The organism is Pseudomonas sp. TE3899, from assembly GCF_056279105.1.
This window is the reverse complement of sequence record NZ_JBWBQR010000001.1, coordinates 6531372-6589042: the sequence shown is the minus strand read 5'-3', so window position 1 is coordinate 6589042 and position 57671 is coordinate 6531372. Positions and strand designations below refer to the sequence as shown.

32 protein-coding genes and 3 pseudogenes (1 of these 35 only partly in view) are annotated in these 57671 nt (G+C 61.6%); 20 read left to right on the top strand and 15 right to left on the bottom strand.

Annotated features, from left to right (window positions below):
- Positions 1 to 142 precede the first annotated feature (142 nt).
- A complete protein-coding gene (gene argJ / locus ACZ89E_RS29870; protein WP_476256935.1) occupies positions 143 to 1360 on the bottom strand; it encodes a bifunctional glutamate N-acetyltransferase/amino-acid acetyltransferase ArgJ in 1218 nt (405 codons plus the stop codon).
- 121 nt (positions 1361 to 1481) lie between these two features.
- A pseudogene (gene secA, locus ACZ89E_RS29865) lies at positions 1482 to 4218 on the bottom strand (preprotein translocase subunit SecA).
- Between the two features lie 307 nt (positions 4219 to 4525).
- Between secA and ACZ89E_RS29860 the strand changes: the two are divergent.
- On the top strand, positions 4526 to 4981 hold the full coding sequence (locus tag ACZ89E_RS29860) for a DUF721 domain-containing protein (protein ID WP_054613720.1): 456 nt from the start codon (positions 4526 to 4528) through the stop codon (positions 4979 to 4981).
- 105 nt (positions 4982 to 5086) lie between these two features.
- Here ACZ89E_RS29860 and ACZ89E_RS29855 read toward each other — a convergent pair whose 3' ends face one another.
- Positions 5087 to 6568, bottom strand: a complete 1482-nt coding sequence (locus ACZ89E_RS29855) for a helicase HerA-like domain-containing protein (protein WP_149657904.1) — start codon at positions 6566 to 6568, stop codon at positions 5087 to 5089.
- Positions 6569 to 6755: 187 nt separating this feature from the next.
- Here ACZ89E_RS29855 and ACZ89E_RS29850 point away from each other — a divergent pair.
- The 5 genes and pseudogenes from ACZ89E_RS29850 to ACZ89E_RS29830 form a co-directional block, all read left to right on the top strand.
- Positions 6756 to 7787: pseudogene (locus ACZ89E_RS29850) on the top strand (HAMP domain-containing protein); the annotation flags it as partial.
- 93 nt (positions 7788 to 7880) lie between these two features.
- Entirely contained in the window at positions 7881 to 8645 is a 765-nt protein-coding gene (locus ACZ89E_RS29845) for a methyl-accepting chemotaxis protein (RefSeq protein ID WP_372242329.1), read from the top strand.
- Between the two features lie 192 nt (positions 8646 to 8837).
- Positions 8838 to 9959 (top strand): glycosyltransferase family 4 protein, encoded by a 1122-nt coding sequence (locus ACZ89E_RS29840; protein ID WP_476256934.1) that lies wholly within the window; start codon positions 8838 to 8840, stop codon positions 9957 to 9959.
- Complete coding sequence (locus tag ACZ89E_RS29835) at positions 9952 to 10725, top strand: DUF2334 domain-containing protein (protein WP_476256933.1); 774 nt, start codon at positions 9952 to 9954, stop codon at positions 10723 to 10725. The genes ACZ89E_RS29840 and ACZ89E_RS29835 overlap by 8 nt, the downstream gene beginning before the upstream one ends.
- Positions 10722 to 11717, top strand: coding sequence for a lysylphosphatidylglycerol synthase transmembrane domain-containing protein (locus ACZ89E_RS29830; protein WP_149657908.1), 996 nt, complete (start codon positions 10722 to 10724; stop codon positions 11715 to 11717). The genes ACZ89E_RS29835 and ACZ89E_RS29830 overlap by 4 nt, the downstream gene beginning before the upstream one ends.
- 101 nt (positions 11718 to 11818) lie before the next feature.
- Here ACZ89E_RS29830 and ACZ89E_RS29825 read toward each other — a convergent pair whose 3' ends face one another.
- Positions 11819 to 11995: a hypothetical protein gene (locus ACZ89E_RS29825; RefSeq protein WP_178129028.1), complete on the bottom strand. Its 177-nt coding sequence runs from the start codon at positions 11993 to 11995 to the stop codon at positions 11819 to 11821.
- A gap of 140 nt (positions 11996 to 12135) precedes the next feature.
- Positions 12136 to 12984, bottom strand: coding sequence for a formyltetrahydrofolate deformylase (purU, locus tag ACZ89E_RS29820; RefSeq protein WP_027922916.1), 849 nt, complete (start codon positions 12982 to 12984; stop codon positions 12136 to 12138).
- A gap of 339 nt (positions 12985 to 13323) precedes the next feature.
- Between purU and mvaT the strand changes: the two genes are divergently transcribed.
- Positions 13324 to 13701 carry a histone-like nucleoid-structuring protein MvaT gene (mvaT, locus tag ACZ89E_RS29815; protein WP_007933316.1) on the top strand — a complete coding sequence of 126 codons (378 nt, stop codon included), beginning with the start codon at positions 13324 to 13326 and terminating at the stop codon, positions 13699 to 13701.
- A 98-nt stretch (positions 13702 to 13799) separates the two neighbouring features.
- Here the strand turns inward: mvaT and sbcB are convergent, their stop codons facing one another.
- Complete coding sequence (sbcB, locus tag ACZ89E_RS29810; RefSeq protein ID WP_476256932.1) at positions 13800 to 15230, bottom strand: exodeoxyribonuclease I; 1431 nt, start codon at positions 15228 to 15230, stop codon at positions 13800 to 13802.
- 186 nt (positions 15231 to 15416) lie between these two features.
- Here sbcB and ACZ89E_RS29805 point away from each other — a divergent pair, with 186 nt between their 5' ends.
- The 6 genes from ACZ89E_RS29805 to ACZ89E_RS29780 are packed head-to-tail and all read left to right on the top strand — an operon-like array spanning position 15417 to position 22130.
- Positions 15417 to 16142, top strand: a complete 726-nt coding sequence (locus tag ACZ89E_RS29805; protein WP_476256931.1) for an RDD family protein — start codon at positions 15417 to 15419, stop codon at positions 16140 to 16142.
- Positions 16139 to 17116, top strand: coding sequence for a stage II sporulation protein M (locus ACZ89E_RS29800; protein WP_476256930.1), 978 nt, complete (start codon positions 16139 to 16141; stop codon positions 17114 to 17116). The genes ACZ89E_RS29805 and ACZ89E_RS29800 overlap by 4 nt, the downstream gene beginning before the upstream one ends.
- The gene (locus ACZ89E_RS29795) at positions 17103 to 18647 is read left to right on the top strand and encodes a DUF4129 domain-containing protein (protein ID WP_476256929.1); all 1545 of its coding nucleotides are present in this window, start codon (positions 17103 to 17105) and stop codon (positions 18645 to 18647) included. The genes ACZ89E_RS29800 and ACZ89E_RS29795 overlap by 14 nt, the downstream gene beginning before the upstream one ends.
- A complete protein-coding gene (locus tag ACZ89E_RS29790) occupies positions 18644 to 19807 on the top strand; it encodes a DUF4350 domain-containing protein (protein ID WP_476256928.1) in 1164 nt (387 codons plus the stop codon). Before ACZ89E_RS29795 ends, ACZ89E_RS29790 begins: the two co-directional genes overlap by 4 nt.
- Positions 19804 to 20802: an AAA family ATPase gene (locus tag ACZ89E_RS29785; protein ID WP_149657915.1), complete on the top strand. Its 999-nt coding sequence runs from the start codon at positions 19804 to 19806 to the stop codon at positions 20800 to 20802. The genes ACZ89E_RS29790 and ACZ89E_RS29785 overlap by 4 nt, the downstream gene beginning before the upstream one ends.
- The gene (locus ACZ89E_RS29780) at positions 20799 to 22130 is read left to right on the top strand and encodes a DUF58 domain-containing protein (protein WP_476256927.1); all 1332 of its coding nucleotides are present in this window, start codon (positions 20799 to 20801) and stop codon (positions 22128 to 22130) included. The genes ACZ89E_RS29785 and ACZ89E_RS29780 overlap by 4 nt, the downstream gene beginning before the upstream one ends.
- 32 nt (positions 22131 to 22162) lie before the next feature.
- Here ACZ89E_RS29780 and ACZ89E_RS29775 read toward each other — a convergent pair whose 3' ends face one another.
- The 6 genes from ACZ89E_RS29775 to ACZ89E_RS29750 form a co-directional block, all read right to left on the bottom strand.
- Positions 22163 to 26209 carry an Ig-like domain-containing protein gene (locus tag ACZ89E_RS29775; RefSeq protein ID WP_476256926.1) on the bottom strand — a complete coding sequence of 1349 codons (4047 nt, stop codon included), beginning with the start codon at positions 26207 to 26209 and terminating at the stop codon, positions 22163 to 22165.
- A complete protein-coding gene (locus ACZ89E_RS29770; RefSeq protein WP_476256925.1) occupies positions 26202 to 30281 on the bottom strand; it encodes a Tc toxin subunit A-related protein in 4080 nt (1359 codons plus the stop codon). The genes ACZ89E_RS29775 and ACZ89E_RS29770 overlap by 8 nt, the downstream gene beginning before the upstream one ends.
- 48 nt (positions 30282 to 30329) lie before the next feature.
- Complete coding sequence (locus ACZ89E_RS29765) at positions 30330 to 33932, bottom strand: Tc toxin subunit A (protein WP_476256924.1); 3603 nt, start codon at positions 33930 to 33932, stop codon at positions 30330 to 30332.
- Positions 33933 to 34081: 149 nt separating this feature from the next.
- Positions 34082 to 36280 carry an Ig-like domain-containing protein gene (locus ACZ89E_RS29760; protein WP_476256923.1) on the bottom strand — a complete coding sequence of 733 codons (2199 nt, stop codon included), beginning with the start codon at positions 36278 to 36280 and terminating at the stop codon, positions 34082 to 34084.
- A gap of 1450 nt (positions 36281 to 37730) precedes the next feature.
- Positions 37731 to 38090 (bottom strand): PilZ domain-containing protein, encoded by a 360-nt coding sequence (locus tag ACZ89E_RS29755; protein WP_149657920.1) that lies wholly within the window; start codon positions 38088 to 38090, stop codon positions 37731 to 37733.
- A 247-nt stretch (positions 38091 to 38337) separates the two neighbouring features.
- A complete protein-coding gene (locus ACZ89E_RS29750) occupies positions 38338 to 38712 on the bottom strand; it encodes a tetratricopeptide repeat protein (protein WP_149657921.1) in 375 nt (124 codons plus the stop codon).
- Positions 38713 to 38886: 174 nt separating this feature from the next.
- Here ACZ89E_RS29750 and pyk point away from each other — a divergent pair, with 174 nt between their 5' ends.
- Positions 38887 to 40338 (top strand): pyruvate kinase, encoded by a 1452-nt coding sequence (gene pyk, locus ACZ89E_RS29745; protein WP_123600008.1) that lies wholly within the window; start codon positions 38887 to 38889, stop codon positions 40336 to 40338.
- 162 nt (positions 40339 to 40500) lie between these two features.
- Entirely contained in the window at positions 40501 to 41769 is a 1269-nt protein-coding gene (locus ACZ89E_RS29740) for an NHL repeat-containing protein (protein WP_476256922.1), read from the top strand.
- A gap of 143 nt (positions 41770 to 41912) precedes the next feature.
- Here the strand turns inward: ACZ89E_RS29740 and ACZ89E_RS29735 are convergent, their stop codons facing one another.
- The 3 genes from ACZ89E_RS29735 to ACZ89E_RS29725 are packed head-to-tail and all read right to left on the bottom strand — an operon-like array spanning position 41913 to position 44728.
- Positions 41913 to 42662, bottom strand: a complete 750-nt coding sequence (locus tag ACZ89E_RS29735) for an enoyl-CoA hydratase-related protein (RefSeq protein ID WP_476256921.1) — start codon at positions 42660 to 42662, stop codon at positions 41913 to 41915.
- A 31-nt stretch (positions 42663 to 42693) separates the two neighbouring features.
- Positions 42694 to 43629 (bottom strand): iron-sulfur-binding ferredoxin reductase, encoded by a 936-nt coding sequence (locus tag ACZ89E_RS29730; protein WP_476256920.1) that lies wholly within the window; start codon positions 43627 to 43629, stop codon positions 42694 to 42696.
- Positions 43622 to 44728, bottom strand: coding sequence for a GGDEF domain-containing protein (locus tag ACZ89E_RS29725; RefSeq protein WP_149657924.1), 1107 nt, complete (start codon positions 44726 to 44728; stop codon positions 43622 to 43624). The genes ACZ89E_RS29730 and ACZ89E_RS29725 overlap by 8 nt, the downstream gene beginning before the upstream one ends.
- Before the next feature lie 498 nt (positions 44729 to 45226).
- Here ACZ89E_RS29725 and ACZ89E_RS29720 point away from each other — a divergent pair, with 498 nt between their 5' ends.
- The 5 genes and pseudogenes from ACZ89E_RS29720 to ACZ89E_RS29700 all read left to right on the top strand — a co-directional run.
- A complete protein-coding gene (locus ACZ89E_RS29720; RefSeq protein WP_463258310.1) occupies positions 45227 to 46750 on the top strand; it encodes a fumarate hydratase in 1524 nt (507 codons plus the stop codon).
- A 226-nt stretch (positions 46751 to 46976) separates the two neighbouring features.
- A pseudogene (locus ACZ89E_RS29715) lies at positions 46977 to 51420 on the top strand (SpvB/TcaC N-terminal domain-containing protein).
- Positions 51421 to 51423: 3 nt separating this feature from the next.
- Positions 51424 to 54216, top strand: coding sequence for an RHS repeat-associated core domain-containing protein (locus tag ACZ89E_RS29710; protein WP_476256919.1), 2793 nt, complete (start codon positions 51424 to 51426; stop codon positions 54214 to 54216).
- Positions 54217 to 54237: 21 nt separating this feature from the next.
- On the top strand, positions 54238 to 56970 hold the full coding sequence (locus tag ACZ89E_RS29705) for an RHS repeat-associated core domain-containing protein (protein WP_476256918.1): 2733 nt from the start codon (positions 54238 to 54240) through the stop codon (positions 56968 to 56970).
- An 81-nt stretch (positions 56971 to 57051) separates the two neighbouring features.
- Positions 57052 to 57671 carry the start of a sensor histidine kinase gene (locus ACZ89E_RS29700; protein ID WP_463258314.1) on the top strand. Its footprint extends 1147 nt past the window's final position, so the window shows 620 of its 1767 coding nt (coding positions 1–620); its start codon is at positions 57052 to 57054; its stop codon lies beyond the right edge, outside the window.

Sequence of the window (57671 nt, the reverse complement as noted above, 5' to 3'; positions counted from 1 at the left end):
GGGTACAGGCCAGAATCTCTAGCGTCTGGTCGGCCGTCTTCGCGGGCAAGCCTTGCTCCTACAGTGTTGTGGCGTTCACACATCCGTGAATAACATCAATCCTGTAGGAGCAAGGCTTGCCCGCGAAGGGGCCGACTCGGTCTTACGTACGATATTCGGCGTTGATCTTCACGTATTCGTGGGACAGGTCGGTGGTCCAGATGGTTTCGCTGCAATCGCCGCGACCCAGTTCGATACGGATGGTGATTTCTTCCTGCGCCATCACCGCCGAGCCTTGGGCTTCGGTGTAGGTCTCGGCGCGGGCGCCACGGCTGGCGATGCACACGTCACCGAGGAACACGTCGATCTTGCTCACGTCCAGGTTCGGCACGCCGGCACGGCCAACGGCGGCGAGGATGCGGCCCCAGTTCGGGTCCGAGGCGAACAGCGCGGTCTTGATCAGCGGCGAGTGGGCCACGGTGTAGCCGACGTCCAGGCATTCCTGATGATTGTCGCCGCCGTTGACTTCAACGGTGACGAACTTGGTCGCGCCTTCGCCGTCACGGACGATGGCCTGGGCCACGTCCATGCACACTTCGAACACAGCCTGTTTCAGCTTGGCGAACAATTCGCCACTGGCGGACGTGATTTCCGGCAGCGAAGCCTGACCGGTAGCAATCAGCATGCAGCAATCGTTGGTCGAGGTGTCGCCGTCAATGGTGATGCGGTTGAACGACTTGTTGGCGCCGTCCAGCAGCAGGTTTTGCAGCACGTCACGGGCAACTTTGGCGTCGGTGGCGATGTAGCCAAGCATGGTTGCCATGTTCGGGCGAATCATGCCCGCGCCTTTGCTGATGCCGGTGACGGTGATGGTCACGCCGTCATGCTGGAACTGGCGGCTCGCACCTTTGGGCAAGGTGTCGGTGGTCATGATGCCGGTGGCGGCGGCTTCCCAATTATTCACCGAGAGGTCGTCGAGGGCCGCTTGCAACGCGCCTTCGATTTTCTCGACCGGCAGGGGCTCGCCGATGACACCGGTGGAGTACGGCAGCACCAGGCTGGCATCGACACCGGTCAGTTCAGCCAGTTTCGCGCAGGTGCGCGCGGCGGCAGCCAGGCCTGGTTCGCCGGTGCCAGCATTGGCATTACCGGTGTTGGTCAGCAGGTAACGCACCGGGCCTTGCACGCGTTGCTTGGCCAGGATCACGGGAGCCGCGCAAAACGCGTTCAGGGTGAACACGCCCGCGACCGTGGAACCTTCGGCACAGCGCATGACCACGACATCCTTGCGCCCGGGGCGCTTGATGCCGGCCGAGGCGATACCGAGTTCAAAACCGGCAACCGGGTGCAACGTTGGCAAAGGACCAAGACCAACAGCCATGAATGCGCTCCTTAATAAATGATGTCAGCACCGGCGTCGCAGCATCGGTGGTTTAAATGGCAAAACGCCGCGACGGCTAATGCCGGTCGCGGCGCGGGTATTTCAGCGATTGAAACGGGTTTTACTGGATCTGCCCGTGGCAATGCTTGAATTTCTTGCCCGAACCGCAGTAGCACAGTTCGTTGCGGCCCAGCTTCTGATCGTTGCGTACCGGCGCGGCGGCAAGGGCCACATCGACCTCTTCACCGAGCAGTTCCGGTTGCTCAAGACCCGGTGCTTCGTCGTGCTGGAACTGCAGGCGCGCCGCCAGTGCCTCGGCTTCCTGACGCAGGCGTTGCTCTTCTACTTCCGGATCTTCGCGGCGCACCTGAACGTGGGACAGCACACGGATCGAGTCGCGCTTGATCGAATCCAGCAGCTCGGAGAACAGCGTGTACGACTCGCGCTTGTACTCTTGCTTCGGATTCTTCTGCGCATAACCACGCAAGTGGATGCCGTGACGCAAGTGATCCATGGTCGACAGGTGGTCTTTCCACAGGTCGTCGAGTACGCGCAGGACGATTTGTTTCTCGAAACTGCGCAGCGCTTCGGCGCTTGCCGCTTCTTCTTTCTCGTTGTACGCCGCCAGCAGCTCGGTCATGAGCTTCTCGCGCAGGGTTTCTTCGTACAGGTGATCGTCTTCGTCGAGCCATTGCTGGATCGGCAGCGCCACACCGAAGTCGCTCTGCAAGGCAGCTTCCAGACCGGCCACGTCCCACTGCTCAGGCAGCGATTGCGGTGGAATGTGCGCGCTGACAGTGGCGTTGAGCACGTCCTGACGGAAATCGGCGATGGTTTCGCCAATGTTGTCGGCGGCCAACAAACTGTTACGCATGTGATAGATCACTTTACGTTGTTCGTTGTTGACGTCATCGAACTCGAGCAGTTGCTTACGAATATCGAAGTTGCGGCCTTCAACCTTGCGCTGAGCCTTTTCGATGGCGTTGGTCACCATGCGGTGCTCGATCGCTTCGCCGGACTGCATGCCCAGGGCCTTCATGAAGTTCTTCACCCGGTCAGAGGCGAAGATGCGCATCAGGCTGTCTTCCAGCGACAGGTAGAAGCGGCTGGAACCGGCGTCACCCTGGCGACCGGCACGACCACGCAACTGGTTGTCGATACGGCGCGATTCGTGACGCTCGGAAGCGATCACTTGCAGGCCACCGGACTCCAGCACTTGCTGGTGACGCTTCTGCCAGTCGGCCTTGATCTGGGCGATCTGCTCGGGGCTCGGGTTTTCCAGCGCCGCGACTTCAACTTCCCAGTTACCGCCCAACAGGATGTCCGTACCACGACCAGCCATGTTGGTGGCGATGGTCAGTGCACCCGGACGACCGGCTTGCGCGATGATCTCGGCTTCTTTTTCGTGGAACTTGGCGTTCAGAACCTTGTGTTCGATGCCTTCCTTCTCCAGCAGGCTGGACATGTGCTCGGACGTTTCAATGGTCGCAGTACCCACCAGCACCGGACGGCCCTGGGTCATGCATTCCTTGATGTCGGCAACGATGGCCGCGTACTTCTCGTCCGCGGTGAGGAACACCAGGTCGTTGTAGTCTTTACGCGCCAGCGGTTTGTTCGGCGGGATAACCATCACCGACAGACCGTAGATCTGGTGGAATTCGAACGCTTCGGTGTCCGCGGTACCGGTCATGCCGGACAGCTTGTTGTACAGACGGAAGTAGTTCTGGAACGTGGTCGAGGCCAGGGTCTGGCTTTCGGCCTGGATGTTCAGGTTTTCCTTGGCTTCGATGGCCTGGTGCAGGCCTTCGGACAAACGACGACCCGGCATGGTACGACCGGTGTGTTCGTCGACCAGCACAACCTGACCGTCCTGCACGATGTATTCGATGTTGCGATGGAACAGCTTGTGCGCACGCAGGCCGGCATAAACGTGGGTCAGCAGGCCCAGGTTATGCGCGGAATACAGGCTCTCGCCTTCCGCCAGCAGACCGACGCGGGTCAGCATGTCTTCGATGAACTGGTGACCGGCTTCGTTGAGTTCGACCTGACGGGTCTTCTCGTCAACGGTGTAGTGGCCAGCCTTGGTGACTTCGCCTTCGACTTCTTCGACGTGCAGTTCCAGTTGCGGGATCAGTTTATTGATCTCGACATACATTTTGGAGCTGTCTTCGGCCTGACCGGAAATGATCAGCGGCGTACGGGCTTCGTCGATGAGGAATGGAGTCGACTTCGTCGATCACGGCAAAATTGAGTTCGCGCTGGAATTTTTCTTCCATGCTGAACGCCATGTTGTCGCGCAGGTAGTCGAAACCGAATTCGTTGTTGGTGCCGTAGGTAATGTCGGCAGCGTAAGCCTGGCGTTTCTCTTCCGGCGGCTGGAACGGCGTGACCACGCCGACCGTCAGGCCGAGGAATTCGTAGAGCGGACGCATCCAGTTGGCGTCGCGACGGGCCAGATAGTCGTTCACGGTGACAACGTGCACGCCTTTGCCGGACAGCGCGTTCAGGTAAACGCCCAGTGTGGCCACCAGGGTCTTGCCTTCACCGGTACGCATTTCCGCGATCTGGCCTTCATGCAAGGTCATGCCGCCGATCAACTGGACGTCGAAGTGACGCATGCCCATGACGCGCTTGCCGGCTTCGCGGGCGACCGCAAAGGCTTCTGGCAACAGCTTGTCGAGGGTTTCCCCTTTGGCGATGCGGGCCTTGAACTCGTCCGTCTTGGCACGCAACTGATCGTCCGAAAGGGCCACCATTTGCTCTTCGAAGGCATTGACGAATTGCACCGTCTTGAGCATGCGTTTGACTTCACGCTCGTTCTTGCTTCCAAAAAGTTTCTTTAACAAAGGCGCAAACATATCGGCAGGATCTTCCACACTAAAGGGATGGAGGGCGGCCCCGTGAGTCGCCCGAGCAGCCCTCATGGCCGCATGCGAACGAGCATTCTACCCGGAAACGATGGTGAGGAAAGTGGCGTTATTCCACGATGCATGCACTGCGCTGTTACGGGGCTCACTTAAAATAAGGGCTTTTTACTGAACTTCAAGCCATTCACGGCAGAAGTTACTTGTTGATTTAATGGGTAAAGCGCTCGCAAAGCAATGGGTCAGGCTCATCGAGTGCTTTCTGCTACCATGGCCGCTCTGTTACTTCAGGTGTCTGATCATGGCATTTCGCCCTCTCACGGCCAGAGCACCCGCCGTTCTGCTTCGCGAAGCCAAACCGCTGAAAGCCATCTTCGGCCAGGCTCAACGCCTGGGTCATCTGCAACGCCTGGTGGAAAGCCAGTTGCAACCCGCTGCGCGCGAGCACTGCCATGTGGCGTCGTGGCGCGAGGGCAGTTTGTTGCTGATTGTCACCGACGGTCATTGGGCCACCCGCCTGCGTTACCAGCAGAAGCGCTTGCAACGGCAGCTGCAGTTGTTTGATGAGTTCGCCAGCCTGACGCGGATTCTGTTCAAGGTTCAGCCGCCGACCGTCCAGCAGGGCGCGGCGGGGCATACCATCAGTTTGTCCAGCGATGCGGGTGCGACCATTCAGGCGACAGCCGACGGGATCAGCGATCCGAATTTGCGGGCGGCGCTGGAGCGCCTTGCGGCGCACGCCAAACCAAAAGACTGATGAAAATCCTGTAGGAGCGAGGCTTGCCCGCGAAGCTTTTGGCGCCCTCAAGGGCCTCTTCGCGGGCAAGCCTCGCTCCTACATTGATTGTGGCCAGCCAGGAATTCAGCGGCGTTTGCTGCCGCCCAATAGAGAGCCCATCAACCCACGCACCAACTGTCGGCCCAGCTGGTTCGCCGCCTGTCGCATCGCCGATTTCAGCGCCTGCCCCGCCGCCGTGCCAAGAAACTCCCCAGCCTTGTCGGTAAAACTCGGCTCCTCAGCAGCCGGCTTACCCGGTTCAGCCTCCGGCGCCAGGCCCTTGCGCCCCATCAACACTTCATACGCCGATTCGCGATCAACCGGCTTGTCGTAACGCCCCTTGAACGGCGACCCGGCGATCAGCATCGTGCGCTCGGTGTCGGTCAACGGCCCGATCCGCGACTGCGGCGGTGCGACCAACACCCGCTGGACCATCTCCGGCGTGCCCTTGTCCGCCAAGGTGCCAACCAGCGCCTCGCCGATCCCCAGTTCAGTCAAGACCGACAAGGCATCAAACGCCGGGTTCGGCCGGAAGCCATCCGCCACGGCGCGCAGGGACTTCTGTTCTTTGGCGGTGAACGCGCGCAAGCCGTGCTGCACCCTCAAACCGAGCTGGGCCAGCACGTCGTCCGGCAAGTCCCCCGGCGACTGGGTGACGAAATACACGCCCACGCCTTTGGAACGAATCAGGCGCACCACTTGCTCCAGACGCTCCTGCAACGCCTTCGGGGTGTCGGCGAACAACAAGTGCGCTTCGTCGAAAAACAGCGCCAGCAGCGGTTTGTCGGCATCGCCGCGCTCCGGCAGTTGTTCGAACAGCTCGGCCAGCAGCCACAGCAGGAAGGTCGCGTAGACCTTCGGCGCTTCATGCACCAGACGACTGGCATCGAGCAGATGAATGCGCCCACGACCATCGGCCGCCGGTTGCAGGATGTCTTCGAGTTGCAGCGCCGGCTCGCCGAACAAGGCTTCGGCGCCCTGTTGCTCCAGGGTCGCCAGCCGCCGCAATAGCGCCTGACTGGAACCGGTGGTCATCAATGCCGCGTCTTCGCCGAGCAATTGCGGGTTGTCCCGCAGGTGATTGAGCAGCGCTTTCAAATCCTTGAGGTCCAGCAGCAACAGGCCTTCGCGGTCCGCGACCTTGAACGCGGCGTACAGCGCCGACTGCTGACTGTCGGTCAGCTCCAGCAACGCGCCGATCAACAGCGGGCCCATTTCGCTCAGGGTGGTGCGCAAGGGATGACCGGACTCACCGTGAATGTCCCACAAGGTCACCGGATACGCCTGAGGCTTGTAGTTCAGCCACGGCATCCCGGCGATGCGCTCGGCGACCTTGCCTTGTGGGTTGCCGGCGGCGCCCAAGCCACACAGGTCGCCCTTGATGTCCGCGGCGAACACCGCCACACCGGCATCGCTGAAGGCTTCGGCCAGGCGTTGCAACGTGACGGTCTTGCCAGTCCCGGTCGCGCCCGCGACCAGACCGTGACGGTTCGCCAGGCGCATGGCCTGGGCGATCGGCTGCCCCGCGAGGTCGGCGCCGATAACGAGTTGCGATGAGTCAGGCATTTTGTCACCCATGGTTAATCTTTGATCCTGCACGGCCGATAAAAAGAGGCGAGAGACCAGACTGAAAAGAGCGTCGGTAATTCCCTAAGGAGAGACGGAATATCAGCTTACTTTCAACACCGCCCAATTTGCGTGCCTTTATAAAAGCACGCCCTGGACATTAAGACCTTAGCGGACACCCCAAGCCATGAACAAAAATCTGCGTTTCAGCCATAAGATACTGCTTGCCGCCGCCCTGATCGTTATTGCCGCCTTCGCCTCATTCACGCTGTACAACGACTATTTGCAACGCAACGCGATTCGCGAGGACCTGGACAATTACCTCAACGAGATGGGCGAGGTCACCGCCAGCAACATTCAAACCTGGCTGACCGGTCGCATTCTGCTGATCGACAACCTCGCGCAGAACATCGCAATCAACCCTGAACAGTCCACCGTGGCCAGCCTGCTTGAGCAGAAAGCCCTGACGTCGACGTTCATGGCGTCCTACCTCGGTGACGCCACCGGCCACTTCAGCATTCGCCCGGATGTGAAAATGCCTGACGGCTTCGACCCTCGGGTTCGCCCCTGGTACAAAGGCGCCGAAAGCAGCAGCACGGCAACGCTGACGGAACCGTATATCGACGCGGCCACCGGCCAGACCATCATTTCCATCGCCACCGCCTCGAAAAAGGCCGGACAAAGCGTGGGCGTAGTGGGCGGCGACCTGAGTTTGCAAACCTTGATCGACACCCTCAGCGCCCGAGACTTCGACGGCATGGGTTATGCCTTCCTGGTCAGCGCCGACGGCAAGATCCTCGTGCACCCGGACAAAGCCCTGGTGATGAAATCCCTGAACGAGGCCTACCCGAAAAACACCCCGCGCATCAGCAGCGATTTCAGTGAAGTCGAAGTTGACGGCAAGACCCGCATCGTTACCTTCACCCCAATCAAAGGCCTGCCATCGGTCAACTGGTACATCGGCCTGTCGGTGGACAAGGACAAAGCCTTCGCCATGCTCAGCGAGTTCCGCGCCTCGGCGGTGGTCGCGACGGTGATCGCCGTGGCCATCATCATCGCCCTGCTCGGCATGCTGATCCGAATCCTGATCCAGCCGTTGCACGTCATGACCCGCGCCATGGAAGACATCGCCGACGGTGAAGGCGACCTGACCAAACGCCTGACCATCCAGAACAATGACGAATTCGGCATCCTCGGTACCGCGTTCAACCGCTTTGTGGAGCGAATTCATACCTCGATCCGCGAAGTGTCCTCGGCCACCGGCCAGGTCAACGAAGTGGCGTTGCGTGTGGTCGCGGCCTCGAACTCGTCGATGTTCAACTCTGACCAGCAAGCCTCGCGCACCAACAGCGTGGCCGCCGCGATCAACCAGCTCGGCGCCGCCGCCCAGGAAATCGCGCGTAACGCCGCGCAAGCCTCGAACCAGGCCAGCGACGCCCGCAGCCTGGCCGAAGACGGCCAGCAAGTGGTGGACCGCAGCATCAAGGCGATGAATCAACTGTCGAGCATGCTCAGCGCGTCGAGCACCAACATTGAGTCGCTGAACAGCAAAACCGTGAACATCGGCCAGATCCTCGAAGTGATCACCAGCATTTCCCAGCAAACCAACCTGCTGGCGCTCAACGCAGCGATTGAAGCGGCGCGCGCCGGTGAAGCCGGTCGTGGCTTTGCGGTGGTGGCCGACGAAGTGCGCAACCTGGCGCACCGCACCCAGGAATCGGCGCAACAGGTGCAGACCATGATCGAGGAGCTGCAAGTCGGCGCCCGGGAATCCGTCAGCACCATGAGCGAAAGCCAGCGCCACAGCCAGGACAGTGTGGAAATCGCCAACCTGGCCGGCGAACGCCTGAACAGCGTGACCCAGCGCATCGGCGAGATCGACGGGATGAACCAGTCGGTGGCCACGGCGACCGAGGAACAGACTGCGGTGGTGGAGTCGATCAACGTCGACATTACCGAGATCAATACGCTGAACCAGGAGGGCGTGGAAAACCTGCAATCAACGTTGCGCGCGTGCTCGGACCTTGAGCAGCAGGCGGCGCGGTTGAAGCAGTTGGTGGGTAGTTTCCGTATCTGAGGCGTCCTTCAGGGCCTCTTCGCGGGCAAGCCTCGCTCCTACAACGGATCGCACATCCGCGTAGGAGCGAGGCTTGCCCGCGAAAGCGGTCTATCAAACACCACATCCCCCGCTGACACCCCCGCCGCAAAACTCCAGCCGAACATCTATCCTTCATATAGGTCAACCTAGGGAGAGCAATAGCCCGGAGGGATGTTCATCGTGCATATCGCTGACATAACCATGTTCTACGCCCCTGCCAGCGGTGGCGTGCGCACTTATCTGGACGCCAAGCACCGTCGCCTGAGCGTCAAACCGGGAATTCGCCACAGCCTGCTGATACCCGGTTCACACCTGAGCGAACAGGACGGTGTGTACACGGTTCCCGCTCCCGCCCTGCCCTTCGGCAAGGGTTATCGCTTCCCCCTTCGTCTCGCGCCTTGGCGCAATGTTCTGCAGGATTTGCAGCCCGATCTGATTGAAGTCGGCGACCCCTACCTCACCGCCTGGGCGGCGCTGGATGCCCGGCGGCAACTGGATGTGCCGGTGATCGGCTTTTATCACTCGGACCTGCCGCTGCTGGTCAGCAATCGCATGGGCAATTGGGTGACCACCAATGTCGAGGCTTATGTCAGCAAGCTTTATGGCAACTTCGACCGGGTGCTGGCGCCGAGCCAGGTCATGGCGGACAAACTGTCCGGCCTGGGGGTGCGCAATGTGTTCGTGCAGCCCTTGGGCGTCGACCTGCAAACCTTCAACCCGAGTGCCCGTGACCCGGAACTGCGGGCCGAACTGGGGATAGCCGAAGACACCCGGCTGCTGATCTTCGCCGGTCGCGGCTCCAAGGAGAAAAACCTGCCGGTGCTGCTCAATTGCATGAAACGCCTGGGGCCGCGCTATCACCTGCTGCTGGTGGGTTCATCGATGCCGGCCCAAGTGCCGGACAACGTCACGGTTGTGGATGAGTTCTGCCCAGCCACCCAGGTCGCGCGTTTGATGGCCAGCGCCGACGCGCTGCTGCACGCAGGGGACCAGGAAACCTTCGGCCTGGTCATCCTCGAAGCCATGGCCAGCGGCATTCCGGTGGTCGCCGTGGCGGCCGGAGCCTTCAAGGAAATTGTCACCGAGCAATGCGGCCTGCTCTGCGCGCCCAACAATCCCCTGGCCATGGCCAATGCGGTGCGCGAATTGTTCAGCCGGGGCAGCGTCACCCTGGGCGAACAGGCCCGGCAACATGTGGAACGGCATTACGCCTGGGACGCGGTGGTCAACAGCTTGCTGGGCCATTATCACGCCGTGCTTGGCGATCCCTGGCCGCTGACCGTCAATGGCTGAGCACACGCCCCCCGCACTGTTGCTGGTGCTGCACGACGTGGCACCGCAGACCTGGGCCGATTACCAGCCTTTCGTCGACGCCGTCGATGCGTTGGGCGGCGTGCCGATGACCTGGCTGGTGGTCCCCGATTTTCACAAACACAACGATCTGGAGGCGCATCCGGGATTTCGTCGGATGTTGAGCAATCGCGTCGACCGGGGTGACGAACTCGCCTTGCACGGCTACTTTCACTGCGACGACAGCCCGACAGCGACGACACCCCGAGACTGGTTCATGCGCCGTGTCTACACCCACGAAGGCGAGTTCTACAGTTTGTCTCAAGCCGCCGCCCTTGCTCGCCTGCGCGCTGGCATCGAAGTGTTTCATCGTTACAATTGGCCGCTTAAAGGCTTTGTCGCACCCGCCTGGCTGATGAGCGAAGGAACACGCCAGGCCTTGCAACAATTGCCATTGAGTTACACCAGCGACCCGCAACATCTGTATCGTCTGCCGGAATTCACCGCGATCGATGCCCCCGGGCTGGTCTGGAGTGCGCGCAGTGCGTGGCGCCGCGGTCTATCGAAAATCGTCAGCGACCAACGGCAACAACGCTGGCGGCATGCGCCGGTGATTCGCCTCGGCCTGCACCCGGTGGACATGCGTCACCGGTTTTCCCGTGATTACTGGCTGAAAACACTTGAACACTTACTCGACGAGGGCCGTGTGCCAATGACCAAGGCCGACTGGCTGACGCTGCACCAAGACCGTTTCGGCCGCACAGCATGAGTCGCGGGATTCTGCTGTTCCTCGCCCTGCTGGCGGCGGTGCTGATTCCGCTGGTGCTGGGCGGCAATGAAACCTGGTCGCGCCTGCAAAGCTTTCCCGTGAGCGGTTTGCTGATCATGTTCGGCATGGTTCTGTTGTGCTGGGTGGTCAATACGATGCGCTTGCGCCTGTTGCTGGGCGATCAGCGCGACAAGGTCAGCCGCGTCAAAAGCCTTGGCGTGGTCATGGCTGCCGAGTTCGCCTACTGCGCCACCCCCGGCGGCAGTGGCGGACCGCTGACCATCATGGCCCTGCTGGCGCGTAACGGCGTGCGCCCGGCCAGGGGCAGCGCGGTGTTTGCCATGGACCAATTGAGCGACTTGCTGTTTTTCCTCTGCGCCCTGAGCGGGATTCTGATTTATGCGCTGTTCCAGCACCTGAGCCAGCGCATGGAGTGGCTGCTGATGGTCAGCGCTGTCTCGTTGTTCGGCGGCTTGGTCACATGCCTGATGGTGGCGCGTTTCCATCGGCTGCTGATTCGTCTGAGCGGCCGGTTACTTGCGCGCCTGAATGTCAAAGCCAGCACACGCCTGCGTTGGGCGCGAAAACTCCTGCATTTCCTGGCGGCGTTCACGGACACGCTGAAGTTGCCCGTCCAGACACTGGCCAAGGTCTTCGCCCTGACCTGCGTGCATTGGCTGCTGCGCTACAGCGTGCTGTACCTGGCGTTACGCGGATTGGGGGCGGATTTGCAGTGGGCCTGGAGCTTTCTGATCCAGATGCTCTCATTGGGTGCGGGGCAATTCAGCTTGTTGCCGGGCGGTGCCGGCGCGGCGGAATTGACCTCGGCGGCGTTGTTGGCGCCGATGGTGGGGAAATCCACCGCGGCGGCGGCGATTCTGATCTGGCGGGCGGTGACGTATTACTTTTACCTGGTGGTCGGTGGGCCGGTGTTTTTGCTGATGCTGGGACGGCCGTTGCTCAAGAAGTTGATGAAATTCAAGCAGGCCTGATCCCGTGTAGGAGCGAGGCTTGCCCGTGAAAACGGCGGGATATCCAATATTGATGCTGGCTGACACACCGTTTTCGCGGGCAAGCCTCGCTCCTACAGGGATCAGGCGTCCCCGGATTTTTCGCCAGGTGTTTCCTGCAACTGCTCCCACAACTCGGCGGCGCCGGGGAATTCGGTGCCGTCTTCAGGGCTCATGTCATCCGGGTCATAACGACTCAAACAGCCCTCGCCCAAGGTGGCAGGCGCCTTGGAAGTGGCTTTGTCCAGTGGATCGGCCATGGTCAATTTCCTCTCTCTACACTGATCGTTCCCACGCTCTGCGTGGGAATGCCGCCATGGACGCTCTGCGTCCGCTTTGTGACGCGCAGCGTCACGGGATGCATTCCCACGCAGAGCGTGGGAACGATCAGGTGTGGAGTTTAGAACACGACGGTTTTATTGCCGTGGACCAGCACCCGGTCTTCCAGGTGATAACGCAGGCCACGGGCCAACACCATCTTCTCGACGTCACGGCCGAAGCGCACCATGTCTTCGATGCTGTCGCTGTGGCTGACACGGACCACGTCCTGCTCGATGATCGGACCGGCGTCCAGTTCTTCGGTGACATAGTGGCAAGTAGCGCCGATCAGCTTCACGCCACGCAGGGAAGCCTGATGGTACGGCTTGGCCCCGACGAACGACGGCAGGAAGCTGTGGTGAATGTTGATGACCTTGTGGGCATATTCGCTGCACAACGCCGGCGGCAGAATCTGCATGTAACGGGCAAGTACCACCACTTCGGCATCGTGCTGTTTGACCAGGCGCGAGACCTCGGCAAACGCAGGCTCTTTGTCCTGTGGATTGACCGGTACGTGGTAATAAGGAATGCCGTGCCACTCGACCATGCTGCGCAAGTCGTCATGGTTGGAAATCACGCAGGAAATTTCGCAGTCCAGTTCATCGCTGTGCCAGCGGTGCAGCAAGTCCGCCAGGCAATGAGACTCGCGGCTGGCCATCAATACCACGCGTTTTTTCTGCGCGGTATCGGTAATACGCCAGTTCATCGAGAACTCTTCGGCAATCGGCGCAAACGCTTCGCGGAAAGCTTCGATACCAAAAGGCAGCGAATCGGCACGAATTTCGTGACGCATGAAGAACCAGCCACTGAGATTATCCGAGTGATGGCTCGCTTCAGTGATCCAGCCGTTATGTGACGCCAGAAAGTTACTGACTTTAGCAACGATACCGACGCGGTCCGGGCAAGCAATCACCAGCCGAAAAGTGCGCATTAGGGTCAAACTCCAGAACTTCGCAAAGGCCGCCATTCTAGCGATTGCGCAGCAAAACTGCAGTATTGATGACGTCTGCCCCTGCACATCGGCCAACGGCCCGGGTTCGAGCCGCGTCACGCGCCAACGCGATGGGGCTGTAGCAGAGCATGTTCAAGCACTCATTTGTGAATATCTGTGTTGACTGCATCACACTATTTAACTGCACAACGAGTTCATGCCCTATTCAGCGCAACTCATTTAAATAAAACTTCGGTTAAATGTTTACTTGATGAAACACCCTGACTATTATTGCCGCACTGTCCCTGCCATCCTGCGTCCTACATAAGGTAGTCCTCAATGTCCTTGATCAACGAATACCGCGCCACCGAAGAAGCTATCAAAGAGCTGCAAGCCCGTTTGAAGAATCTGTCCCAAGACGACAAACTGCAAACCGAGCTGGAATTCGAAGGCAAATTGCGCACCCTGATGGGCGAGTACTCCAAATCCCTGCGTGACATCATCGCGCTGCTGGATCCAGAGTCCAAAACCAAAGCACCACGTGGCGGCGCAGTAAAAACTACTGGCACCAAGCGTGCTCGCAAAGTTAAACAATACAAAAACCCGCACAACGGCGAAGTCATCGAAACCAAAGGTGGCAACCACAAGACTCTGAAAGAGTGGAAAGCCAAGTGGGGCGGCGACGTGGTTGAAGGCTGGGCTACCCTGCTGGGCTAAGCCGCAAGCCTGTTGCAGATTAATTCTGCGACAAAAAATAACGCCAGCAGATGCTGGCGTTTTTTTATGCCCGGGATTCAGGCTTCAATCATTGCACTTCAAAGACTCAAACGTTTGCGTAATCCCTGGACATAATTTGCCCATTCATTGAGCACCTCTTGCTGAAACGTTGTAGCGCTATTGGCCAATTGTGCCGAGGCCTGCGCAAAAGATTCCAGGGTATTGGGCGCCCCCCACTCCGGAGCACTCAAACGTTGCTGACAAAATAGCCGCCAGCGTTCTTGCTCTTCGAAATTCAACGTATCCGGGAAGTTGCGTGCGCGATATCGAAACAATAATTCAGGTAAACGCTCATCATCGAACGGCCATTGTTGTTGCGCTAATTGCACCGGGTCCGCCGCCCGGACTTGATCACATAGACGCCGATCCCGATCACCGATAAAGCCGTCGTATAACTGTTGCTCCGGATCCTGGCTCGCGGCGAAAGCTTCGCTGGCATAAATCGCCATGACCTTATCGCGCCAAACTTGTTGTGCGTCACTTAGCCGCAGCGCCCGTTGCTGATATAGCGCCATCTCCAGCCCCAGGCGTTGCTGATCTTCGGCACGCAGTACCGACAGCGGCGCCACCACCGGGCATTTATTGATATGAATGAGTTTGAGCGGCACCGGCAACTCGCCTTCAGCCAGCTCATCGCGACGGGTATACAGGCGCTGGCGCAACGTCTCGGCATCCAGGTCGAGCAAGCCCTGGGGGTCCAGGTGCAAGTCGCAGACAATCAGCGCGTTCTTGTTGCGCGGATGCCAGGCCAGGGGCAATACCACGCCGACATAACTGCGCGCCGCCGAAAAACGCCCGGAGATGTGCACCATCGGCTGCAATAACCGAATCTGATCCATCACCTTCTGTTTGCTGCGCAACTGGAACAGCCAGTCATACAACTTCGGTTGTTTCTCGCGAATCAAACGGGCCAGGGCGATGGTGGCGCGCACATCGGACAAGGCTTCGTGGGCATTGCCGTGATCGATGTTATTGGCCACCGTCAGGCGATCGAGCTTGAGCGTCACCCGCCCTTCGTCGTCCGTGGGCCAGTTCAGGCCATCGGGGCGCAGGGCATACGCGGCGCGCACCACATCGATCAGGTCCCAACGACTGTTGCCACCCTGCCATTCCCGCGCATACGGGTCGAAAAAGTTTCGATAGAGGCTGTAGCGGGTCATCTCGTCGTCGAAGCGCAAGGTGTTGTAACCCGCACCACAGGTGCCGGGGGCCGCGAGTTGGGTATGCACCCGGGTCATGAAGTCGGCTTCACTCAGCCCTTGTTCGGCCAGACGGCTTGGCGTGATGCCGGTGATCGCACACGCCGCCGGATGCGGCAGGATGTCGTCGCTGGGCTGGCAATACAGATTGACCGGCTCGTCTATTTCATTGAGTTCGAAGTCGGTGCGAATCCCCGCCACTTGCAGCGGCCGGTCGCAACGGGGGTTGATGCCAGTGGTTTCATAGTCGTACCAGAAGATGGAGGTCACGGGCTGTTCCTGAACTGAAGACCGGCGAAGTCTAGGCGCAGATAAGTCGCTGCGGCCAGTCCTCTTGTCATTCAATCACTTCCGGCTTTGCATCGTGCAATACATAGTTATGTCGTTTCCCCCCAAGAGGCTGCTAGCATCTGCGCATTATTGAATCCCGATCCGGCCCGATCATTCAGGTTGCCCATGCTCGTGACCACAGCACTGCCAAGGAATGCGACGCTGTCCCCGCCACTGGACACGCGGTATCAAGTCGAAACGCCCGAAGGCATCGACTTGCCACTGCGCCCGGCCGGGTTGATGGTCCGTGCGCTGGCGTTCTCCATTGACCTCGGCCTGCGCGGGTTGCTCCTCGGCGTGCTGTTCACCGTGCTGGCGTTTCTGGGCAAACTCGGCGCCGGGCTGGGCTCGATCCTGCTGTTCGGGGTCAGTTGGTGGTACATGGTGCTGTTCGAGGTGCTGAATCAGGGCCGCTCGCCGGGCAAGCAATGGATGGGGTTGCGCGTGGTGCAGGACGATGGCACGCCGGTCGGCTGGTCGGCCTCGTTGCTGCGCAACCTGCTGCGATTTGTCGACCTGCTGCCGTTTGGTTACGTCCTCGGGGCCATCAGTTGCCTGCAACACCCGACCTTCAAGCGCCTCGGCGACCTCGCCGCCGGGACGCTGGTGATCTACCGCGAACGGCCGCTCACCCGCCCGGAAATACCCGACGCCGAACCGCGCCGCACCACCTTTGCCCTGACGCTGACCGAACAGCGCGCCATCCTCGGTTTTGCCGAACGCCAGGGCGAACTGTCCCCGGCGCGGGTCAATGAACTGGCGACTATCCTCGCCGAACCGTTGCGGGTTGCGCCGCCCCGCGCCGTGGCCGAACTCAATGGCATCGCCCGCGGCTTGTTGGGCCCCACATGAAGCAAAGCCTTTTCGAAAGTCGCCACAAGGCCGAATGGGAGCAATTCGCCCTGGTCCTCGACCGACTGGAACGAGGCAAGGACGCCTCACGCATCGCCAGCTTTTCCAAGGATTACCGCCGGCTCTGCCATCACCTGGCCCTGGCCCGGGAGCGCGGGTACAGCAGTTTTCTCGTGGATTCGCTGCAGCATCAGGTGTTGCGTGGGCATCAACAGTTTTACCGGCATCGCAGTCGGTTGGGGGCCAATGCGCTGGCGTTCATCCTCGCCGACTTCCCGCGACTGGTGCGCCAGCAGTGGCGCTTTGTATTCGCCGCCGGCCTGATGTTTTTCGGCAGCCTGATCGGCATGGGCCTGCTGGTGTATCTGTTCCCGGGCCTGATCTACAACCTCATCCCGGCCGACCAGGTCAGCGAAATGCAAAGCATGTACGACCCGGTCGCCGGGCACCTCGGCCGTTCGGCGGAACGGGCGGCCAGCGAAGACTGGGTGATGTTCGGCTACTACATCATGCACAACATCGGCATCGCCTTTCAGACCTTCGCCAGCGGTGCGCTGCTTGGCGTGGGCAGCGCGTTTTTCCTGGTGTTCAACGGGTTGATGATCGGCGCGGTGGCCGGGCACCTGACCGACATCGGCTATGGGCAAACCTTCTGGCCCTTCGTGATCGGCCACGGTGCTTTCGAACTGACCGGCATCGTCCTGTCCGGCGCCGCAGGCCTGCAATTGGGCTGGGCCTTGATCGCACCGGGACGCCTGCCCCGGGCCGAAGCCTTGCGCCTGGCTGCGCGCCAAAGCGTGTTGCTGATTTGCGGGGTCATGCTGTTTCTGCTGCTGGCGGCGTTCGTCGAAGCCTACTGGTCCTCCATGACCGCCCCCACGCCCATGACCAAATACCTGGTCGGCGCGGCGCTGTGGTCAGGGGTGCTGTTGTATTTGCTGTTGGCCGGACGGACTCGCCATGCGCCTGAGTGACGCCACGGTGGTGATTCGCCCGCGCAATACCTGGGAAGCCATGGACCTGGGCGTGCTGCTGAGTCAACGGCATCGCGGGTTGTTGATGAGCAGTTGGGCCATCGTCACCTTGCCGATCTTCGCCCTGCTCACCCTGCTGCTGTGGGATTCGCCGTCGCTGGTGGTGATGATTTTCTGGTGGCTCAAACCGGCGTTCGATCGCCTGCCGTTGTTCATCCTGTCGAAAACCCTGTTCGGTGAAACGCCCACGCTCAAAGAGGCGTTGCGCCAATGGCCGCGACTGCTCAAGCCGCAACTAGTGGCCAGCCTGACCTGGCGCCGACTGAGCCTGAGCCGCAGCTTCCTCATGCCGGTGGTGCAACTCGAAGGCCTGAGCGGTACGGCACGCCAACAACGTTTGCACGTCCTGCTGCAACGCAATGCCGGGGCCGCGCAGTGGTTGACGATCATCGGCTCGTTCCTGGAAAGCGCGTTGTGGATCGGCTTGATGGTGCTGTTCTACCTGCTGCTGCCGCAACAGGTCGAGCTGGACTGGAACTGGCAGACCCTGATCGACGCCGCCAATCAGGACTGGCTGTGGCTGGCGCACCTGATCAACGCCTTTTACGCACTGATATTGGTGGTGTGGGAACCGATTTATGTCGCCTGCGGTTTCAGCCTCTATCTGAACCGCCGCACCGTGCTGGAGGCCTGGGACATCGAACTGGTGTTCCGCCGCATGCGTCAGCGCCTGAGCAGCGCAGCCGTCGTCCTGTTGCTGATAGTGATTGCAGGGATGCCGAGCGCGCAAAGCGTCTGGGCCACCGAGCCGGTCATTTCACCGGACACGCCGCGCCTGCTGGACCAGCCTCTGACCAGCCAGGCGTCCCGGGACAGCATCAAGGCGATCCTCGACCAGCCACCGTTCAAGAACCGGGAATCCGTCACCCGTTATCGGTTTGGCGAGGACAAACCCGACGCGAAAACCAAGGACGATGGCACCACCCCGCAATGGCTGAAGGCGCTGACCCGGCTGCTCGACGACTCGCGATTCGGCGCCCTGGCGTCGCTGATTGAAGTGGTGCTGTGGGGCATCGTGCTTGCCGGCATCGCGTTGCTGATCTGGCGCTACCGCGACTGGTTGCAGGCGTTTGTCAGCCGTCGGCCCGTGCGACGGAGCAAGGTTGAGCGCGCCGTGCCCAAGCAACTGTTCGGCCTGGACGTGCATCACGAAACCCTGCCCACCGACGTCGCCGCCGCTGCCGAAACCCTCTGGCAAACCAACCCTCGCGAAGCCCTCGGCCTGCTGTATCGCGCCCTGCTCAGCCGCTTGTTGCATGACTACAAGCTGCCATTGAAAGACGCCGACACCGAAGGTCAGGTGCTGGCGCGCATCGATCAATTGCAGCAACCGGCACTATTGGCCTTCAGCCGAACCCTGACCGGGCACTGGCAGAACATGGCCTATGGGCATCGCTTGCCGCCAGCGCCGTTGCAACAGGAACTCTGCGATGGCTGGCGTGCGCTGTTCAATCCGGGAGCCTCCCGATGAGCCGGCGCGGATGGCTGGCGCTGGGCGGCGTGTTCGCGCTGCTGTTCGGCGCGTTGTGTTTTTATCTGTACCTGAAAGCCACGCCGTATCAGGAGATCGTCGATCACGGCGCATCTCCCGAAGCGCGGGCCAATCCGTATCTGGCGGCGGAGCAGTTTCTGCGCAAACAGGGCGTCGCCGTCAGTCACGCCAACAGCCTCGACGTGCTGCCCGGCATCGACCCGCGCCAACACAGTTTGTTGCTGTTCGGCGACCGCTCGAACATGACACCGCGCCAGATCGATCAGGTGCTGAACTGGACCCGAGCCGGCGGGCGTCTGGTGTTCGTCGCCGAATCCCTGTGGGATGAAAAGACCGGCCAGAGCAACGACCTGCTGCTCGACCGGGTGCAGTTGCATCAGTCCTTGAGCAAAGACCTCAAGGACCTGCCGCCCGATCCCATCGACGACCCGTACCCGAACCTGACCAAGCTCTACCTGGAAGACGAGGACGCCCCGGCCTACTTCAGCTTCGATACGGATTTCCACCTCGATGATCCGAAAAACCTCGCCCAGGCCTGGGCCAACAGCGGCAAGGCCACCCACATGATGCAACTGGCCCACGGGCTCGGTTCGATCACCGTGGTCACCGACGCCGAGCTGTGGAAAGCCCCGGCCATCGAGCAATACGACAATGCCTGGCTGCTCTGGTATTTGAACGCCGATACCAGCGTGACCCTGCTGTACAACACCGATCACGATTCGCTGCTGACCTTGCTGCTGCGCTATTTCCCCCAAGCCCTGGTCGCCCTCGCAGCGTTGATCGGCCTCGCCTGCTGGCACTTCGGCGTGCGCCACGGGCCGCTGCTGGCACCTGTTCCACGGGCGCGCCGACAACTCCAGGAACACCTGCGCGCCAGCGCCGATTTCATGCTGCGTCATCACGGCCAGGACACCCTGCTGCAGGCCTTGCAGCAGGACGTCTTGCGCCGCGCCCGACGCCGTCATCCCGGTTTCGAACAACTGGCGATTGCCGAACAATGGCTGGTGCTTGCGCGCCTGACCCGGCAACCCACCCGCGCCATCAGCCAGGCCCTGAGCCCGCGCCCGAAACAGCGGCTGTCCAGCGCTGAATTCAGCCGTCAGGTCGCCCACCTGCAAACCTTGAGGAATGCCCTATGAGTGACATCGAGCCCGGCACCGCCCACCACGCCGCCCAGCAACGCCAGCGCGCCAGTCAACTGGCCCAGGCCGTGCGCGGCGAATTGCAGAAAGCCGTGATCGGCCAGAACACTGTGATCGATGACGTGCTCACCGCGCTGATCGCCGGCGGCCATGTGCTGCTCGAAGGCGTGCCGGGTCTGGGCAAGACTCTGCTGGTGCGCGCCCTCGCCCGCTGCTTTGGCGGCGAATTTGCGCGCATCCAGTTCACCCCGGACCTGATGCCCAGCGACGTCACCGGGCACGCGGTGTACGACCTGCAAACCGAGCAATTCAAACTGCGCAAAGGCCCGTTGTTCACCAACCTGCTGCTGGCCGACGAGATCAACCGCGCCCCGGCCAAGACCCAGGCGGCGTTGCTTGAAGCGATGCAGGAACGCCAGGTCACCCTCGAAGGCCGGGCGTTGCCGATTGCGCAGCCATTCATGGTTCTGGCCACGCAAAACCCGATCGAACAGGAAGGCACCTACCCGCTGCCGGAAGCCGAACTCGACCGTTTCATGCTCAAGGTGCGCATGGACTACCCCGATGCCGACCAAGAGCTGGACATGGTGCGCCAGGTCAGCCGCTCGACCCGGGCCGACATGCTCGACGTGCAGCCATTGCGCACCGTGCTGCAAGCCAAGGACGTCATGGCGCTGCAACGGATCGCCAGCGATTTGCCCCTCGACGAGCAAGTGCTCGACTACGCCATCCGCCTGGCCCGCGCCACCCGCACCTGGCCTGGCCTGACCCTCGGCGCCGGCCCCCGGGCGTCCATCGCCCTGGTGCGTTGCGCGCGGGCGCGGGCGTTGTTGCGCGGCGGTGAGTTCGTGATTCCGGATGACATCAAGGGCTGTGCCCTGGCGGTGTTGCGTCATCGGGTGCGGATTGCGCCGGAGCTGGACATTGAAGGCCTGGATGTCGATCAGGTGTTGCAGCAACTGCTTGATCAGATCCCGGCGCCGCGCCTGTGAAACCCTCGCGCCTGCTGCTGATCTGGCTCTCGGTGCTGCTGGGCCTGAACATCATTCTGGGCGCACTGCGGGCGCTCGAAATCAACATTCCCGACAACCTGCCATCGATCAGTTGGGCGCTGTTGTTGGCACTGCTGACCCTGGCCGTGCTCGATATCGTGCGCCTCAAACGCCTGCCCTCGCCACGCCTGACACGACAGATGCCCGGCAGCCTCGCGCTGGGACGTTGGGGAGAGGTGCAGCTGGTGGTCGAGCATGACTTGGCCCAGCCGTTGGACGCACAGATTTTCGATCATGCCCCCGAAGGATTGCTCTTCGAACACTTGCCACAATCCCTTGAGTTGCAGCCCGGTCAACACAGCCAGCTCACCTATCGCCTGCGCCCGCTGCAGCGGGGTCACTTCAGGTTCGAACAGTGCGAAATCAACCTGCCCAGCCCCTTGGGCCTGTGGTCCGACAAACGCCTGCTCAATGTGAGCGACAGCACCCGCGTCTACCCGGACTTCGCCCGTCTCTACGGCGGCGAACTGTTGGCGGTGGACAACTGGCTCAGCCAGCTCGGCGTACGTCAGCATCAACGACGGGGCCAGGGCCTTGAGTTTCATCAACTACGCGAATACCGCGAAGGCGACAGCCTGCGCCAGATCGACTGGAAAGCCACGGCCCGGCAACGCACGCCGATTGCCCGGGAATACCAGGACGAGCGCGACCAGCAGATCATCTTCATGCTCGACTGCGGCCGGCGGATGCGCAGCCACGATGGCGAACTCAGCCATTTCGACCATGCACTGAACGCCTGCCTGTTGCTCAGTTATGTGGCGTTGCGACAGGGTGATTCGGTGGGGCTGTGCACCTTTGCCGGCGAGACGCCGCTGTACCTCGCCCCGGTCAAAGGCGCGGGTCAGCTCAAGACCGTGCTCAACGCGACCTACGACCTCAACACCACCCAACGTCCCGCCGACTACCAGGCGGCCGTCAGCCAGTTACTGGCCCGGCAGAAACGCCGGGCGCTGGTGGTGCTGGTCACTAACCTGCGGGATGAAGACGACGAAGACCTGCTCAACGCCGTGAAACGCCTGGGCCAGCACCACCGGGTGCTGGTCGCCAGCCTGCGCGAAGAAGTCCTCGATCAGTTGCGCCACACGCCCGTGCAAACCCTGCCCGAAGCCTTGTTGTATTGCGGAACCGTGGATTACCTCAACGCACAGGCCGAACGCCATGAGCAACTGAGTACCCATGGCGTGCCGGTGCTGGAAGCACTGCCCCGGGAACTCGGCAACGGTTTGGTGACGCGTTATCTGAGCTGGAAAAAGGCCGGGGCGTTTTAACGTTCATTCCCCGTCACCGTTGACTCGCGCCCCTAAATGACTGGCACAACAATCCCGCCCCGTTTCGCGGGTTCGCCAGGGTTTCTGACTTCAACGTTGAGTGAAACCAAATCACCCACCATCCAAGGTCGCCAGTGCCTTTTCACCTCTCCTTTTGCATCCGTCAGTGTCGACTGGTAGGCACCTCCACTCACAGACACAAACACCTCTCGCCCCGCCAACGGCTGGCCTGTGTCTGTGGCCACAATCACCGCGGTCATCGCGACATAAACCTGAGGCGCCGCCGGATTCGGTGATGCATTCACCTCTCGGATACTGGCATGCACCGGCAACACCTCGACGATCACCGACGCCATCTCCCACCCATACAAGCCACCGCTCACAAAAGCCGTCAACAAGCCCTCGCCGGCTTGCTCCAGGGTGAACTCAACCGTCGCCACCCCATCCGCTCCGGTCAGGGTCGGCGCCAGCCTGACGCCCGAGTAATCCCACATCACCTCGACCCCAGCCAATGGCTCACCCGTGAACGCCGACACCACCGTCGCCATGCCCGACGCCACTTGACCCGGATAACCCGCCGGTTCTGCGCAGACCAGCGATTGAATGCTGGAGGGTTGATTGACGACATACGCCAGCGATACCGACTGCGAATATGTCTGGTCCCCGACCGTCGCCGTGAGCACTGAGGCCCCGGCGGTGGTCGGTGTGAAACGAACGCTCGCCACCCCGTAAAAATCCGTCACCGACGTCACGACCCCCAGGTCCGGGCTACGCCAGGTCACGGTCAAACCCTTCATCGGTTTGCCACTGATTGACGACACTACCGTCACCTGCTCAACCAGCGTTTGCCCCCAGTTCAACGTCTGGTCAACACGACTGTCGATCCGCAGCTTGACCACCTGGACCCCTGACCCGAGCGACATGGCATTGGCGGGCGACAATGCCGCCAAGCGGCTGGCGGCCAGGCGCAGGGCGAACGCGCCATCCTGTACATCGCCCACCGTAAAGGACAATTGCACGCCGGCAGGGGATATCGGCAACGGGGTCCCGAGCACGTTCGTCGGGTCGAAGCGGATACCCAGCGCCGCCGGCCCGGTGCCGGTCAGCCCCAGCGTCAGTTGCTGATCGAGCAAAGGGCTGTCGTGGCTGGCCATGATTTGCAGCGTGTGGTTGCCGCTGCGCCGCGGAAAGTAGGTTTTGGCGCCCCAGGGTTGCGGCGGCTGACCGTCAAAACTCACCGTTACGCCGCTCCACGGGTCGCTGGCCAGTGGCGACACCGTCGTCGCGCGCGACTCTTCGTAGCCGTCATAGGGGCTGGTCAGGACCGCCCGCACCTCTTGCGGCCCGGTACCGCTGGGCGCAAAGGCAAACCCGGACCAACCGTCGGCGTCGGTTTGCACGTCGATGGGCACAGCACCCGCCAGCCATTTCAGCGGAACATGTTCCACCGCGCGCCCGGTGTACCGGGAAAACACTTGCGCCCACAGCCAGGCCGGCTCCTGGCCCACGACCGGGTCCACCGCCGCTTCCTGCCACGTCCCAATCCGGACTCGGTTGTGCGCCAGCAGCATGTCGTTGGCTGTCGCCGTCCAGTTCAATTGTGGCAACGCCAGCGCCAGGGCAAACCGGCCCGGCGCCGGGCTGGCGTTGAAATCCAGGGACCAGCGCGCGCCGCCGTCGTCGATCACCTGGGGTTGCGCCAAGGGCGGCGTGACGCTGGCGCCCAGATCCTCGGGGGTCGCGCCCGTCCAGGACAAGGTTGCCGATAGCCCTGTCAGCGGACTCAAGGCATTGGGCAACACGCTGAAACGGTGCACGGCCCCCAGGCACGGATAGAGCGCCTGGGCGCCGGGTATCGCGGCGACCTGATCCAGCGCCAGGCTCGCCTCCTCGGCCAGGTCAGGGGCGATCAACCGTCCGAACAATTCCCGATCCGCAGTCAACCGCGGGGTGCTGAGTTTCAGCTCGAACAGACTGCTGACGCTGGTGGCCTGCACCGACGATAACGTCCACTCCAACCCCGCAGCGGTCAGCGTTCTCGGCGTTCCGATATCACTCGCCACCAACCCGATGGCCGGGGCCACCCCGCGCCAGTTCAGCGCAATGGCCTGACCGATCAAAGTGCTACCGGCCAACGGCTCGACTTTCAGCGTGTGCGAACGCCCCCGCCAACACAGCACGCCCAACACCACCCGATCGACTTCGACGTTATCCAGCAGGATTCTGACTTCGCTCTTCCACGGACTGGTGGCCAGGGCTTTGACATTGAAGGGGTGTTCATACGCCACCGCCTCTTCATGGGCCCGCACCCGGGCGCTGACCTGCTGATCCCCGGCGTTGCGCGGCGTGTAAAACAAACTGGCCCAACCACCGCTGCCCGTGGGGACGGTGGGCAACGTGCCCTCAGGGGTGACCCAGTCCACCAGCGCATTGACCACCGGATCGCCGTCGCCGCCGTCCCGCACATGCACTACCTGCACCCGCAACAACACGTTTTCGTTTTCATCCACCACTGGAAACTTGTTGGCCTCACGCACCTCGCCGATGCGCACCAGATTGCGCGCCAGCGACATGGTTTTTTTCGGCGACGGCAGCATCAGTTTCGAGCACACCAGCGACAGTTCGAATCGACCGTCGAGGCGATCCTCGCTGGTCAGGGTCCATTCCAGATCGCGGCCCGTGACCGGCACCGAAGTTTCCAGCGCCGGGCTGACGGCAACGCCCAGTTGCTCGGCGGCATCACCGCTCCAGCGCAGCTGCATCTCGCTATCCAACAGCATGTGATCCGTCGGCAACCTCACTTGCAAGGCATACCCGGATCCCCGATTGGGGTAACCGGTCTTTTCCTGCCAGGGTGTCTCGGCGCCTTCGACCACCGACTGCAACGTCTTCCACGGATCGCTCGCCAATACCCGCACCGTCTGGGTGTGGGAAACCACGCCGCTGGCGTAATACAAACTCTCGACCGTCGCTTCGATGTCGAAGTCACCCGCCACCGTGGGCACATAGTCGAAGTAGGCCCAGCCATCGGCGTCGGTCAGGGCGGCACCTTTGACGCCCTGACCGGCCACGGTCCAGTTCACCGTGCGCCCGTCGAGAAACTGACCGGTGTAGTACGACGCCACCTGCACCCCCAGGCGTACGGATTGCTCATATTCCAGCACCGGGTAATACGCCGCTTCCAGCACCTCGCGAAACACCACGCGGTGGTGCCCCAGGGACACGGGAATCGAATACGGTTCGGCGGTGTACTGGTTGACCCATTGCAGAGTCAACAGGTGCGGGCCTTCGTCATCCAGCAACGGACAGTCAAGGAGCCACGGTTCATCCAGCGGCTGATCGGCCCCCCAATCCGGTTCCGCGCGGATCGCGCCTTGCGGATTGTCTGCCAGGGTCAAGGCCGCCTGGGTACCCAGCCACGGGTGCCCCGCCACCGGCACACACTCCAGACGATGGCGCCAATTGCCGGTGGTCCCCAGGCATAACGGCAACAGGCGGCCGGCGGGCACGACTTGCTCATCCAGCTTCAGGGTTTGCAGTTGCACCGCTGGCAAATGCAGGGCCAGGTTGATGCGGGTGATACACACCTCTGCATTGCCATCTCCACCGGCCGGGCTGTGCACCGTCAAGCGAATCCGATCCTGGCTTTGCAACGGCAGGTCCAGTTCGACTTCGTACTCGATCGGAAGAAAATCCAGTGGCTGCCCACCCGCCAGACGTTCCCTATCTTGCTCCTCGTTCCGCGCAGGGCCGGGCAGCAGTTCAATCTCCATTTTTTTCTCGGGCCGATCAACCATCGCAACCACCACCCGACCCGCACCGTCGTAACGCACCTGGCACAGAAAGCTCAGTACATAGCGGGTCTCGGCGTCCGAGGCCTTGGGCGCCACGATCACCTGGCTGACCGAGGCATCCAGGCTGATCCTGAGAAAACGCGTCATTTCGCCGTTGTACATTTCACTGCCAATGGCGACACCCAGCGAATTGGGGGGCTGCTTGAGCCAGCCATTGGCATAGGGCAGCAGGAAGTCACCGTTGAGTACCAGGTTCTGATTGGCCTGAATAACAGGGTTACCCATGGCTGCGCGCTCCCTTGAGGCCGGGCATTTCGTCTATGTTCACCAGGTTTTCCACCGCCAGCCGAAAGCTCGGCTCGCCGCCCTTGGCGGTGTAGCGGACGCGCACAATGACATCGGTCAAAGAGCCCAGCATCGCCTGCTGCACCTCTTTTTTCGGCCAGGGGAAATTCAATTGCCAACGGGAAACGGCACCGGTGTTTTCGAATGGATTGAGCAAGCCTTCATCGGGCCGGATCGCCATCATGCCGTTGTCGGCTACCCCCGCCGACAGCGCGATCTGCTGCCCGCTGCGCAGGTTGAACTGCACATCCGCCGGGGCCACCTTGCCATCCGGGTCGTGCAGATACTCGACCGACTGGACCGTTGCCTTGGTGGCGGTCGTGCTGCCAATCTGCTGCAAGGTCCCCCGCACATCCTCGTAAGGTCCGACCAGCACCGGCAGGTCGACCTCCACCGCGTTGATCAGGCGGCAGTAGTCGCCGGGGTGTTCGCGATCGAACAGCAACTGCGTGAGCCTGAACTCCAGCACGCCGGTGTCCTGCAACCTGGCCAGCGCCTCGCTCCAGCTTTTGTGCACTGGTTGCGGGTCTTTGTCGTCGTCGAACAGCCGCCGCAGGGACACCGTCTTGACCCGCTCCAGGCGCCGCTCGAAGGTTTGCAGGTGCCGACGCTCCATGCGCAACAGGTACTCGCGCAACTGTTCACCGGCCGTCAGGCCACAACGGTTGTCGAGCCACACCTGAGGCAAGGCCGGGGCCGAATCGTAATCGCCGGTTTCAGCACTCAGTGACGACTGGGCACTCTGGCACAGGCTGACCACCGCATCGTAGGCCTGGTAGTGCAAAGCCTTGAGCTGGCCCAGCAGCCAGCCGAACAACTCGGCATTGCTCGCGCGTTTTTTCAGGAAGTTGTACACCGTCAGCGCTTGGGCATTGGCGCGCAATGTCTGGTCAAGACTGGACCGGGCCGCGTCCACCGCCAGTTGCTGCGCGGTGATCTGTTCGTCGATGGCCAGCACCTCGGCCTGGGCCTGGTTGCGTTGCAGTTCCCATTCCCGCCGGCGCAGGCGATAGGTTTCGGTCACCGCTTGCTTGTCGGCGTCTGCTTGCTGCGCCGTCGAGGCGACTTCCAGGCCATAGGCCACGGCATAGAGAACGGAACCCGGACGATGGCCGCCATTGGCCACGCCAAAGATGTTCGGCAACGCGTCTATCGCCGCCCCCCCGGCTTGCAGCGCCGTCGACCCCACGCGCAGTTGCTTGGCCAATTGCAGGCTTTCCATCACCTGATATTCCACATCACTGACGTTTTGCTCATACCAGCGGGCATAGGTGTCGGCACGTTCCTGCACCGTGATACGGCTTTGGCGCAGCGCGACCACTGTCGCCTCCAATTGGGCGATGCTCTGCTCCTGGGCGACCTGGGCGTAGTTGCCCAATTCCACCAGATGGTTCTGCTGCAACTCTTCCTGCTCGGCCCGATCCCGTTGCTCCAGCAGGCGCAGCACCTGGCTGCCGTAGTCTTGCAGCGTCTGCACGGCCCGCAGTGCGACTTCGTACGCCACCCGCCAACGGAAGGCGCCCACGACCAGGCGTCCGCCCATCGGCCGCGGACCGCCCCCCCCGCCGGCGGCCAGGTCGCGCAGCAATTGGTTCGGATCGGTCGGCGGGCTGAACAGCGGAATATCCAGCGGTTTACCGTCCAGCGTCAGGTTACTGCGCAGGTTGAAAAGACGCCGGCCCGGCAGGTCGAACAGGTCGAGCAATTGCCTGTTGATCGGCACCTTGAACGGCTCGTTGGCCAACAAGCCGAGCAAGGGCGGCGCTTCGGCCGCTGGCGGGATGTCGCCCAGGGAAACATTGAGGGTTTTCTCAAACTGTTCCAGCGCCGGGCGCGAACGGCTGTCGTCCAGCAGTTGTCCCAGCGTCCGGGTTTTCCATTGCGTCACCGTCCGCGCCACCGGCGGCTTGCCCATCAGGAACTCGGCTTGCACATAACACAGCTTGGCCGCCACCAGGCTGTCGCGGGTGAGCTGGCGGTAATACCAGTCCCCCCAGGCGATCAGGTTGTTCACGTACTCGGTGAACACCAGAATCTGAAAACGCTGGGGTGCCGAGTAACCGATGGCATCCGGGTCGACGGGCCGTTGGGTTTCACACCCCAGGTTGCCTTCGCCGTCCAGTGGACGGCAGCGCCAGTAGGGCGGTTTGTCGGTGGCTTCCGGGGGTTCGGACACCTCGGCCGGGGCACGGGGGTCGAACAGATAATGCAGCCAGTTCTGCGCTTCCTGAAAGCGATCCTCGGCCCGCAGGCGCACCGCGATCAGATGCGGAAGGTGAAAAAACAGCTCCCAGAACGACAGACCATTGGCACCGTTGAAGGCCCCGTTGGGCTCGTCGAGGGCGGCGGAATCGGGGGGTGGCTCCACCAGGAACTGGGTATCCCAATCGAGCACGGCGTCCACCGACGCGCTGGCGCGCTGCACCAGTTCCGGGCCGAACAGCGAGTTCAGGCGTGCATGGGCCAGGGTGTCCGGCTGTTTGAAGGCAATGAATTGCGCGGCGTTGGCGGTGTTTTTTTCCAGGGCCGGGGGCACGAACCGGGGCAGGTTGGCCATCTTCAGGGTGAATTGGCTCTTGCCGTAAGACGTGTTTGTTCCCTCCAACGTGAACTGCACAGTGCCAACAAAGCCACCCGAATTGCGCTGGATCGTTAACCAACCCGTCGCCCAGCCGCCGGTGGGGTTTCCTTCGAAGTCGGCCGTGTCAGGCTTATCACCGGCAGCAGGGTTGAGCAACTTCAACGTAAAAATGCCACTCGCCGCAGGCAGCGGAGCGGGCTTGCACACCCCTCTGACCACCAATCGGTCCTTGCCATCGCCGCTATCGCTGAGAAACAACACCTGCAAGCCGTAATAGCTGGTCAATGAACCGGGAGTAATGACTTCGTCGGTGATCTCCGGTTGATTCCCTGCAAACAGCGGATGCTGCACGGTTAAGGTATTGGTGAAGCGATACAGCGCCAGATGAGTCAGCCAACGGCCGTCATCCTCCGGAACGGGGCGCATCAACACATCACGGGTCACGAACACGTTAAATTCGCTGTTCTTGCACACGAGCATGACGCCCAACACGCCTTTGGGCTGACGTGCATCCACCGTGATCGTGGCGATCAAGCGGGCGTCGACGCTCAAATCCTCTATCGGCTCATCGGTATACAGATTCAACGGTGCCGACCATTGGCCGTTCTGCATCATGAATGCCAGATTGATGTCGAGCTTGTTCGGTATACGCACGCCTGACCCATTGTCAACAATCTCGTCACGCCACTGCGCCCACACCACACACAACCGCCCGCTCCAGAACACCGGGCGAATATCCAGCACCCGATCCCCCGTACCAATCTCCACCGGCAACCATTCCCCCCACGCCACCGGGTTGATGGATTTGCAGTTGGGCTGCAATTCAATCGCGGCCTTGCGCCAGAAATACTGGAACGGCGGCACCCGCTGGCGGCCGATAAAGTAATAGTCGGCGCGGGTGGGCGAAGCACCGTCCATGTAGCTGCTGAGCACCTCCAGGTTGCAGGTCTGCTCGAACCCTTGCAGGTAGCTCTGCAAGGCCCGCTGCACCGAATCGCTGCTGAGCCGGGTCTGGTTCAGATCGTTTTCCAGGGCCTTGAACAGCCCGGTCTTGCGCTGGCGGACAAAGGGGTTGATGAAGTTCTCCGGGTAAATCCCGATCTGGGTCACCGCCGCCCAGTCCGGGTAGTTGTTGTACAACTCCCAGAGCTTGAGATCCTGCGAATTGAAGGTCGCTTTTTTATAACCCGGTTCCAGCTTGCGGTAGGCCGCATGGATGAACTGTTGGGCGCAACTGGTCGCCTCGGCCACCCAGGAACTCTGCACCGGATAGCTGTCGAGCGGGTCCAGGCGCAGCAGTTCGAACAGGTCCTCCGGGGTCCTCAGAAAGTTGAATTTGCCGGTGCCGGTCTTGCCCACTTGCCCGATGCAGTACTCGACCAGGGCCAAACGACGTTCTTCAAGCAGACCACCAATATTGTGCTGTGCCATGCTTCTTGCTCCTAAGCCCGTTGGGGCCAAACCGTTATGCGGCCGTCGTCATTCGGCGCCATTGCCGGCAAATTCGATGGGCTCGAACACCACCTTGGTATTGGCGCTTTGGATAATGACGCTGACCTCGAAGCTTCCACCTTCATTACTGGAAAGAAAGGTCCGCACCAGGCCCTCCTGATTGCTGAACCCCTGACCCGGCCGGACAGTCGCAGAGCCTGTATCACTCAGCGCCACCCAGACCCAGTCCACCAACTGGTTTTGGCCAAGGTTGCCGTAACGATCCTTGAGCGTGCCGTAAACCTCGACTTGCTGGCCCAACGGCACCGCCCCTATCGGTGGCTGGGACCTCTCCGCCGGCCTTATCGTCAACGACTTCACATCCGCTATGACGTGAACGGTCTCGGCGTACTTGGGGTCTATCAGATCCAGCCAGTACAACGGCGCCTCGCTCCCCAGAACCTTGCCCAAGTACTGCGCGGTGGCGATGCCGTTCTCGTCGGTCCTGGCCTTCGCGATCGTGCCCAGGCTGGCCTGAAAGTACACATCGACATGGGGAATAACCTTGTCGTCGGGGTCCTTGACCGTCACGGTGAAGGTGATCTTGTCCTCCGGGTTGTTCGCCACCACGTCGACCTTGTCCAGGACACAGTTGATCTTGACGATCTGTTCGGGCGCCTCGTCCCGGTAGGACGTCATCGCCGCACGGGACTCCGTGAGGCTCAGCAAGGCACTTTCCGCAGCAGCCCGATACGCCTCTTTGTCGATTGCCTCCGGTAAACAGCCGACGCGCAACACCGTCGAGGCGTCCATACCGGTGTGCCGCGCCAATACGCGGATGCGCATCAGCAGGTCCAGTTGGGACAGGTTTTTCACCAGGCGTTTGTCGGGATCGATATACGCGACACAGGCCCGCACCTCCTCCACGCTCCAGTCGAAAAACGCGGCCAGACGAATCGAGGCGGCTTTTTGCGCCAGGTCCAGCGCTTCATTGGAGATCTGATCAGGCAGCGCGTTGACCTCGCGCAGGTAATCCAGCAGCTTCCCGGCCGGTTGCTCACTCAGCTCGAAGGCGCGGGTCAGTGCCGAGAAGTAATACAGAGCGCGCAGCGAAAAATCGTAAGGGTCCTTCTGATCCAGCCAGGCCTTGTAGCCGTACTGCAAATAGTCCTGCAGCAACGTGGCGCTCAGGTCGAGTTGCAATGCCACGTTGCTGCGCTGCCGCACTTCGGCCAGCAGCATGAGCAAGGGGTCGGTTTCGTCGTCATTAAACGCGCCTTCCAGCGCGCGCTCGGCCCGTTCCTGCACCTGGCGCAACAGTTGATAAACCGTGCTGTTGGCCCAGACCAGCACACTGGTCACGCGCTCGGCATCCAGGCCGGTGTACACGGCCAGGCTTTCCCGGGCCACCGAGGCCTGGGCGTCACGCGCCTGCAGCAGCACCGCGAGCATGCGCTCGACCAGAACGGCATCCTCCTCGCCGAGGCCATCGTCCACCGCCTTACCCAGTTTTTCCCGGGCGTACTTCAGGTACTCGGCTTCACTGCCGTCAGGGTTGAGCACCAACCCCGAGGCATCCACCAGCGAGCCCAGCAAGTCCAGCCAGTCGGCGCTGGGCAGCGGTGGTACGCCCGCCATCAGCACGGAGGCGTTGCTGAACAGCGCGGCAGGCAGCAGGTTGCGGCACTGTTCGATGAACTGGCGTTCCTGTGCGGAGGCCACGGCCAGCGCCGCCGGTGGCGACACCTGCTGCAACATCCACAGCACTGGCAAATCGCGATCCCGGCACCAGCCCACGCAAGAATGCAGGGCATAGATCAGGTTCAGCACATCGGGCGCCTCTTCGCCGCTGGCGGTGGCCTTGATCTGTGGGACACCCGCCAGCACATCGACCCACCTGTTGCCGCCCAGAGCGGTCAGCATCAGCACGCCCTCCACCGGGGTGATGCCCAACAGGCGCGGCAACTTCACCAAGCGGAAGAACGCCGAGATGATCGACCGGCTGCGCTTCAATGTGCTGCTCAGGCCATGGGCCCGGGCAATCGCCAGTGCCAGGTAGTGGTAGGTCTTCAGATCAATGCCCAGGCCACTGCACAAGCGGTTGACCGTCAGGTCCATACCTCCCGGCACCGGGATGATCGGGAAGTCCCCGTTATCCAGGAGCAAGGGAGACTGAAAGGCGCCTTGGTTGTTGAACACCTGGTCGAATTGCGACAGCGCATCGCCCCGGCCGTAGATCGCCATCTCGTCGATAAACACCGCGAAGTCCGGCGCGGTGCAGCCATAGCGCTCGCGCAGTGACTGAAACAAGCCAATGGCTTGCACCGTAGCCTCGCTGATCCACCAGGGGTTGGCGACGTCGCGCTTCTCAGCCTGCATCGCCGCCACCAGCAGCGCGTCCACCTGATCGCAGGGCAATTCCAGCCATTGGTCCAGGCGCACCTTGCGGTTCAACCGGTCGAAAAGTCCAAAATCGGCCCCAGGGATGGCACTCAAACGGTGGAACTTCTGGCCCGCTTCGCTGTAATTGATCGTGACCGCCGGGCTCTTGGCGGCATTGAGATAGACCGAGCCCGAACGCTCGCTTTCGCTCACGCCTGGGGCGGGTGCAGTCGCATACACCAAGACATTTGCCGAGCGTGTCGGGGCGAAATCCCGCGCCGACAACAGCGCCTCGACGCCCCGGGCATCGAGCTTGGTGCGCTCACCGAAAAAGGGCACCTGACTGAGGTTTTGCCAGGAGACATCGGCGGCACCGAAACTGGCCAGGTAAAACTCGTCCCGCCCGTCCTCGGGCACCGCTGATTCCGTCAACAACAGCCGCTGATAAGGCCCCAGTCGCGAGGCGTGGATCAGGGCCCGTTTGGCGTCGCCATTCCAGGCCTTGGGCAGGAGGAAATACGGGAAGGATTCGTCCACCATGTGCACAAAATTCCCCACCGACATCCCGTGATGGCGGGCAACCGCATCCAGGGTGACCCAGTGCTGGTAGTACGGCAGCCCATTGGGGTAGCGCGCGTCGATCAAGGCCTGTTCCAGATCGGCCGCCCCTCCTTCGCCCTTGATAAAGGTCTCGAGCACGGAAACGATGATATCCACCGCCGACACCGACTGATGCACTGCATTGAAATCCACCGCCAAGGCTTTCAGATCCTTGCGCCGATCATGCAGGGGCAGTTTCTTGTCCCCGCCGTCCCCGTCGTCCTTGCCGCTGGGCTCGACGCGGTCGCGGATCCAGCGCAACAGCTCAATGCAGTACGCCACCGGAGAGGTCACGGACTCCAGGGCATCGGGCGGGCACAATGTGTCGAAATCAGTCTGGAACAGTTGCTCGAAACTCGGTCCCTGCACCAGCGACAGCAGCCCGCTCGACGGTGTGCCGGCGAGCGCTCCGGACCCCGTCAGGCTCTGCTCGATAAACTGGCGGCGGACATACGCCGCCAGGCTATTGGCCCTGCGCAGGAACTGCTGCGCGTCATCACGACTGATCCCGTAATCGCGCACCAGCCCTTGCACACCCTGCTCCACCAAGGGAAACACCGAGCCGCCCTGCTCGATGTACGCGCTCAGGTCGGTGTAAGCCGCACGTTGGTTCTCGCCAAACACCTGCTCGAACAATTGCTGGATGGGACGTTGACCGGAATCTGCCATGGCCAGGCTCCTCGAATGGATGCAAGTACCCGAACGGCGGCTCGCCGCGCGGAAAAGTAGGTCTGTATAGTGCGAATCTGCGCCTGGAGAGCGGAGGCGTCTACTGTCAGAACTGACAGTAGACATGAGCGCTTTTGCGGCGCTGGCCGTTAACGCGGCGGTGGCCCGGGGACTTCAAAGCGCTGGCTTTGCACCCAATCGGAAATCGTTGAGCCATCCGCGCCATCGACGATGGTTTGCTTGAAACGGCACCAATTGCCGCCCGCCGACAATCGTCGGACCGACCAGCCTTGCCAGCCTTGGGTGCTGACAGTCAGCGCCGGCGCCCACACGTACTCGGGGTTGTACCAGCTCGTTACCTGGCCGGTGCCCCGCCGGCCCTGGCCGCTGAAGTTCACGGGCTCCGCGACCCAGCGCCCCGCCTGCGGCGTATCGATCACCGGCGAGTAGCTGCCCAATACAACCGGTTGCCGAGCGCAGCGATCGGATTCAAACCCGTCCAACGAAGCCACCGCCACCAACGCCTGAGCACCAGCGGGTTGCGTGAGCGTCACGGCCACCGACCAGGTGCGATCCTCCAGCACCGGCGTACTGCCGAGCACGGTGTGTGCGGCATCGTCCAGGCTGATCGTGATCGTGTCCCCCGGCTCGCCGAAACCGGACACCACCGTGACGCGCCCGATCTCCCCGTCCTTGACCGGGGTTTCAATCCAGGGCGCGTCGGGCACCACGTCGCAGGTCACCGGCGAGCTTTCGCCGGACGCCTCCTTCTGCGCCTCCATGGTTTGCCGGGCCTGTAGCGTGATCACTCCCACCGGCAGGTTCACCGCACCTTCCCAACAGCCGTCGAAGCCGACCGGCACTTCCATGAGCAACAAGTCCTCGCGCCCCACCTCCCACACCTGGACCTTCGCGCCGGGCGTTCCCTTACCGGCAATCGTCGCCGCGCGCGGTACCTGGCCGCCCGGCAGCGGCACCGTGAACACCGGGGGCATCAGCACCACCATCACCGCGACCGGGTCGCTGAGTTCGGAGGGCCGACCGTCCAGGGTCTGTTGCGCATCGAAGATGCGGCGGCCGAAGGCCAGGCCCGTGAGGGCGATGGACCACTCGCCATCCGTTATCAACTGCTGGGGAGGGGCCGCATTGATGCCGTCAACGCGCAACTGCATGGACGCACCGGCCACGCCTAGCTGGCCGCGCACCGTCAGGTCACGCGCGACTTCTGCCTCGCGCACGGGAGAGGTGATCACGGGTTTGTGCAGCGCTCTACTGACCTGGAAATTCCGCGACGCGGGCAGTGAGGTTTGTTGCCCGGCGGTCTGGGTGACGGTCACCGTATGCGTCACATTGGGGGTGAACGGGGTGGCGCGACGATGGGTCCAGTTGCCGTTGGTCATGGTGACGGGATGCACGATGGTCGGAGCATCGCTGTAGACCAGATTCACCACCGCCTCGATCCAGCAGGTGCCTTTGATGGTCGGCGACAGCTGGCTGTCATCGCCCCCCGTGATCTCGGTAATGACTGGCGGCAGAGGCGCAATGGTCACCTCCAGCTCCTCCCAACCGGAGACATGCCCGTTCAACTCCTGTCGCAGGTCAACCTTGCGCTTAAAGGTCGGGCCCCACTCTGCAGACGCCGTACTGGACCAGCGCCCGCCACTCACTTGCGCATCCGGCGCGACTTTGTTTCCGCCAGCGGGGCCGTACAGCACCACAGCGGCACCGGTGTAGCCCGTGCCAGAGAACACCGGTGTGTAATCGCCGGTGTAATCCACCGTGGGTCGCGGCAACTCGATGGTGTAGCTGAAGGTGTACTCCGAGGAAACAATCCAGCCACCGATGTTATCGGGCACTTTTTGCGTGGCCTTAAAGCTGTATCGGCCCAGCGGCCAATTGGCGGAGTCCACGCTCCAGGTGCCGTTATTGCTGACCGTGACCGGCGGTATCGTCTGCGAGCCCGGCCCGCTGAGTTTAATCACATCGACAGTGGCGTTTTTATGACCCGCGCCCGAGAACCTCAGGCCGCTATCGGCCAGCGCAGTGACCGACACCGAGGTCAGTCTGGATGGCCGAACCTTGAAGGTGACCGGCGTACCGCGCAAGGAAGAAACCCCTTGTATGGTTTGCTGCGCCACCAGGGTCACAACCCCCGGATCGACCGTGATGAAGCGGCTCCAGCCGGGCGCGGTGACCACCCCCGCTTGCCCGTGGTGGGTATTGCTCAAGTCAGTGTAGATATCGACCACGGCACCCTGAAAGCCGTTGGTGCCGGCCACGCTGAAGGTTGTGTCGACCACGCCGGTGGGCCGGGTGATGGTGGGGGTACCGAGGATCTTGCAGGTCAAGGGCTCCGAATAGACGACCTGAGAGAGATTCGCTAGCGAGTACTTGGCCTTGACGGCAACAGTACGGGTGGGCAACGTTAAAATGACGGGACACGCCCAGCGTCTAGTGCCGTCAACGACGACAACACTGCCAAGCGTTTCGGCAAGATTAGCGGCATCGACCACCTCCACCGTCCATCCTGGTTCAGCGCTGCCCCTGAAGAAACTCACGCTGCCCGTTGGGAGAAATGCATTCGGTAGCGGAGACGAAATGGTCGGCAGGGTGACAGTCCACACGTGCCCCGGGTCACCCCAATCCGATGCAAAGCCGTGTAGCGTCTGCCTGCAAGCGACTCTGAAACTGCCGCCAGGCAATGCTTTCACAAGTTGAACACGCCAATTGCCCGAAGTATCGACCACGCCTTCGCCGTACACCGTGTTGCCGTCACCGCTGCGGTGAATGGTCACCTGTGCATAGGGTGCCCCGGTATCCCCAGTCACAACAGGTAAGGGGAAGACACTAACATTAGCCCCGTTGGATGGAGACCGAACGACAGGCTTGGGCACCACCGAGACGTAAAACTCCGGAGTACGCTGGATGCTTTCCCGATCACTCAGCCATTGCAGAACCTGTAGGTGGTGATGGCCGGGCGCGAGCGGGGTTCTCAATCGCAACCTGAACTGCCCGTCGCCGCCCATTTGCATTTCATCGCTGCGGTAATCTTCTTTACCCGGGGTGACCACTCGCACATTGCGCCGCGCATGGCCGCCCCCCACGACCGTCACATCTCCGTTTTTGACGCTAGTGTCGCGGGGAGAAATAACGTAGGGCGGGCTGTCGGCCAGTGGTTCGCCGGCGTCGGGTTCGCCTGTTTCAGGAAGGTCGGTTTCATCAGTCATGGGGAGAGCCCTCGGCCTCGGACAACAACGGTTCATGCTTTTGTAAGCCATGCCCTTGCCCCTGCCTACCTGTAATAACTGACAGTTCAGACGAACGGCCCTACGGACTTTTCCCACATTTTTTGAGACCTACGTAGCCTTGCGCCTTTGCCTACAAGCCCCTCGGAATCGGCCGGCTTGTGGACTTTTGGCCTGCCCCGTAATTTGATCCATGTCGCTGATTGGCAGCGGCCGGGTTTAGTCGCCGGGAGGTCCATGAAAATTGCACAAGATCCATCAGACGCTCGGGATGTCCCTATCCCCCTTCCTGAACGTTATGTTGGCTGTGCGCAGGGCGCCTTCGGACGCGCCAGTTTTCATGGTCCTTCCGGTCGACTAACCAGTGTGCAGCCGCCACCCCTAGATGGGGTTGTTGCTGATGGAGAAGTCACTGGAGAATGAGCCGGCGATCTGCGCGACCCAAGTTTCAGCGCTGCCCTTGCAGGAGCAAGGCCCGCCCGCGATGGCGATTTCGAGGCTGCCATCGCGGCCAAGCCTTGCACCTACAGGAGACCGATAGACACCGCCGGCATCAGGCCGAAGCAGGCAACGGCTGAAAACTGAAGTACTGCCTCAACGCACTCACCAATTGCCCATACTCCGGCGGAGCCCGTTGCAGGCTGAACCCGGCGTCATAGTGGTGGGGCGTGGCGTCTTCATGGCACCACAAACAACTGCCGCACACATCAATGATCTGCGTGCAGCCGTCGCTGGCGGGAATCTTCAGGCGCAAGTCAAAATCAGCGCCAATCATCATCGGCAACTGACTGATCAGCATCAGGCCATCTTCGGACACATTGCCGAGAAAGCCGATGGGTTTGTCGGTGACGCTGTTGAACACTTTCAGAAAATACGGCAGTTGATGCCGCTCGATCCGGCGGTCAGTAAACATGCTGAATTCGCTACGCAAGGCTCTTAAGCAGAGCCGCACTAATGCTTCGGAACGGGCCTTCTGCTTTATAGATGCAGGATGGGCACGCTCTCCCCGCTTCCGGTGTGACAGTCCATCCAGACCGCTGCCACTTTTACCGCTGCCAGTCGCAGGTGTTGCGTCGGTTCAGAGGAAAAGGCCCTGAAGCCGATTTATTCGACTATAGCTGAACCTGTACAACCGGCCAGCCTTTGTATGAGATCTGTCATCAGAAGCGGGTTGGTCGCACAACCGGCGCGCTGCGGGTCGGATAGTGGCCAAGGGATTCCAGGGTTTCCAGGCGCGCACGAGCGCGGTAGGCGTATTCGCTTTGCGGGTACGACGCGATGATGTACTGGTACGTCTGGGCCGCGTCGATAAACAGCTTCTGCCGTTCCAGGCACTGGCCGCGCATCATCGAGACTTCCGGCTGTACATAACGGCGCGCACGGCTGGCGCGGTCGACCTTGGACAATTCGAGCATCACCTGCTCGCAATTGCCCCGGTCATAGGCGCTGTAGGCGTTATTCAAATGATGGTTCATCGACCAACGGGTGCAGCCCGTGACGCTGAGGGCAATGACGGCTATGAGCGCAAATCGCATGAGGGTTCTCCTGTCTTGAGCTCTGTATCGACCCGTCGGCGGAAATCTTCAGGAATGTTCGTTTAAAGATAGAAGCGAATAACAAAGTTCTTCAAAAAAGTAGTGCAAACGAACAATGACTACATCCAAAGACCATAGTAGCCTCACTCAGCGCTTGAACTCAGGAGTCTATGCATGTCCGTCCGTCGCACCAAAATCGTCGCTACCCTTGGCCCGGCCAGTAACTCGCCGGAAGTTCTCGAACAGCTGATTCTGGCTGGCCTGGACGTCGCCCGCCTGAACTTCTCCCACGGCACCCCCGACGAGCACAAGGCTCGCGCGAAGCTGGTGCGTGACCTCGCCGCCAAGCACGGCCGCTTCGTCGCCCTGCTGGGTGACCTGCAAGGCCCGAAAATCCGTATCGCCAAATTCGCCGGCAAGAAGATCGAGCTGAAGATCGGTGATCAATTCACCTTCTCCACCAGCCATCCGCTGACCGAAGGCAACCAGCAAGTGGTCGGCATCGACTACCCGGACCTGGTCAAGGATTGCGGCGTGGGCGACGAGCTGCTGCTCGACGACGGCCGCGTGGTAATGCGCGTCGATACCGCCACCGCCACCGAACTGAATTGCACCGTGCTGATCGGCGGTCCGCTGTCGGACCACAAAGGCATCAACCGTCGCGGCGGTGGCCTGACCGCGCCAGCCCTGACTGAAAAAGACAAGGCTGACATCAAGCTCGCCGCCGAAATGGAAGTCGACTACCTCGCCGTGTCCTTCCCGCGTGACGCTGCCGACATGGAATACGCCCGTCAACTGCGCGACGAGGCCGGCGGTACGGCCTGGCTGGTGGCGAAGATCGAACGCGCCGAAGCCGTGGCCGACGACGACACCCTCGATGCCCTGATCAAAGCCTCCGACGCTGTCATGGTTGCCCGTGGTGACCTGGGCGTGGAAATCGGCGACGCCGAGCTGGTGGGCATTCAGAAGAAAATCATTCTGCATGCACGCCGCCACAACAAGGCGGTGATCGTCGCGACCCAGATGATGGAGTCGATGATCCAGAACCCGATGCCGACCCGCGCCGAAGTGTCCGACGTGGCCAACGCCGTGCTCGACTACACCGACGCCGTGATGCTCTCGGCTGAAAGTGCTGCCGGTCTGTACCCGCTGGAAGCCGTGCAAGCGATGGCGCGCATCTGCGTCGGCGCTGAAAAGCACCCGACCAGCAAGACCTCCAGCCACCGCATCGGCAAGGTCTTCGAAAGCTGCGACCAGTCCATCGCCCTCGCGGCCATGTACACCGCCAACCACTTCCCGGGCGTAAAGGCGATCATCGCCCTGACCGAAAGTGGCTATACGCCGCTGATCATGTCGCGCATCCGTTCCTCGGTGCCGATCTACGCGTTCTCCCCGCACCGCGAAACCCAGGCCCGCGCCGCCATGTTCCGTGGCGTCTACACCGTGCCATTCGACCCGGCGTCCTTGCCACCTGAGCAAGTCAGCCAGGCCGCGATCGACGAGTTGCTCAAGCGCGGCGTCGTGGAAAAAGGCGACTGGGTCATCCTGACCAAGGGCGACAGCTACCACACCATCGGCGGCACCAACGGCATGAAAATCCTGCACGTTGGCGATCCGATGGTCTGAGTGACAGACCGCTGAAACGCAAAAGCCCTGCCGCTTATAACGGCAGGGCTTTTTTATGCCTTATAGGTTTATAGCACTGTCATATATGACAGTAGCCGATACACCTCACCCTCTATCTAATGGACCTCAGCTGAACGCCTACTCGAGAAAAGGAGAGCCACCATGCCTCATAAATCCAAAGGAGCGAGCTTCGATCCAACTTTTGGTGAAGGGGGGATCAAGTACTTCACTTTCGAGAGTGAACTGAGAACGGAAGTCACTGCGATTGCACTCACTGCCGATAATGAAATTTACGTAGCGGGCAATTTGCATGACGCTCGTCCATTTAAACCTACGCTTTTCTGGCTGACACGACTTAATAGTAAGGGGGTGGTGGATGAAGACTTTGCCAAGCATTCTTCCACCCCCGGTTTTGTTATCGATGCATTTGAACCATTTATTGCAGGTCGTCGCTCGCTCGCCAGGCGCCTGAGCGTTTTGAATAACACTGACATCTTGGTCACCGGAGTTGACAATGGGTATTACACCGGACTGGCTCGCTATCTTCGCTCGGGCAACCCCAACTTCGTATTCGGTACTAGCGGAAAAGTTGTGCTCAAAGAGATAGTCCAGCCCGCAATTGGCTCAAACCTACAGGGCAGCCAAAGGGCGATTGAGCTGTCCAATGGACAAATTGTTGTATCGAGCACCTCTCTTTTGCCTACAAACAACACCGTAGGGGTCATTTACCGTCTGAATGTCGATGGAAGTCTGGACAAGACACTCAAAGGCCAAGGCTATTTCCGCGTTGAGAGAACCGACGCCCCCGGGAACTGGGTGACTCTGAATGATCTGCTAATTGAACCCGATGGCAAGTTAATAGCCTTTGGTACCGATTTCGAAACCGGTATGAAAGTAGAACAATTGATACTCGCGCGCTATAGCAGCGAAGGTGACCTCGACACCTCGTACGGTGATGAGGGCTTCCTATTGGTGGACGGTGTTGGATTCCCAACAGCGAATCAATTGGTTAAACACAAGAACGACCGGCTCATCGGCGTCGGTCGAAGCGCCGATAATCCACGATGCGGCCTGTTTGTGGGAGTGACGAAAAATGGCTCGTTGGACAATCAGTTCAATAACGGCGAGCCGTTGCTACTTCTATTGAATAATGAGAATACGACGCTTGAAAGAGGGGTACTCGATGGCAACGGCAACCTGATTGTCGCGGGATATGGCTTCGACGAGAGCGTAGGTCGGGTCACGGCGGCCGTGGGTTGCCTTCTACCCGATGGTACCCTTGATCAATCTTTTAATGACCAAGGGTGGGAGCACTTATCGATCGGAGTAGGAGGCAGCTCTGCGGACGCCGTGGCCTTGCAACAAGATGGAAAGTTGCTGATTGCCGGTTACAGAGAAGGTGGGGCCTATATTGCGCGGCTGATTATTTAGAAAACAGCCTACCCCCTTGTCCTCTGGTCGACAGTTGAAACCCAAGAAGCCCGCCCTGTGAATGGCGGGGCTTTTTGGTTTCTGCTCCGGAAGATGTGTTGTCTGGGCTTGCTCGCGACAGCGTCAGCCCGGCCACCGCACATTCAACGCCGGTTGATAAACCCCGACAACGCCGCCAGCGCTTCCGGCGAGCGCAGCCGCTGGGTAAACAACGCGCCCTCCTCCTCGATCACTTGGCGAATCAATGCCCGGTCCGGCGCTTTCATCAATTGCTTGCTGATGCGTACGGCTTCAACAGGCAATGCTTCAAACTTCAACGCCATCTCCCGCGCCTTGGCCAGCGCCGCCTCGCCACTGCCCAGCGCTTCGGTGGCAATGCCCCAGGCCGCCGCTTGTTCACCGCTGAAGCCTTCGCCCAGCAGCAACAATTCCGCCGCTTTGGCGTGGCCGAGCAAACGCGGCAGGATCAGGCTGGAGCCGAATTCCGGGCACAACCCGAGATTCACGAACGGCATGCGCAAGCGTGCGTCGCGGCTGATGTAGACCAGATCGCAGTGCAGCAACAACGTGGTGCCAATCCCCACCGCCGCCCCGGCCACGGCGGCGATCACCGGTTTGCGGCAGTCGAGCAGGTTGAGCATGAAGTGGAACACCGGGCTGTCGAGACTGCTCGGCGGTTGCTGGAGGAAGTCGGAGATGTCGTTGCCGGCGGTGAAACACTCGGCGCTGCCGGTGATCAGCACGGCGTTGATTTGCGGGTCGCTGTCGGCGTGTTTCAGGGCTTCGGCCATGTGGCTGTACATGGCGCGGGTCAGGGCGTTTTTCTTGTCGGGGCGGTTCAGGCGCAGGGTCAGCAGACCGCGTTCGCGTTCAATCTGGATGGCATCGGGCATGGCGGGTCTCGCGTCGTTAAACGATCAGCGCTCAACCACGGGGCAGGAACACGTCGGCCAGCAGTTGATTGCGCGGCAGTCCCGCCAGGTACAGGCGCCGGGCAAAGGCGTCGACGCTGTCGGGGCCACCGCAGAGTAAGGCCAGGGTTTGCCGGGAAACAAGCCGCAGTTGCGCCAACGCCTGGGGCAACTCGGCCGGGGTCCAGAGTTCGACCGTGAGGTTTTCGCGGCCGGCGGCCATGGCTTGCAGGGGTTTGGCCAGATAGTGCTCGTCGGCGTCATGGGCCAGGTGAATGACGCGGATGGCGCCCTGGTGATCCTGACGCAAGGCTTCACGCAGCACACCGAACAACGGCCCCAGCCCAGTGCCGGCGGCCAGCAGCCACAGGGGCCGGGTGTGCCAGTCGGCGTCGTAATGCAAGGCGCCGCCGCGCAGTTCGCCCAGGCGCAGGGTGTCGCCAATCTGCAACTGACGCGCGGCGTCGCTGAATTCGCCGGGCTGGCGGCAATCGAGGTGGAATTCCAGGAATCGGTCTTCGTCCGGCAGGCTCGCCAGGGAATACGGGCGCGCCACGTGACCGGCCCACAACACCAGATGCTGGCCGGCGCTGTAGCGCAATGGCCGTTGGGTGGTCAGGCGCAAGCGCAGCACATGGGCGCTGAGCCAATCGACGGCTGCGACCTCGGCCGGGCGCCCGTCCTGTTGCGGATCGAAGGTATGAATCTGCAAATCTTCGATCACCGAACACTGACAGGCCAGACGCCAACCTTGCTGGCGTTGCTCCGCGCTCAAGGCATCGGGGCGGCTGTCGGCGGGCAGGCCTTGCACGCATTGCACCAGGCACGCATGACAACTGCCGGCGCGGCAACTGTAAGGCACGGAGACGCCGTTCTGATTCAGGGCATCGAGCAGGTTGCTGCCCGCCGCCACCGACCATTGGCGTTCGCCGACCCGGACCTCAGGCATCGATGTTCTCCCACGCCGCCGCGCAACGATTGCGGCCGTCACGCTTGGCCCGGTACAGCGCCTGGTCGGCCCGTTGCAGGGCGTCGTCGAGGTCGTCGCCCAGTTCCAGCAGGGTCATACCGGCGCTCAGGCTGAGGTTGCTGACGCTCAGGCCGAACAACTCGACATCGGTGAAGGCAATGCGCAGACGTTCGCAACAAGAGGTCAGGCGCTCGGCATCGCAGTCGGGCAGCAACACCACGAATTCTTCGCCACCGTATCGGGCCAGCACATCACCGTCGCGCAGGCACGCCGTGGCTACCCCGGCGAAGGCTTGCAGCACCTGATCGCCGGCGGCATGGCCGTGTACGTCGTTGATGCGTTTGAAGTGGTCGAGGTCGATCAGCGCCAAACCGTGGACCACGCCAGCGTCCATCGCATTCAGCTCCCGGGAAGCCAGGCGCAGGAAGTGACGGCGGTTGAACAGCCCGGTGAGTTCATCGGTGGCGACGAGGTCTTCGAGCTGACGCATCATCCCGCGCAGGGTGTCCTGGTGCGCTTGCAAGGCGAAGCGGCGCTGGCGCATCAGTTGGCGCGAGGCCTGGACGTATCGGGCGTAAAGCACCAGCCACACCAGCACGATAAACAGCACGCACACCTGCAACAGCGCCAGGGCCGGGTCGGCCAACTGGAAGTGGTAGCCCTCCCACAGCGTGATGGCGCTGAAACTGAAGAACACCAGCAACGCGCAACGGACAAAGGCCCGACGCGAGAGGTGGAACAGGCCGAACAGCAAAATCAGGATATAGAAGACCAGGAACGCGCCGCGGGCTTCGTCCAGGTGAGAGATCAGCCAGGTTTGCCAGCCCAGGCCCAGCAATACCTGGACTTCGGTCAGGCTGGGGTCGGCGAAGCGCAGATTGCAGCCGCTGTAGAACACCGCGAACAGCGCCGCCTGCGTGATGACCACCATTGCGCTGCCAATCGCGACACTGGCCAGGGGCGCATCGAAGTGCCCGGTGAAAAACGCCAGCCACAGCAGCAGTAATGCCAGGGCATAGGTGCCGGCCGCGAGGGCAAAACGTTTGAGCAACAGGCGCTGGATGGCGTTATGGGTCAATCGTTGACTCACCAAAGGAAAAGAGGCTGAAAGAGTGTCCTACTCTACAGGCCGATGGCCACTTTAGTGGCGCGACCGATAAATGACCATTCAATTTTGGAAGCGGAAAACTGGCGTCAAAAGCATGGCCCGCTTGACTCCTGTTTATGGGCATAACCGCCTCTGTGGCGAGGGAGCTTGCTCCCGCCGGGCTGCGAAGCGGCCCCTCTCCTTACCTGAAAAGAGGGGGAGCGCTTCGCACTCCAGCGCGAGCAAGCTCCTTCGCCACAGGTCAACTCCGACCAAAAGCCAATGTGTACCCGCCAGCGAGCCGCGTTATACTGCCGCGCCTTTTTAGCGTCGCGCCAGCAGCCCCGGTGTGACAGAGGATCAGCTACAAGTCTCAAGTTTCAAGCCGCAAGCTGAAGCCGTTCGCGTACTGCTTGGAACTTGCAGCTTGAAACTTAAGGCTTGTAGCTGCCCCATAGAATGTTCCCGTCTTTTAGAGGAGCGCGACTCATGACCGTGATCAAGCAAGACGACCTGATTCAGAGCGTTGCCGACGCCCTGCAGTTCATTTCTTATTACCACCCCGTTGATTTTATCCAGGCGATGCACGAAGCCTACCTGCGCGAAGAATCGCCAGCGGCCCGTGATTCGATGGCGCAAATCCTGATCAACTCGCGCATGTGCGCCACCGGCCACCGTCCGATCTGCCAGGACACCGGCATCGTGACCGTGTTCGTCCGTGTGGGCATGGACGTGCGTTGGGATGGCGCCACCATGAGCCTGGACGACATGATCAACCAGGGCGTGCGCCAGGCGTACAACCTGCCGGAAAACGTCCTGCGTGCCTCGATCCTCGCCGACCCGGCGGGCGCTCGCAGGAACACCAAGGACAACACCCCGGCCGTGATCCACTACTCCATCGTTCCGGGTAATACCGTGGAAGTGGACGTAGCGGCCAAGGGCGGCGGTTCCGAGAACAAGTCGAAAATGGCCATGCTCAACCCGTCCGACTCGATCGTCGACTGGGTTTTGAAGACCGTTCCGACCATGGGCGCCGGCTGGTGCCCACCGGGCATGCTTGGCATCGGCATCGGCGGCACCGCCGAGAAAGCCGCCGTCATGGCCAAGGAAGTGTTGATGGAATCCATCGACATCCACGAGCTGAAGAAGCGCGGCCCGTCCAACCGTATCGAAGAGATGCGCCTGGAGCTGTTCGAGAAGGTCAACCAACTGGGCATCGGCGCCCAGGGCCTGGGCGGCCTGACCACCGTGCTCGACGTGAAGATCATGGATTACCCGACCCACGCCGCGTCCCTGCCGGTGTGCATGATCCCGAACTGCGCCGCCACCCGTCACGCGCACTTCGTGCTCGACGGTTCCGGCCCGGCCTCTCTGGAAGCGCCACCGCTGGACGCCTACCCGGAAATCGTCTGGGAAGCCGGCCCGTCGGCCCGTCGCGTCAACCTCGACACCCTGACCCCGGAAGACGTGCAGAGCTGGAAGCCGGGCGAAACCGTCCTGCTCAACGGCAAGATGCTCACCGGTCGCGACGCCGCGCACAAGCGCATGGTCGAGATGCTGAACAAAGGTGAAGCCCTGCCGGTGGACCTGAAAGGTCGTTTCATCTACTACGTCGGCCCGGTTGATCCGGTGCGCGAAGAAGTGGTTGGGCCTGCCGGTCCGACCACCGCGACGCGGATGGACAAGTTCACCCGTCAGATCCTCGAGCAAACCGGCCTGCTGGGCATGATCGGCAAATCCGAGCGCGGCCCGACTGCGATCGAAGCGATCAAGGACCACAAAGCCGTGTACCTGATGGCAGTGGGCGGCGCGGCTTACCTGGTGGCGCAAGCCATCAAGAAATCCCGCGTCGTGGCTTTCGCCGAGCTGGGGATGGAAGCCATCTACGAGTTCGACGTCAAAGACATGCCGGTGACCGTTGCGGTGGATAGCAAAGGTGAATCGGTGCACATCACCGGTCCTGCCATCTGGCAGAAAAAGATCAGTGAAAGCCTGGCGGTAGAAGTGCAGTAAGCACTAACACCTCCAAAAACGGCCGGGTCATCTCCCCAGATGACCCGGCCGTTTTTTTTTGCCCATCCCCCACCTGTGGGAGATCGGTATAAACAGTCATCCCCTGCAACCCAATCAATCTAAAAATCCCGCCCCCACCTGTCAGATCTGACAGGTTACGCCGCCCCGGCAACTTGATAGCGTTGACCCACACCGAAACCCTTTGCCGAACACCGGGATCCGCCCCATGGACGATCACGCTTCGCTGAGCATCACCACGCCCTCCATTGCCCGCACCGCGTCCATTGCCATGGTCGGCAAAAGCGGCTCGGTCGGTTTCACCGGCAGCGCGTCATTCGAATTGCCGCTGCCCCTGTCGGCCGGGCGCGGTTTCGATCCCAACCTGTCGCTGGGCTATGACAGCCAGGCCGGCAACGGACCGTTCGGGATTGGCTGGGGGTTGAACAGCGGTGCCATTTCCCGACAGACCAACAAGGGCGTGCCGCGCTACCAGGACGACGATGTGATGATCGGCCACGACGGCCAGCAGTGGCGCCCGGAACGGGATGCCCAAGGGCAGATCACGTCCAGGAGCGAAACCCATTACCGGGGCGTGCCCGTGGGGTCACACACGGTGGTGCGTTATTTCCCCCGCATTGAAACCACCTTCGCGCTGATCGAGTTCTGGCGCTCCGACGCCAACCCGCAGGGTTTCTGGCTGATACACGACACCGACGGCAGCCTGCACCTGTTCGGCAAAGCCGATACCGCGCGGGTGGCCGATCCGAACGACCTGCAACGCGTTACGTCCTGGCTCATACAGGAAAGCCTGAGTGCCCACGGCGAGCACATCGCCTACGAGTACAAAGCCGAGGAAGCCTCACCGGCGCCCCATGACTACCGGGCCCAGCGTTACTTGCAACGGGTGCTCTACGGCAACGCCGCAGCCAGCAGCCACTTGTATGGCTGGACCGAGCCACCGCCCTCGCCGGCGTGGCATTTCCATCTGCTGTTCGACTACGGCGAACGCACCCTGGACCGGGAACAGAAACCCACCTACGAACCCAAGACCCCGTGGCCAGTGCGCAGCGATCCGTTCCACACCTACGGCAACGGCTTTGAAGTCGGCACCCGGCGCTTGTGTCATCAGGTGCTGATGTTCCATCACTTCCCCCGGGAACTGGGGGCGAACCCGGTGCTGGTGCGACGGCTGCTACTGGAGTACCGCGCCACGTCCCTGGGCTACAACCAGTTGGCGGCCGCGCACTATCAGGCCTGGGACGCCAGTGGCGCGGTGGAAAACCGCCCGCCCCTGGAGTTCGACTACTCGGCGTTCGCCCCCAATACCCAACCGGCGCCCTTGTTGCCCTTCGATAACATGCCCGGCCTTGAGGATGGGCAACGCTATCAATCCGTCGATCTGTTCGGCGAGGGCTTGCCGGGTTTTCTGTGCCGCTATGACCAGGCCTGGTTCTACCGCGAGCCGTTGCGCGATGAGTCCGGCGACGATGACATCACCTACGGCCCATGGACCGAACTCAGCCAGATCCCCCGCGCCGACAGCCGTAAACCGGTGCAGCAAACCCTCACCGACCTGACCGGTGACGGGCGCCTGGACTGGGTCATTGCTCAACCGGGCCTGAGCGGTTTCCACACCCTGAACCCGGACCGCAGCTGGTCAGGCTTCATCCCGTTCAGCGCGTTTCCGGCGGAGTATTTCCACACCCTGGCGCAACTGGGCGACTTGAGCGGCGACGGCCTCAGCTCCCTCGCGCTGATCGGCCCCAGGAGCGTGCGCTTGTACGCCAACCGTCGCACCGACGGTTTCGCCAAGGCTGAGGAGGTGCCCCCATCTGCCGGACGACGACCGCTTGCCGTTGTTCAGCGATGCGCCGTCAGAACTGGTGTTCCTGGGCAACATGCTGGGCAGCGACATGAGCGAGTTGTGCCGCATCCGCCACAACGAAATCAAATGCTGGCCGAACCTGGGTCACGGGCGTTTCGGCCAGGGTTTCGTGATGAGCGCCCTGCCCTTCAGCTACCACGAATTCGATGCCGCCCGCGTGCGCATTGCCGACCTCGACGGCTCCGGGGCACCGGCGCTGATTTACCTGAAGTCCGACGGTTTCGACATCTACTTCAACCGGGGTGGCAATGGTCTGGAACAGACACCAGTCCAAGTCTCCTGGCCCGAAGGTGTGCGCTACGACAACCATTGCCAGGTGACCCTCGCCGACCTGCAAGGCCTGGGCTGCGCCAGTCTGATCCTGACAGTGCCGCACATGAAACCCCGGCACTGGCGCTATGACTTTGTCAGTGCCCGGCCGTACCTGCTGAGTGCCAGCAACAACAACATGGGGTGCAGCACGCACGTGAAGTACCGCAGCTCGGCGCAGGAGTGGCTGGATGAAAAACGGCAATTGCATAACCGCAAAATGCTAGCGATGTCGTACCTGCCATTCCCGATTCAAGTGGTCAGCAAACAGCAGCAAAAGGACGAAATCACCGGCAACGTGCTCACCCAATCCCTCAGCTACAGCCAGGGTTACTACGATGGTATCGAGCGCGAGTTCCGGGGTTTCGGCCTGGTGCGCCAGACCGACAGCGAAGCCGTGCAGACTGAGGACGACATCGGCTTCACCGCCCCGGCGCTGGCCTGCACCTGGTTCCATACGGGCCGCAGCGTGGACATGCCGCGAGACGGTTATTTCGCCCAGGACCCGGACGCCCACCCCTTGGGCGATACGCTGTTCTGTCGCTACCACGCCAGCGACGCCTTCGATGAACCGGTGACCCCGGACGCAGCCACCGCCCGTGCAATCGCCCGGGCCCTCGCCGGCGCAGTGTTGCGCACGGAAACCTATGCGCTGGACGACACCCTGCCCTACCAGGTTGAGGAGTACCGCTACAAAGTCCGTGAATTGCGGGGCATCGACGCTCACCCGCCCTACGGCAGCCTGTTCGCTGCGCCGCTGGAACAAATCAGTTACCAGTACGAACGCTTTATCGACGACCCGCTGTGCCGCCACGACATCACCCTGAGCCAGGATACGTTCGGCCAGCCGACCCATGCCCTCACCGTCCACTACGCCCGGCGCAAGACCGAACTCGACGCACCACCCTTCGATGACCCGGACGAACAAGCCTGGTGGCGCGACGCCCACGACCCGCAGCAACAGTCTTACTACCTGAGCGAAACCCGCGCCGAATTCATTCACCTGACCGACCCGCAAGGCTGGCGCGTGGGGCTGCCCTATCGCCAGCGCGGCAACGCCTTGAAGTTGCCCAAAGGCGCGTTGCCCACGGGGCTCAATCCCGGGCAAATCAGCTACGAATTACTGCTTGAGCATCACGCCAGCCCGGCGTGGAACAGCGCGCGGGAATTGACGAGGCAAGCGCTGCAGCGTTACCTCAACACCGCAGACCGCTCCGTGCGGCCCGATGGCAGCGCCGACTTCGAAGCCCTGGCCGCGCCCCAGGAAATCGCGCAATTGGACAAGACCGCGCTGGACGCCTACAACACCCTGCCCCCGCCCTTCGATATCCGGGTCGAGCTGGTGAAGATCGGCTATGTGCACATGCCGTTGTTCCTTGAGCCGGACGTCGATGAAGACCAGCGCAAAAACCTTTGGTCGGCCCTCTACGGGTTTGCCGAATACGCCGACCTGGCCGGCTTCTACAAGGTGCGCAAGTACAACGAGACCTTGAGCCACGGCGTCACCCAGGCCAGCTATGACTCCCACCACCTGGCGATCACCGAGGTCACGTTGCCGGACGGCTGCACCACCCGCGCCGAATACGATTACCACGCGCTGCAACCGCTGCGCCTCATCGATGCCAACGACAACATTGAGGAAGCGCTGTACGAACCGTCCGGCCAGCCGCTGGCCGTCAGCTTCTACGGTACGGAAAACGGGGTGCCCGTCGGGTTCAAGCCGCTGAGCGAGTACGTTCGGCCCGCATCGTCGCTGCCGGACCCGGCCATCGATAACCCCGAGGCAGCCCTGCAAAAAGCCGCCAGTGTCCTGCGCAAGGACTTGTTCAGCTGGATGGGCCAACTCCCCGGCGCCACCCACCAGACCGCCGCCTGGCTCGCCGGCTGGATCGCCGACGGTTACGTGCTGCCCAGCCTGCACATCCGCGCCAGCGCCCGCACGCGACTGGCCCGGCTCAAATCGCGCACCGCCGCCGAACAAACGCTCAAGGAACTGATCGCAGCGACACCCCGTGAACCGGTGCACAGCGTGATCCTCAGCGCCGACCGCTACCCCGATGACCCGTTGCAGCAGATCCAGATCAGCAAGGCCTGCGTGGACGGTTTCGGTCGGGCGCTGCAAACCCAGCAAAAGGTCGAGCCCGGCCTGGCCTACAGCGCCAATGCCAACCTCGAATTGGAGGTGGTGGACGGCCAACCGCTGGAGAAACCGGCCGACCCGCGCTGGCGCATCAGCGAACGGGTGGAATACAACAACAAGGGCGCCGTGACCCGTGTCTTCCGCCCCTACTTCTGTAACACCCATGGCTATATCCGCGACCAGTCCTTTCGCCTGTTCGGCTACCACGACCAGCAGTTCTACGACCCGCTGGGCCGTCCGATCAAGGTCATCAGCGCCAAAGGCTATGAGTCGTTTGACAGCCTGCATCCGTGGTATCGCGCCAGTCACGACTTCAACGACACCGAGGGCTCGTGAGCCATGATGACGACCGTGCATGGGCGCACACCCTCGCTGGTGGTGAATGACAGTCGTGGCCTGCCGCTTCGCCAAGTGGCGTACCTGCGCACGGAGGTGGGTGGCACGGCGGATGCGCTCATTACCCGGCAGCTCCACGACGTCCGTGGCCGATTGATCGGGCAATGGGACCCGAGGCTTTTCGGGGTTGCGCCCACCCCCAACCTGGCCACGGTTTATCGGCTGTCCGGCGAAGCGGTTCGTGTGGACAGCGTCGATGCCGGCTGGCGCTTGAACCTGTCCGGGATGTCGGGTGAGGTGCTGCAACGCTGGGACCCGCGCGGCACCCATTGGCAAACCACCTACGACAATCAGTTGCGCGTGATCGCCCTCCAGGAAAATGCCCAGCCGAACGTCGAGCGCTTCACCTATGCCAACGCCACGGCGGCAGCCAGCCACAACCTGCGCGGGAAACTGATCGGGCAAGTCGACCCTTCGGGCACGGTGAGCTTCGACAGCTACAGCCTGGGCGGCGAGGCCTTGGGCGATTCCCGGACCTTTGTCGACGGTGCGCCTTATACCAGCCGCCGCACCGTCAGCCCCCTCGGCGCCGTGCTGAACCTGACCGATGCAAAGGCGCATCAGCAACAGTTCGGCTACGACCTCGCCGGGCAACTCAAACGGGTGGAATTAAAACTCGACCCGACGGCCTCGGCTCAAGCCGTGCTCGCCGATGCTCACTACAACGCCGCCGGCCAGCTGATCGAACAGCACGCAAATAATGGCGTGGTCAGCCGCTGGGCCTACGATCCGGCCAATGGCCGGCTTACCCAACAACAAGCCGGTTTACCCGGCCAATCAGCGTTGCAAAACCTCGGCTACACCTACGACCGGGTCGGCAATGTGCTGGCCATCGACGACCTGGCCTTTACCCCGGTGTTCTTCGCCAACCAGCGGGTCGACGGCCGTCGCGAGTTCAGTTACGACTCGCTGTACCAATTGCGCAGCGCCGCGGGTTTTGAAACCGATACGCCGAATCTGCGTCCCGGTTTGCCAACCCCTATCACACCGGTCGACACCGGCCGGCTCTACAACTACGCCCAGCAGTATGAATACGATACCGGCGGCAACCTGACGACCCTGCGCCATGTGCGCACCGGCAATAACCACACGCAAACCACGCACATCGCCCCCGACAGCAATCGCGGTGTGCGCTGGGCCGAGGGCGATCCGGCACCGATTTTCGACGAACACTTCGACCCCCACGGCAATTTGCTGTTGCTGGAAAAAGGCCAGCCACTGACCTGGAACCGCCGCGATCAACTGGCCGTAGCCCGGTTGGTGGAACGCAGCGGCGGGCCCAACGATGAAGAAACCTACATCTACAGCCAAGGCCAGCGCGTCAGCAAACGCCTGGTGACCCAGGCGCAATCGGTCAGCCACGTGCGCCAGGTCCTGTACTTGCCGGGGCTGGAAATCCGCACCCTGGACGATGCCGAAGAACTGCACGTCATCACCCTGGGCAACGTGCGCTGCCTGCACTGGGTCAAGGGCAAACCGGCGGCCATCGAGCAAAATCAGTTGCGCTACAGCCTCGACGATCACCTGGGCTCCAGCACCCTGGAACTGGACCGCAACGGCGCGTTGATCAGCCAGGAAATCTACTACCCCTTCGGCGGCACGGCGTGGTGGGCGGCGCGCTCGGCGGTGGAGGTGGACTACAAGACGATTCGGTATTCGGGCAAAGAGATGGATGTCAGCGGGCTCTACTACTACGGTGCGCGGTATTACGCGCCGTGGTTGCAGCGTTGGGTGAGTGCCGATCCGGGGGGGGATGTGGATGGGCTGAATTTGTATGCGATGGTGGGGAATAACCCGCTGCGCTATGTGGATCCCGAGGGCGGTGCCCGGGAAGAGAACGTGATTTTTCTCTACTCGGGTTTTATTTCCGTCCTGGGGGGGGTGTCAGAGCAGACACTCGGGCAGGTCGACAACATCATTCATCAGAAGAACATTGTCAGCAGTCTGTTCAAGAACCTGTTGGGAGAGACATTCCTGGGTGTCATCGGCTATGAAGGTGGCGTGATCGGCGCGCCACAAGCGAGCGCCGTTCTTCCCAACGCGCCTCACGCCCTGCAATTCACGGATCCTGGCGCGTTGACCGGTGGCAACCTCGGCGGGGACACGGCCGGCGCGCTGGGAGAGCCGGTCACCAGCAGCCTGGGATTGATATCCACGCTCATCCCGCAAACCTCGAAAATATCCGTTTCCGCGATTGACGAGATGCTGGGTATCCCGCCCCCCGCCAACGACATACAGCCCAATTGGCGCAGCATAAAAGACGAGGTGATTCACCCGGCGCTCAACGCCGTGCTCAATCCGGAATTCGTATTGAACCGAGTGGTTGCCACGTGGCTGTCGATTATTCCTGGCACCTTGAATATGTTCGCCCGTGCGGTGGAAGCCGAAGACATCACGAACCGCCTCGACCCGGTCAAGATCGCCAAGATCGAAGCCATGACCGCCGAATGGAAAGCCGCGACGGAGCAACGCTGGGCCTGGGCGCAAAATGCCTTCGATGCGCTGGGCACCGACACGGTCAACCCGGCCGACGTCATTCCCAACGTGAACTTCATGACCCCCAAGGCCATGCTTGCACCTATCACCCGGGCCGGATTGCAGCAAGCCACGACCACAACCCTCGACTACATCAGCCGCATTCAAAAAGGCATGGCCCAGTACAAGGAAATGGGCACCACCGACAATATGTATCTGGCACGGCAGGCGCGGGCGGCGGCGAAGGCTTCTCGAAGATGAGTGATGCACCGGGAGCAACCCATGAATCGATCAACGCACCTGAATACACCGACGCTTTTCGTCCACGCCCCCAGAGGGCTACCGGTGAGGCAGGTAGCCTACCTGCGTAAAGGGACCGGTGGTTTGGTGGAAGCACGGGTGACCCGGCAGGTCCTCAACGTCAGTGGCCGGTTGATCGAACAATGGGACCCGAGGCTTTACGGGGTTGCGCCCAAACCCAACCTGGCTACGATTTATCAGCTGTCCGGCGAGGCCGTAAGGGTGGACAGCGTCGATGCCGGCTGGCGCTTGAACCTGCCCGGCGTGTCGGGTGAAGTGCGGCAACGCTGGGACCCGCGTGGCACGCATTGGCAAACCACCTACGACAATCAGTTGCGCGTGATCGCACTCCAGGAAAATGCCCAGCCGAACGTCGAGCGCTTCACCTATGCCAACGCCACGGCGGCTGCCAGCCACAACCTGCGCGGGAAACTGATCGGGCAAGTCGACCCTTCGGGCACGGTGAGCTTCGACAGCTACAGCCTGGGCGGCGAGGCCTTGGGCGAGGCCCGGACCGTTGCCGATGGCACGTCTTATACCAGCCGCCGCACCGTCAGCCCCCTCGGCGCCGTGCTGGACCAGACCGATGCCATGGCGCATCAGCAACGGTTTGGCTACGACATCGCCGGGCAACTCAAACGGGTGCAACTGCGGCTCGACCCGACCGGCACGGTCCAAGATGTGCTCGCCGATGCTCACTACAACGCCGCCGGCCAGGTGATCGAACAGCAGGCGAGCAATGGCGTGGTCAGCCTATGGACCTACGACTCGGCGGATGGCCGGCTCACCCGACAGCAGGCCGGTTTGCCCGGTCAACCCGTGTTGCAGAACCTCGGCTACACCTACGACCGGGTCGGCAATGTACTGGCCATCGACGACCTGGCCTTTACCCCGGCGTTCTTCGCCAACCAGCGGGTCGACGGCCGTCGCGAGTTCAGCTACGACTCCCTGTATCAGTTGCGCAGCGCCAGCGGATTTGAAACCGATACGCCGAATCTGCGTCCCGGTTTGCCCACCCCCATCACACCGGTCGACACCGGCCGGCTCTACAACTACGCCCAGCAGTATGAATACGATACCGGCGGCAACCTGACGACCCTGCGCCATGTGCGCACCGGCAATAACCACACGCAAACCACGCACATCGCCCCCGACAGCAACCGTGGCGTGCGCTGGGCCGAGGGCGACCCGGCGCCGGTGTTCGATGACCTGTTCGACGCCCACGGTAACTTGCTGCTACTGGAACAAGGCCAGCCACTGACCTGGAACAGCCGCGATCAACTGGCCGTAGCCCGGTTGGTGGAACGCAGCGGCGGGCCCAACGATGAAGAAACCTACGTCTACAGCCAAGGCCAGCGCGTCAGCAAACGCCTGGTGACCCAGGCGCAATCGGTCAGCCACGTGCGCCAGGTCCTGTACTTGCCGGGGCTGGAAATCCGCACCCTGGACGATGCCGAAGAACTGCACGTCATCACCCTGGGCAACGTGCGCTGCCTGCACTGGGTCAAGGGCAAACCGGCGGCCATCGAGCAAAATCAGTTGCGCTACAGCCTCGACGATCACCTGGGCTCCAGCACCCTCGAACTGGACCGCAACGGCGCGTTGATCAGCCAGGAAATCTACTACCCCTTCGGCGGCACGGCGTGGTGGGCGGCGCGCTCGGCGGTGGAGGTGGACTACAAGACGATTCGGTATTCGGGCAAAGAGATGGATGTCAGCGGGCTCTACTACTACGGCGCGCGGTATTACGCGCCGTGGTTGCAGCGTTGGGTGAGTGCCGATCCGGGGGGGGATGTGGATGGGCTGAATTTGTATGGGTTTGTGGGGAACAATCCGCTTGTCTACATAGATCAAGGCGGCAGGGTCAGAATCCCGTTCGCGATTGTGGAGCGGTTCAAAGCTAATTGGGGCAACTGGACGCCAGAGGCTACGTACGACTTGAAAATCTACCGGCATCTGGAAATCCTCGATGAAGTGAAGACGGGCGTACGTGATACCTGGCAACAAATACTTAACCATCGATCAATGACGGAGCACGCGCAGTCCACCAGTAAGCGAACCGGATACTTCCTGGCAGAAAAAGGCACCTCCTTTGCGGCAGGTGCGGGCGTTGGAGCCGCCGTTGGTGCCATCGCCGGGGCACCGCTAGGTCCAGTGGGGATGGCAGGCGGCGCAGTCATCGGCTTCGTCACCAGCACGGTCGTCAGTAAAACAACGGCATACATCGGAAAAGAGACAGGCCTCAACACATCGGTAAGCCTTGAATCCGGGCGGTTGAATCCCGACAAGTTAATTAAAAAGGTTTATTCCCAAACATCCGATCAGCTCATTCCCGATCTCATTTCCAGCTACGATCCGCGAACAGCAGGCGGGCGCAAGAAGTTGGCTAAAGAGGCGGTAACCGTGGCGCTGGGGAAGGTCCCATTGGCAGGACCAGGCTTGAAAGCCATACCGGGCACCCTTGATATCCTCAGTGAAGTGAGTGCGGCGGGATCGGCTCTTTCCGCTGAACAAGTCAATGCGCTGGATACCGACATCGTCGCGATGGTCGGCGCATTGGAGAAAGGCAAAATCAATTTGGCGGAGATGGCACGAAAATTCGATCGAGAGGAGGTCCTGAAAAAAATTAACGTGAAGACAGACAAAAGGATCAGAAGCCTGAACGATCTGCGAACAGTCCTGCATTCTCGTTCATCCAAATTCACAGCAGTGTAGAGGCGATTATGGGTCCGGCCTGAAACGACACGAATTCACATGCTATCGTGCGCGCCCGTATTACTGACTGTTTGCGCCGCCATGCCCGCGACTTCCCGAACCCTGCGCCTGACGCTTTACACCCTGCTGATCGTGGCTGGCGCCGTGCTGGCCGCCGCCCTGGCCATGCGCCACGCCGAACGCCAGGCCCTGGAGGAAGACGCGGCCCGGGCCAATCAGCAACTGGCGTTGTACGCCAACTCCCTGCACACCCTGATTGATCGCTATCGCGCCCTGCCCGCCGTGTTGGCGCTGGACCCGCAATTGCGTTCGGCCCTCGATGGCCCGGTGAATCCTGAACAGCAGGACCTGCTGAACCGCAAACTGGAAAAGATCAACGGCGCCGCCCAGTCCTCGACCCTGGAATTGCTCGACCACACCGGCCTGGCCGTGGCCGCCAGCAATTGGCGTCTGCCCAGCAGTTACGTCGGTCACAACTACGGCTTCCGCCCCTACTTCAGCCAGACCCGCACCCAAGGCACCGGGCGCTTTTACGCGGTGGGCGTGACCAGCGGCATTCCCGGTTATTTCCTCTCCAGCGCGGTGACCCGGGACAACGGCGAGTTCCTCGGTGCCATGGTGGTCAAGCTTGAGTTTCCCGAACTTGAGCGCGAATGGCGCCAGGGCAGCGACACGCTGTTAGTCAGCGATGCCCGCGGGAT

Bases quoted from the DNA above. Each gene is read 5' to 3' on its own strand.
- argJ (WP_476256935.1), bottom strand. From the start codon at position 1,360: ATGGCTGTTGGTCTTGGTCCTTTGCCAACGTTGCACCCGGTTGCCGGT.
- ACZ89E_RS29860 (WP_054613720.1), top strand. From the start codon at position 4,526: ATGGCATTTCGCCCTCTCACGGCCAGAGCACCCGCCGTTCTGCTTCGC.
- ACZ89E_RS29855 (WP_149657904.1), bottom strand. From the start codon at position 6,568: ATGCCTGACTCATCGCAACTCGTTATCGGCGCCGACCTCGCGGGGCAG.
- ACZ89E_RS29845 (WP_372242329.1), top strand. From the start codon at position 7,881: ATGTTCAACTCTGACCAGCAAGCCTCGCGCACCAACAGCGTGGCCGCC.
- ACZ89E_RS29840 (WP_476256934.1), top strand. From the start codon at position 8,838: ATGTTCATCGTGCATATCGCTGACATAACCATGTTCTACGCCCCTGCC.
- ACZ89E_RS29835 (WP_476256933.1), top strand. From the start codon at position 9,952: ATGGCTGAGCACACGCCCCCCGCACTGTTGCTGGTGCTGCACGACGTG.
- ACZ89E_RS29830 (WP_149657908.1), top strand. From the start codon at position 10,722: ATGAGTCGCGGGATTCTGCTGTTCCTCGCCCTGCTGGCGGCGGTGCTG.
- ACZ89E_RS29825 (WP_178129028.1), bottom strand. From the start codon at position 11,995: ATGGCCGATCCACTGGACAAAGCCACTTCCAAGGCGCCTGCCACCTTG.
- purU (WP_027922916.1), bottom strand. From the start codon at position 12,984: ATGCGCACTTTTCGGCTGGTGATTGCTTGCCCGGACCGCGTCGGTATC.
- mvaT (WP_007933316.1), top strand. From the start codon at position 13,324: ATGTCCTTGATCAACGAATACCGCGCCACCGAAGAAGCTATCAAAGAG.
- ACZ89E_RS29805 (WP_476256931.1), top strand. From the start codon at position 15,417: ATGCTCGTGACCACAGCACTGCCAAGGAATGCGACGCTGTCCCCGCCA.
- ACZ89E_RS29800 (WP_476256930.1), top strand. From the start codon at position 16,139: ATGAAGCAAAGCCTTTTCGAAAGTCGCCACAAGGCCGAATGGGAGCAA.
- ACZ89E_RS29795 (WP_476256929.1), top strand. From the start codon at position 17,103: ATGCGCCTGAGTGACGCCACGGTGGTGATTCGCCCGCGCAATACCTGG.
- ACZ89E_RS29790 (WP_476256928.1), top strand. From the start codon at position 18,644: ATGAGCCGGCGCGGATGGCTGGCGCTGGGCGGCGTGTTCGCGCTGCTG.
- ACZ89E_RS29785 (WP_149657915.1), top strand. From the start codon at position 19,804: ATGAGTGACATCGAGCCCGGCACCGCCCACCACGCCGCCCAGCAACGC.
- ACZ89E_RS29775 (WP_476256926.1), bottom strand. From the start codon at position 26,209: ATGGGTAACCCTGTTATTCAGGCCAATCAGAACCTGGTACTCAACGGT.
- ACZ89E_RS29770 (WP_476256925.1), bottom strand. From the start codon at position 30,281: ATGGCACAGCACAATATTGGTGGTCTGCTTGAAGAACGTCGTTTGGCC.
- ACZ89E_RS29765 (WP_476256924.1), bottom strand. From the start codon at position 33,932: ATGGCAGATTCCGGTCAACGTCCCATCCAGCAATTGTTCGAGCAGGTG.
- ACZ89E_RS29755 (WP_149657920.1), bottom strand. From the start codon at position 38,090: ATGTTTACTGACCGCCGGATCGAGCGGCATCAACTGCCGTATTTTCTG.
- ACZ89E_RS29750 (WP_149657921.1), bottom strand. From the start codon at position 38,712: ATGCGATTTGCGCTCATAGCCGTCATTGCCCTCAGCGTCACGGGCTGC.
- pyk (WP_123600008.1), top strand. From the start codon at position 38,887: ATGTCCGTCCGTCGCACCAAAATCGTCGCTACCCTTGGCCCGGCCAGT.
- ACZ89E_RS29740 (WP_476256922.1), top strand. From the start codon at position 40,501: ATGCCTCATAAATCCAAAGGAGCGAGCTTCGATCCAACTTTTGGTGAA.
- ACZ89E_RS29735 (WP_476256921.1), bottom strand. From the start codon at position 42,662: ATGCCCGATGCCATCCAGATTGAACGCGAACGCGGTCTGCTGACCCTG.
- ACZ89E_RS29730 (WP_476256920.1), bottom strand. From the start codon at position 43,629: ATGCCTGAGGTCCGGGTCGGCGAACGCCAATGGTCGGTGGCGGCGGGC.
- ACZ89E_RS29720 (WP_463258310.1), top strand. From the start codon at position 45,227: ATGACCGTGATCAAGCAAGACGACCTGATTCAGAGCGTTGCCGACGCC.
- ACZ89E_RS29710 (WP_476256919.1), top strand. From the start codon at position 51,424: ATGATGACGACCGTGCATGGGCGCACACCCTCGCTGGTGGTGAATGAC.
- ACZ89E_RS29705 (WP_476256918.1), top strand. From the start codon at position 54,238: ATGAATCGATCAACGCACCTGAATACACCGACGCTTTTCGTCCACGCC.